At 61.8% G+C, this 57,491-nt stretch carries 51 protein-coding genes (2 of these 51 cut by a window edge); 17 read left to right on the forward strand and 34 right to left on the reverse strand.

Features of this window, described 5'->3' with window-relative positions; genetic code table 11:
- The 14 genes from pip to hutC form a co-directional block, all read right to left on the reverse strand.
- On the reverse strand, positions 1-324 hold the 5' portion of the coding sequence (gene pip, locus Q7F16_RS20145) for a prolyl aminopeptidase (protein WP_046064110.1). It extends 648 nt beyond the left edge of the window; the window shows 324 of its 972 coding nt (coding positions 1-324); the start codon lies at positions 322-324; its stop codon lies beyond the left edge, outside the window.
- Between the two features lie 105 nt (positions 325-429).
- Positions 430-1,341 carry an alpha/beta hydrolase gene (locus Q7F16_RS20150; RefSeq protein ID WP_046064109.1) on the reverse strand — a complete coding sequence of 304 codons (912 nt, stop codon included), beginning with the start codon at positions 1,339-1,341 and terminating at the stop codon, positions 430-432.
- Between the two features lie 164 nt (positions 1,342-1,505).
- Complete coding sequence (locus tag Q7F16_RS20155; protein ID WP_046064108.1) at positions 1,506-2,453, reverse strand: choline ABC transporter substrate-binding protein; 948 nt, start codon at positions 2,451-2,453, stop codon at positions 1,506-1,508.
- A 299-nt stretch (positions 2,454-2,752) separates the two neighbouring features.
- On the reverse strand, positions 2,753-3,556 hold the full coding sequence (gene hutG / locus Q7F16_RS20160) for an N-formylglutamate deformylase (protein WP_046064107.1): 804 nt from the start codon (positions 3,554-3,556) through the stop codon (positions 2,753-2,755).
- Between the two features lie 11 nt (positions 3,557-3,567).
- On the reverse strand, positions 3,568-4,770 hold the full coding sequence (gene hutI, locus Q7F16_RS20165) for an imidazolonepropionase (protein WP_046064106.1): 1,203 nt from the start codon (positions 4,768-4,770) through the stop codon (positions 3,568-3,570).
- A gap of 109 nt (positions 4,771-4,879) precedes the next feature.
- The gene (gene hutH / locus Q7F16_RS20170) at positions 4,880-6,412 is read right to left on the reverse strand and encodes a histidine ammonia-lyase (protein WP_095974083.1); all 1,533 of its coding nucleotides are present in this window, start codon (positions 6,410-6,412) and stop codon (positions 4,880-4,882) included.
- Between the two features lie 129 nt (positions 6,413-6,541).
- Complete coding sequence (locus Q7F16_RS20175; protein ID WP_079301550.1) at positions 6,542-8,065, reverse strand: HAL/PAL/TAL family ammonia-lyase; 1,524 nt, start codon at positions 8,063-8,065, stop codon at positions 6,542-6,544.
- 172 nt (positions 8,066-8,237) lie between these two features.
- Positions 8,238-9,068, reverse strand: a complete 831-nt coding sequence (locus tag Q7F16_RS20180) for a quaternary amine ABC transporter ATP-binding protein (protein WP_050586211.1) — start codon at positions 9,066-9,068, stop codon at positions 8,238-8,240.
- Positions 9,065-9,916 carry an ABC transporter permease gene (locus Q7F16_RS20185; RefSeq protein ID WP_003196893.1) on the reverse strand — a complete coding sequence of 284 codons (852 nt, stop codon included), beginning with the start codon at positions 9,914-9,916 and terminating at the stop codon, positions 9,065-9,067. Before Q7F16_RS20185 ends, Q7F16_RS20180 begins: the two co-directional genes overlap by 4 nt.
- 71 nt (positions 9,917-9,987) lie before the next feature.
- Positions 9,988-10,956, reverse strand: coding sequence for an ABC transporter substrate-binding protein (locus Q7F16_RS20190; protein WP_014336129.1), 969 nt, complete (start codon positions 10,954-10,956; stop codon positions 9,988-9,990).
- A 70-nt stretch (positions 10,957-11,026) separates the two neighbouring features.
- On the reverse strand, positions 11,027-12,493 hold the full coding sequence (locus tag Q7F16_RS20195) for a purine-cytosine permease family protein (RefSeq protein ID WP_079301549.1): 1,467 nt from the start codon (positions 12,491-12,493) through the stop codon (positions 11,027-11,029).
- A gap of 149 nt (positions 12,494-12,642) precedes the next feature.
- Positions 12,643-14,331 carry a urocanate hydratase gene (hutU, locus tag Q7F16_RS20200; protein ID WP_409556887.1) on the reverse strand — a complete coding sequence of 563 codons (1,689 nt, stop codon included), beginning with the start codon at positions 14,329-14,331 and terminating at the stop codon, positions 12,643-12,645.
- Between the two features lie 447 nt (positions 14,332-14,778).
- The gene (locus tag Q7F16_RS20205; RefSeq protein ID WP_046064103.1) at positions 14,779-15,348 is read right to left on the reverse strand and encodes a HutD/Ves family protein; all 570 of its coding nucleotides are present in this window, start codon (positions 15,346-15,348) and stop codon (positions 14,779-14,781) included.
- Positions 15,345-16,055, reverse strand: coding sequence for a histidine utilization repressor (gene hutC / locus Q7F16_RS20210; protein WP_172436109.1), 711 nt, complete (start codon positions 16,053-16,055; stop codon positions 15,345-15,347). The genes Q7F16_RS20205 and hutC overlap by 4 nt, the downstream gene beginning before the upstream one ends.
- A 143-nt stretch (positions 16,056-16,198) precedes the next feature.
- Here hutC and Q7F16_RS20215 point away from each other — a divergent pair, with 143 nt between their 5' ends.
- Positions 16,199-17,563 (forward strand): formimidoylglutamate deiminase, encoded by a 1,365-nt coding sequence (locus Q7F16_RS20215; protein ID WP_409556886.1) that lies wholly within the window; start codon positions 16,199-16,201, stop codon positions 17,561-17,563.
- A gap of 120 nt (positions 17,564-17,683) precedes the next feature.
- Here the strand turns inward: Q7F16_RS20215 and Q7F16_RS20220 are convergent, their stop codons facing one another.
- Entirely contained in the window at positions 17,684-18,253 is a 570-nt protein-coding gene (locus tag Q7F16_RS20220; RefSeq protein ID WP_041475670.1) for a lipocalin family protein, read from the reverse strand.
- A 31-nt stretch (positions 18,254-18,284) separates the two neighbouring features.
- Positions 18,285-18,539, reverse strand: coding sequence for a hypothetical protein (locus tag Q7F16_RS20225; RefSeq protein WP_014336122.1), 255 nt, complete (start codon positions 18,537-18,539; stop codon positions 18,285-18,287).
- 283 nt (positions 18,540-18,822) lie between these two features.
- Here Q7F16_RS20225 and Q7F16_RS20230 point away from each other — a divergent pair, with 283 nt between their 5' ends.
- On the forward strand, positions 18,823-20,715 hold the full coding sequence (locus tag Q7F16_RS20230) for a methyl-accepting chemotaxis protein (RefSeq protein ID WP_200899359.1): 1,893 nt from the start codon (positions 18,823-18,825) through the stop codon (positions 20,713-20,715).
- A 121-nt stretch (positions 20,716-20,836) separates the two neighbouring features.
- Here the strand turns inward: Q7F16_RS20230 and Q7F16_RS20235 are convergent, their stop codons facing one another.
- The 5 genes from Q7F16_RS20235 to Q7F16_RS20255 all read right to left on the reverse strand — a co-directional run bounded on the left by Q7F16_RS20235 (position 20,837) and on the right by Q7F16_RS20255 (position 30,450).
- Entirely contained in the window at positions 20,837-21,433 is a 597-nt protein-coding gene (locus Q7F16_RS20235) for a DUF924 family protein (protein WP_409556885.1), read from the reverse strand.
- A 3-nt stretch (positions 21,434-21,436) separates the two neighbouring features.
- Positions 21,437-22,447, reverse strand: coding sequence for a class 1 fructose-bisphosphatase (locus Q7F16_RS20240; protein ID WP_014336119.1), 1,011 nt, complete (start codon positions 22,445-22,447; stop codon positions 21,437-21,439).
- A 234-nt stretch (positions 22,448-22,681) separates the two neighbouring features.
- Complete coding sequence (locus Q7F16_RS20245) at positions 22,682-24,058, reverse strand: DUF3999 domain-containing protein (RefSeq protein WP_095963331.1); 1,377 nt, start codon at positions 24,056-24,058, stop codon at positions 22,682-22,684.
- A complete protein-coding gene (locus Q7F16_RS20250; protein WP_409556884.1) occupies positions 24,055-27,678 on the reverse strand; it encodes a DUF2339 domain-containing protein in 3,624 nt (1,207 codons plus the stop codon). Before Q7F16_RS20250 ends, Q7F16_RS20245 begins: the two co-directional genes overlap by 4 nt.
- A gap of 321 nt (positions 27,679-27,999) precedes the next feature.
- Entirely contained in the window at positions 28,000-30,450 is a 2,451-nt protein-coding gene (locus tag Q7F16_RS20255; protein WP_014336116.1) for a glycogen/starch/alpha-glucan phosphorylase, read from the reverse strand.
- A gap of 105 nt (positions 30,451-30,555) precedes the next feature.
- Between Q7F16_RS20255 and Q7F16_RS20260 the strand changes: the two genes are divergently transcribed.
- Together Q7F16_RS20260 and Q7F16_RS20265 are read left to right on the forward strand one after the other, a co-directional pair.
- Positions 30,556-30,696: a hypothetical protein gene (locus Q7F16_RS20260; protein ID WP_155767778.1), complete on the forward strand. Its 141-nt coding sequence runs from the start codon at positions 30,556-30,558 to the stop codon at positions 30,694-30,696.
- Between the two features lie 6 nt (positions 30,697-30,702).
- Entirely contained in the window at positions 30,703-31,140 is a 438-nt protein-coding gene (locus tag Q7F16_RS20265; RefSeq protein ID WP_003196865.1) for a YkgJ family cysteine cluster protein, read from the forward strand.
- Positions 31,141-31,365: 225 nt separating this feature from the next.
- Here Q7F16_RS20265 and typA read toward each other — a convergent pair whose 3' ends face one another.
- Together typA and thiI are read right to left on the reverse strand one after the other, a co-directional pair.
- Entirely contained in the window at positions 31,366-33,186 is a 1,821-nt protein-coding gene (gene typA / locus Q7F16_RS20270; protein ID WP_003186725.1) for a translational GTPase TypA, read from the reverse strand.
- A gap of 138 nt (positions 33,187-33,324) precedes the next feature.
- Positions 33,325-34,779 carry a tRNA uracil 4-sulfurtransferase ThiI gene (thiI, locus tag Q7F16_RS20275; protein ID WP_003196863.1) on the reverse strand — a complete coding sequence of 485 codons (1,455 nt, stop codon included), beginning with the start codon at positions 34,777-34,779 and terminating at the stop codon, positions 33,325-33,327.
- Positions 34,780-35,107: 328 nt separating this feature from the next.
- Between thiI and glnA the strand changes: the two genes are divergently transcribed.
- The 6 genes from glnA (at position 35,108) to ntrC (ending at position 41,300) form a co-directional block, all read left to right on the forward strand.
- Complete coding sequence (glnA, locus tag Q7F16_RS20280) at positions 35,108-36,514, forward strand: type I glutamate--ammonia ligase (protein ID WP_014336114.1); 1,407 nt, start codon at positions 35,108-35,110, stop codon at positions 36,512-36,514.
- 125 nt (positions 36,515-36,639) lie between these two features.
- Positions 36,640-37,203 carry a chorismate mutase gene (locus tag Q7F16_RS20285; RefSeq protein WP_079301541.1) on the forward strand — a complete coding sequence of 188 codons (564 nt, stop codon included), beginning with the start codon at positions 36,640-36,642 and terminating at the stop codon, positions 37,201-37,203.
- 189 nt (positions 37,204-37,392) lie between these two features.
- Complete coding sequence (locus Q7F16_RS20290; RefSeq protein ID WP_079301540.1) at positions 37,393-37,911, forward strand: DUF4124 domain-containing protein; 519 nt, start codon at positions 37,393-37,395, stop codon at positions 37,909-37,911.
- The gene (locus tag Q7F16_RS20295) at positions 37,908-38,528 is read left to right on the forward strand and encodes a DUF4124 domain-containing protein (RefSeq protein WP_046064093.1); all 621 of its coding nucleotides are present in this window, start codon (positions 37,908-37,910) and stop codon (positions 38,526-38,528) included. Before Q7F16_RS20290 ends, Q7F16_RS20295 begins: the two co-directional genes overlap by 4 nt.
- Positions 38,529-38,781: 253 nt before the next feature.
- On the forward strand, positions 38,782-39,867 hold the full coding sequence (glnL, locus tag Q7F16_RS20300; RefSeq protein WP_014336111.1) for a nitrogen regulation protein NR(II): 1,086 nt from the start codon (positions 38,782-38,784) through the stop codon (positions 39,865-39,867).
- Positions 39,864-41,300: a nitrogen regulation protein NR(I) gene (gene ntrC / locus Q7F16_RS20305; protein WP_013692071.1), complete on the forward strand. Its 1,437-nt coding sequence runs from the start codon at positions 39,864-39,866 to the stop codon at positions 41,298-41,300. The genes glnL and ntrC overlap by 4 nt, the downstream gene beginning before the upstream one ends.
- 541 nt (positions 41,301-41,841) lie before the next feature.
- Here the strand turns inward: ntrC and Q7F16_RS20310 are convergent.
- Positions 41,842-42,282, reverse strand: coding sequence for a hypothetical protein (locus tag Q7F16_RS20310; RefSeq protein WP_014336109.1), 441 nt, complete (start codon positions 42,280-42,282; stop codon positions 41,842-41,844).
- On the opposite strand from Q7F16_RS20310, the gene trmL reads away from it, so the two are divergent.
- Complete coding sequence (gene trmL, locus Q7F16_RS20315; protein ID WP_046064092.1) at positions 42,281-42,736, forward strand: tRNA (uridine(34)/cytosine(34)/5-carboxymethylaminomethyluridine(34)-2'-O)-methyltransferase TrmL; 456 nt, start codon at positions 42,281-42,283, stop codon at positions 42,734-42,736. The genes Q7F16_RS20310 and trmL overlap by 2 nt on opposite strands.
- A gap of 171 nt (positions 42,737-42,907) precedes the next feature.
- Here the strand turns inward: trmL and secB are convergent, their stop codons facing one another.
- From secB to Q7F16_RS20330, 3 genes are read right to left on the reverse strand one after another with little or no spacing between them, the layout of a single operon-like run.
- Positions 42,908-43,390 (reverse strand): protein-export chaperone SecB, encoded by a 483-nt coding sequence (secB, locus tag Q7F16_RS20320; protein WP_014336107.1) that lies wholly within the window; start codon positions 43,388-43,390, stop codon positions 42,908-42,910.
- A gap of 40 nt (positions 43,391-43,430) precedes the next feature.
- A complete protein-coding gene (grxC, locus tag Q7F16_RS20325) occupies positions 43,431-43,685 on the reverse strand; it encodes a glutaredoxin 3 (RefSeq protein ID WP_014336106.1) in 255 nt (84 codons plus the stop codon).
- 1 nt (position 43,686) lies between these two features.
- A complete protein-coding gene (locus Q7F16_RS20330; RefSeq protein WP_014336105.1) occupies positions 43,687-44,100 on the reverse strand; it encodes a rhodanese-like domain-containing protein in 414 nt (137 codons plus the stop codon).
- A 152-nt stretch (positions 44,101-44,252) separates the two neighbouring features.
- On the opposite strand from Q7F16_RS20330, the gene gpmI reads away from it, so the two are divergent.
- The 4 genes from gpmI (at position 44,253) to Q7F16_RS20350 (ending at position 49,446) form a co-directional block, all read left to right on the forward strand.
- Positions 44,253-45,782, forward strand: coding sequence for a 2,3-bisphosphoglycerate-independent phosphoglycerate mutase (gpmI, locus tag Q7F16_RS20335; RefSeq protein WP_046064091.1), 1,530 nt, complete (start codon positions 44,253-44,255; stop codon positions 45,780-45,782).
- A gap of 241 nt (positions 45,783-46,023) precedes the next feature.
- Positions 46,024-47,316, forward strand: a complete 1,293-nt coding sequence (locus Q7F16_RS20340; RefSeq protein WP_014336103.1) for a murein hydrolase activator EnvC family protein — start codon at positions 46,024-46,026, stop codon at positions 47,314-47,316.
- Between the two features lie 32 nt (positions 47,317-47,348).
- On the forward strand, positions 47,349-48,665 hold the full coding sequence (locus tag Q7F16_RS20345; protein ID WP_014336102.1) for a S41 family peptidase: 1,317 nt from the start codon (positions 47,349-47,351) through the stop codon (positions 48,663-48,665).
- Between the two features lies 1 nt (position 48,666).
- Positions 48,667-49,446: a divergent polysaccharide deacetylase family protein gene (locus tag Q7F16_RS20350; RefSeq protein WP_095963316.1), complete on the forward strand. Its 780-nt coding sequence runs from the start codon at positions 48,667-48,669 to the stop codon at positions 49,444-49,446.
- A gap of 167 nt (positions 49,447-49,613) precedes the next feature.
- On the opposite strand, the gene Q7F16_RS20355 is transcribed toward Q7F16_RS20350, so the two are convergent.
- The 7 genes from Q7F16_RS20355 to Q7F16_RS20385 form a co-directional block, all read right to left on the reverse strand.
- On the reverse strand, positions 49,614-50,360 hold the full coding sequence (locus tag Q7F16_RS20355; protein WP_046064089.1) for a substrate-binding periplasmic protein: 747 nt from the start codon (positions 50,358-50,360) through the stop codon (positions 49,614-49,616).
- Between the two features lie 63 nt (positions 50,361-50,423).
- Positions 50,424-51,194: an imidazole glycerol phosphate synthase subunit HisF gene (hisF, locus tag Q7F16_RS20360; RefSeq protein WP_003196830.1), complete on the reverse strand. Its 771-nt coding sequence runs from the start codon at positions 51,192-51,194 to the stop codon at positions 50,424-50,426.
- 9 nt (positions 51,195-51,203) lie between these two features.
- The gene (gene hisA, locus Q7F16_RS20365; protein WP_046064087.1) at positions 51,204-51,941 is read right to left on the reverse strand and encodes a 1-(5-phosphoribosyl)-5-[(5-phosphoribosylamino)methylideneamino]imidazole-4-carboxamide isomerase; all 738 of its coding nucleotides are present in this window, start codon (positions 51,939-51,941) and stop codon (positions 51,204-51,206) included.
- A gap of 42 nt (positions 51,942-51,983) precedes the next feature.
- On the reverse strand, positions 51,984-52,238 hold the full coding sequence (locus Q7F16_RS20370) for a DUF2164 domain-containing protein (protein ID WP_018606317.1): 255 nt from the start codon (positions 52,236-52,238) through the stop codon (positions 51,984-51,986).
- On the reverse strand, positions 52,238-52,876 hold the full coding sequence (hisH, locus tag Q7F16_RS20375; RefSeq protein WP_046064086.1) for an imidazole glycerol phosphate synthase subunit HisH: 639 nt from the start codon (positions 52,874-52,876) through the stop codon (positions 52,238-52,240). The genes Q7F16_RS20370 and hisH overlap by 1 nt, the downstream gene beginning before the upstream one ends.
- Positions 52,876-53,469, reverse strand: coding sequence for an imidazoleglycerol-phosphate dehydratase HisB (gene hisB, locus Q7F16_RS20380; RefSeq protein WP_003186751.1), 594 nt, complete (start codon positions 53,467-53,469; stop codon positions 52,876-52,878). Before hisB ends, hisH begins: the two co-directional genes overlap by 1 nt.
- 281 nt (positions 53,470-53,750) lie before the next feature.
- Entirely contained in the window at positions 53,751-55,412 is a 1,662-nt protein-coding gene (locus Q7F16_RS20385) for an OFA family MFS transporter (protein ID WP_018606324.1), read from the reverse strand.
- A gap of 261 nt (positions 55,413-55,673) precedes the next feature.
- Between Q7F16_RS20385 and panM the strand changes: the two genes are divergently transcribed.
- Positions 55,674-56,072 carry an aspartate 1-decarboxylase autocleavage activator PanM gene (gene panM / locus Q7F16_RS20390; protein WP_409556883.1) on the forward strand — a complete coding sequence of 133 codons (399 nt, stop codon included), beginning with the start codon at positions 55,674-55,676 and terminating at the stop codon, positions 56,070-56,072.
- Between the two features lie 183 nt (positions 56,073-56,255).
- On the forward strand, positions 56,256-57,491 hold the 5' portion of the coding sequence (locus Q7F16_RS20395) for an AsmA family protein (protein WP_409556882.1). 996 nt of this gene lie beyond the right edge of the window; 1,236 of the gene's 2,232 nt are visible here — the first part of the coding sequence; the start codon lies at positions 56,256-56,258; the stop codon falls past the right edge of the window.

The raw sequence follows: 57,491 nt of genomic DNA on the forward strand, positions 1-57,491 counted from the left end.
GCCAAACAGCACCCATTTCTCGATGCCCAGGTGTTTGCGGATGCGCTCCAGGTCTTCGACCAGGTCCCAGGTGGTGTTGTTCTCAAGGCTGGCATGGGGGGTGGACCGACCGCAGCCGCGCTGGTCGAAGGTGACGATGCGGTACAGGTTCGGATCGAAGTAGCGGCGGCTCTGCGCATCGCAGCCAGCACCCGGGCCGCCGTGAATGAACACCACTGGCAGGCCTTCCGGGGAACCGCTTTCATCGACATAGAGCGTGTGGGTGTCATCGACAGCCAGATCGTGCCGGGCATGGGGTTTGATCTGCGGGTACAAAGTCTGCATTGCGCGCTCCGTAAGGGGTCGAGTCATCCCTGTAGGGACGTCTATTTAATCTGCCGTCCGGCATCATAAACCCGAATTACCTGAATGAGCATGTCCCCTGCGCAGTCAAAGCATGTCAGCCAGGTACGCCAGCAGCGTGCGATACATCTGATCGACCTCCGGTACCTGGCCCCGGCCGCGCAGGCAACCGTGGACCAACCCTTCGCCCATGTACAACACAGAGGCTACACCTGCGGCATTCAACCGCTCGCTATAAAGGACGCCGTCGTCGCGCAGCGGGTCCCATTGCGCCACGACGATCAACGCCGGCGGCAAGCCGTCCAGGTGCTCGGCGAGCAACGGCATGGCGCAGGGAGAGGGTGCAGCGTCGCCCAGGTACAGCGCGTGATAGCTGTCCAGGTCTTGGCTGCTCAACAGCGGCGCATCGGCACACTCACGGCGCGATGGCAGTGCTGCCGAGCCACCTAGCGCCGGATAGATCAGCACCTGGGCCCGGGGCAATACTTGCCCGGCATCGCGCAAGGCCAGGCATAACGCAGCGGCGAGATTGCCGCCGGCACTGTCACCGACCACCAGCCGCCGACGCGGGTCGATGGCAAACGGGGCATCCGTCAGGTGGCGCCACACTGCGAGGCAATCTTCGAAACCAGCCGGAAATGGATGCTCCGGGGCCAACCGATAATCCACCGCCACCACCAACGCGCCCAGCTCAGCCGCCAGTTCCATGCAGATGAAGTCATGGGAGTCCAGGTCCCCCACTACCCAACCACCGCCATGCAGATAGAGGATGCACGGCCAGCCAGCGGGTGGCGCGGCGCCCCGGGGGTGATAGGCGCGCACAGCCACACCGGCCAGTTCGAAATCCTCGATGGCCAGTGTTGGCGGGCATGCCGCGGTGAACGCCCGGCACATTTGGCTGTAGGCCTGGCGCGAACTGGCGAGGCTGTCGTCCGGGCTGGTGAAGCTCAGGGTTTTGTCGATGAAGGCTGACATTGCCTGGGAGAGGGGGTAGGCCATCGTGGTTTGCCGTGGATCGCTAAGGTGTAGCCCGGAAGGCTTTTGTGGCGAGGGAGCTTGCTCCCGCTGGGCTGCGAAGCAGTCCTCGCTTTTGGCGGTCGCTGCGCAACCGAGCGGGAGCAAGCTCCCTCGCCACAGGGGTTATCAGTCTCCAGAAGGTTGTGTCAATTCTTGAGACTGGCCTGCACCGCCGTTACGCCATCCTTGCCATCGAAGCTGGTCACGCCAACGAGCCATCGCTGCAAATCCTCGGGATGATCGCGCAGCCATTGCCGGGCGACGTCCTGAGGTGTCTTGCGCTCCATGATCGGCACCATCAACTGACTCTCCTGGGCGGCGGTGAAGGTGAGGTTTTCCAGCAACCGGTTCACATTCGGACAACGCTGGGCATAGTCCGGTGCGGTGACGGTGGAGACGGTCGCGGCGCCTTCGTTCGGCCCATAGACATCCTCGCTGCCGGTCAGGTAGGTGATGTTCATGTTGATGTTCATCGGGTGTGGGGTCCAGCCGACGAAGACCACGAACTCCTTGCGATTCACCGCGCGCTGCACCGCGGCCAGCATGCCCGCTTCACCGGACTCGATCAGTTTGAAGTCCTTGAGGCCGAAGTGATTGGTTTCGATCATGGTCTTGATGGTGGTGTTGGCACCGCTGCCGGGCTCGATCCCGTAGATCTTGCCACCGAGCTGATCCTTGAACCGGGCGATGTCGGCAAAGGTCTTGAGCCCTGCCGCCGCCACGTAGTCTGGAACGGCCAGGGTGGCCTGGGCGTCGGCCAGGCTCGGTTTGTCCAATACCTTCACCTGGTTGGCCGCCAGGAACGGCGCGATGTTCTTGTCCATCGCCGGCTTCCAATACCCCAGGAAGATGTCGAGGCGCTTGTCGCGGATGCCAGCGAAGATGATCTGCTGCACGGCGCTGGTCTGTTTGCTGTCGTAGCCCAACCCGGTGAGCAACACATCGGCCATGCCGCTGGTGGCGATCACGTCGGTCCAGTTGACCACGCCCATGCGCACGGTCTGGCACGACGCCGGCTCGGCGGCCATCGCCCCGGCGCTCAACAGGGTGGTACCGCAGAGGATCGACAGACAGCGTTTGAACAGTCTTTTCATCGGGAAGGTCTCGTGCGGCAGCGGATTATTGTAGGTCGGTGTCTTGGCGCACCGTGCCCAAAACATTACGCAGCGCCGAGGGGGTCAAGATGAACTGTGGCGACTCGGTTTTGCACGGTGGCGACAGTTGCTCCCGAGACTCAAGGACAAAAACAAACCTGTGGCAAGGGGGTTCTGTGGGAGCAAGGCTTGCCCGCGATGAAAACAACGCGGTCTCTCTGAAACAGCGGCGCCTGTATCGCGAGCAAGTTTTGCTCCCACAGATAACTCCCCTCACCACAGGAGTCATGGCTAGATCTTTATTTCTTGTAAGCCTGCTGCCCCCACGCCAGGAAGCCTTCCAGCAACTCCCTGAGCACCACCTGAGTCGGCGCCGCCAAATCCGCGCGGTAGTTGAACGGTTCGAACTCTTCCATGTAGGTGCTCTGGCACAGTTCCAGTTGCACCGCGTGGATGTCTTCGGCCGGGTTGCCGTAGTGCCGGGTGATGTGTCCGCCCTTGAACCGCCCGTTGAGCACGTGGGTGAATTCGCCATGGCGGGCGCAGATGGCTTCGAGCTGGCTGGCCAGGGCCGGGTCGCAACTGGCACCGTTGAACGTGCCGAGGTTGAAGTCCGGCAGCTTGCCGTCGAACAGGTGCGGGATCACCGAACGGATCGAATGGGCGTCGAACAGCAAGGCATAGCCGAACTCGGCCTTGAGCCGCGCCAGTTCCTGCTGCAGCGCCTGGTGATACGGCATCCAGACCTGTTGCAGATACGTCGCCCGCTCCTCGGCCGACGGCTCCAGCCCTTCGCGAAACAGCGGCACGCCATCGAACAGTGTCGCCGGGTACAAACCGGTGGTGGCGCCGACGTACATCGGCTTGTCATCGGAGGGGCGGTTGAGGTCGACGACGAACCGCGAGTACTCGGCGGCCAGGGTGCTGGCACCCAGCTCGGCGGCGAACTCATAGAGCCTTGGGATGTGCCAGTCAGTGTCCGGCAGGCTCTGGGCCTCGGGGATCAACCCGGCCTGTACCGCCGGGGTCAGGCGCAGGCCGGCGTGGGGCATGCTGATCAACAGCGGCACGCGCCCTTGCTTGAAATTCAGGACCTTCTCCACAACCGTTCTCCTCAATCGATTTCCACGCCGTGACGCACGACGCGTTTTTCCAGATCACCACCGAGCCAGTACGCCAGGTCGGCCGGGCGGTCGATGTGCCATGCGACAAAATCCGCGACCTTGCCCGCTTCCAGCGAACCGTGGGTATCAGCCATGCCCAAGGCCTGGGCCGCATGAATCGTCGCCCCCGCCAGGGCTTCTTCCGGGGTCATGCGGAAACAGGTGCAGGCCATGTTCAACATCAAGCGCAACGACAACGCCGGCGAGGTGCCGGGGTTGAGGTCGCTGGCCACGGCGATTTTCACACCGTGCTTGCGCAACGCATCCATGGGCGGCAGTTGGGTTTCGCGCAGGAAGTAAAACGCCCCTGGCAACAGCACCGCCACGGTGCCGGATTCGGCCATGGCCTTGGCATCGTCCTCGGTCATGAACTCCAGGTGATCGGCCGACAGCGCCTGGTAACGCGCCGCCAGGCTGGAACCGTGCAGCGACGACAATTGCTCGGCGTGCAACTTCACTGGCAGCCCCAGTTGTTGCGCCGTGACAAACACCCGCTCGACCTGCGCCGGGGAAAACGCCAGGTATTCGCAAAAGGCGTCCACCGCATCCACCAGCCCCTCGGCCGCCAGGGCCGGCAGCATCTCGCTGCAGATGTGCTCGATGTAATCGTCGGCGCGATCCTTGTATTCCGGCGGCAAGGCGTGTGCCGCCAGGCAGGTGCTGCGCACGCTGACCGGCAACTCGGCGCCGAGGCGGCGGATGACCCGCAGCATCTTGCGTTCGCTGGCCAGGTCCAGGCCGTAGCCGGATTTGATTTCCACCGTGGTCACGCCGTCGCGCATCAGGCTTCCCAGGCGTTTGGCAGCGCTGGCGAACAGCTCGTCTTCACTGGCGGCGCGGGTGGCGCGCACGGTGCTGGCGATGCCGCCACCGGCGGCGGCGATCTCGGCATAGCTGACGCCTTGCAGACGCTGCTCGAACTCACTGCTGCGGTTGCCGCCAAATACCGTGTGGGTATGGCAGTCGATCAGCCCCGGCGTGACCCAGGCGCCCTTGAGGTCGTTGACCGCCGGGTAGTCCCCCGCCGGCAACTCGGCACGCGGGCCGATCCATTGAATGTGCTCACCCTGGGTGACGATGGCGGCGTCTTCGATGATCGAGTAGACACCCTGGGCCATGGTGGCGGCGTGGCAGTTTTGCCAGAGGGTTTTCATCCCGGTTTCCTCGTCGCATTCAAAATCGAATCGCGAGCAAGCTCGCTCCCACAAGGGGCAGGGTGTACCCCAAATGAGTGTGGGAGCGAGCTTGCTCGCGATGAGGCCCTTACAGGCTCGGCAACAGCTGCGCCGTAACCAATTCGTTCAGGCACCGGCTCGCCAGCAATTCACTGGCCGCATTGATGTCCGGCGCAAAGAAGCGGTCCTTCTCATAAAACGGTACTTGCGCACGCAACAGACCCCGGGCCCGTTCCAGCTTCGTGGAGGTCTTCAAACCGCCGCGCAGGTCCAACCCCTGGCAAGCCGCAAGCCATTCCACCGCCAGAATCCCACGGGTGTTCTCGGCCATTTCCCACAGACGCTTGCCAGCGGCCGGGGCCATGGAAACGTGGTCTTCCTGGTTGGCCGAGGTCGGCAGGCTGTCCACCGAATGGGGATGGGACAACGCCTTGTTTTCACTGGCCAGGGCGGCAGCGGTGACCTGGGCGATCATGAAGCCGGAGTTCACCCCACCATTGGCGACGAGGAACGGCGGCAGTTGCGACATGTGCTTGTCCATCATCAACGAAATGCGCCGCTCGCTCAGGGAGCCGATTTCGGCAATCGCCAAGGCCATGTTGTCCGCCGCCATCGCCACCGGTTCGGCGTGGAAGTTGCCGCCGGAAATCACGTCGCCCTCGGCGGCGAACACCAGCGGGTTATCCGACACCGCGTTGGCCTCGATCACCAGCACCTCGGCGGCCTGGCGGAACTGAGTCAGGCAAGCGCCCATCACTTGCGGTTGGCAGCGCAGGGAGTACGGGTCCTGGACCTTGTCGCAGTTCTGGTGCGAATCGGAGACTTCGCTGCGCTCGCCCAGCAGATCGCGGTAGGCCGCGGCGGCGTCGATCTGGCCTTTCTGGCCACGGGCGGCATGGATGCGTGCATCGAATGGCGAACGCGAGCCGAGCACCGCTTCCACCGTGAGGCCGCCCAGGGCCAGGGCACCGGCAAACAGGTCTTCGCCTTCGAACAGGCCACGCAGGGCAAATGCGGTGGACACCTGGGTGCCGTTGAGCAGCGCCAGGCCTTCCTTGGCGGCCAGGGTCAGCGGCGCGAGGCCAGCCACTTTCAGCGCGTCGACGGCCGGCAGCCATTCGCCCTTGTAGCGGGCCTTGCCTTCGCCCAGCAGCACCAGGGACATGTGGGCCAGTGGCGCCAGGTCACCGGAAGCACCGACCGAACCCTTGAGCGGAATGTGCGGGTAGACCTCGGCATTGATCAGCGCAATCAGCGCATCGATCACCTGCCGGCGGATGCCGGAAAAACCCCGGCTCAGGCTGTTGACCTTGAGCACCATGACCAGCCGCACCAGCGCATCGCTGATCGGCTCGCCCACGCCGGCAGCATGGGACAGCACCAGAGAGCGCTGCAGGTTTTCCAGGTCTTCGCTGGCGATGCGGGTCGAGGCCAGCAGGCCGAAACCGGTGTTGATGCCGTAGGCGGTGCGGTTCTCGGCAAGGATCTGTTCAACGCAGGCAACACTGGCCTCGATCTGCGCCGACGCGCTGGCGTCGAGGCTCAAAGTCACGGGTTGCTGATAGATGTCACGCAATTGAGCCAGGCTCAATTGGCCGGGAATCAGGTTTAAGGCAGTCATGTATTGCTCCTTTTGAGAGTTTTGTTTTCATCCGCCAGTCGCTCCGGAATGTTCCGTTATCCGTCACCTTCGCTTTTTGGGCGATGCCTTGTGGGCAAGAGGTGCCTTGGCACGCTGGCGCTTTTTTGATCAATTCAAATTCGGTAATACGCTGTGCAGCACATTCGGGTCTTTGAGCAGGCCGGCGGCACTGGCGATGTCCGGCGCCAGCCAGCGATCCTGGTCATAGGCCGGGACGCGCTCGCGCAGCAGTTTCCAGGCGATGTCGGTGCCGGCGCCGAAGCGTTGGGCCTTGAGAAATTCAAAGGCCTGGGCCGCCAGCAGGTATTCGATGGCGAGGATCTGCGTGCAGTTTTCCAGCGCCCGGTGCAGCTTCAGGGCCGCGTTGGTGCCCATGCTCAAATGGTCTTCCTGCAACCCGGAGGTGACGAAATTGTCGAGCACCGCCGGTTGCGCCAGTTGCTTGTTCTCCGCGCACAGCGACGCGGCGACGTATTGCACGATCATCATCCCCGAGTTCACGCCGGGGTTGGCCACCAGGAAGGCCGGCAGGCCGCTGACGTGGGGATTGATCAAGCGGTCGAGGCGACGCTCGGCGATGGAGCCGATCTCAGCCACGGCAATCGCCAACAGATCCGCCGCCAAGGCGACCGACTGGCCGTGGGGATTGGCCTGGGACATGACCCGGAAGTTTTCCGGCCTACCCAGCAGCAGCGGATTATCGGTCACCGCGTTGAGTTCGGTTTCGATCTGTTGCCGGGCGTGGGCCAACTGGTCGCGAGCCGCACCGTGCACCTGCGGAATCGAGCGGATACTCAAGGCATCCTGGGTACGAATGCCCAGGCTCGCGGCGATGACTTCGCTGCCATCCAGCAGTGCCCGCAAGTTGACGCCGACCTTCTGCATGCCCGGGTGTGGCTTGAGGGCGATGACTTCGGCATCGAACGCGGCAATCTGGCCGCGCTGGGCTTCGAAGCTCATGGCGCCGATCACATCGGCCCATTGCAGCAGCCGCGTTGCATCGGCCAGGGCCAGGCAGCTCAGACCGGTCATGCACGGCGTGCCGTTGACCAGGCACAAACCGTCCTTGGCCCCCAGTTGCACCGCTTGCAAACCCTCTGCGGCCAGGGCCTCTTGCGCCGGGACTATTTGCCCGCGATAGCTGACCTGGCCGACACCCAGCAGTGCGATGCCAATGTGCGCCATGTGGGTCAGGTAACCCACCGAACCCTGGGACGGCACTTGCGGTGTGATGCCGCGATTGAGCAGCGCCAGCAGCGCTTCGACCACCCGGCGATGGATGCCGGACTTGCCCTGGCTGTAGTTGAGGATCGCGGCGCAGATAATCGCCCGGGTCTGCTCATCGGAAAGCGGCGCACCGACGCCACAGGCATGGCTGAGCAGGGTGTTGCGCGACAGCTGGCTGAGCTGTTCATCCTTGAGCGAAACATTGCACAAAGCCCCCAGGCCGGTGTTGACGCCATAGGCACGCTCGCCGCTTGCGACGATGCGCTGGACGATGGCCTGGGCATTGTCGATCCGCGCCCAGGTCTGGGTCGACAGCTCGAGCACAGCGCCGAAGCGCGCGACGGCGACGACCTCCTGCCAGCGCAGCGGGGCGCCGGTGATTACGATTTTTTCAGCCTGGGACATCTTCAACCTCATGAAAAATTCATTTCAGCATCACATCTGGCTTAAGGCATAGCCTCTGTGGCGAGGGAGCTTGCTCCCGCTGGACTGCGCAGCAGGCCCAAAAGAAGCGGCCGCTGCGCGCCCGAGCGGGAGCAAGCTCCCTCGCCACAAAAGCGCGCCGACCACCACAACCTCAAACCACCGCCGCCCGCCGTTGCACAAACCGATCGACATACTCATCCGCCGGCGAGTGCAGGATCTCCCGGGGCGTGCCGACCTGGATCAGCTTGCCGTCCTTGAGGATCGCAATGCGGTTGCCGATGCGCACGGCCTCGTCGAGGTCGTGGGTGATAAAGACGATGGTCTTGTGCAGGGTCTTTTGCAGTTCCAGCAACTGGTCCTGCATTTCCGCGCGGATCAGTGGGTCGAGGGCGCTGAAGGCTTCGTCCATCAGGATGATGTCGGTGTCCGCCGCCAAGGCCCGGGCCAGGCCGACGCGCTGGCGCATGCCGCCGGAGAGCTGGTGCGGGTATTTGTTCTCGTAGCCTTTCAGGCCCACGGTGTTGATCCAGTGCAGCGCTCGCTCGGCGCACACCTGCTTGCTCTCGCCGCGCACTTTCAAGCCGTAGGCAACGTTGTCCAGCACGCTCTTGTGGGGCAGCAGGCCGAAGCTCTGGAACACCATGCTGATCTTGTGCCGGCGAAATTCGCGCAGGGCGTCCATGTCCAGTTGCAGGATGTCTTCGCCGTCCACCAGGATCGCGCCGCTGGTAGGGTCGATCAGCCGGTTGAAATGGCGCACCAACGTGGACTTGCCGGAGCCGGACAGGCCCATGATCACGAAGATCTCGCCAGTGCCGATGCTCAGCGACAGGTCGTTCACGCCGACCACGCAACCGGTTTCGGCCAGCACCTGGTCCTTGGTCTTGTTCTGGCGGATCAGCTCCAGGGCTTCCTTGGAGCGATTGCCGAAAATCTTGAAGACATTCTTGACTTCGATCTTGCTGATGGCTGCGTTGCTCATTTGCTCACCTCGTGCCGAGGACGACCATAGGCCTGGGTAATGCGGTCGATGACCACGGCGAGAATCACGATCGCCAGCCCGGCTTCCAGGCCGCGTCCGACGTTGAGGGTCTGGATGCCCACCAGCACGTCTTCACCCAGGCCACGGGCGCCGATCATCGAGGCGATGACCACCATCGAAAGCGCCATCATGGTGGTCTGGTTGATCCCGGCCATGATGCTCGGCAGGGCCAGGGGCAGTTGCACGCCGAACAGCTGTTGCCAGCGGTTGGCGCCGAAGGCGTTGATGGCTTCCATCACTTCGCCGTCCACCTGGCGGATGCCAAGGTCAGTCAGGCGAATCAGTGGCGGCGCGGCGTAGATCACCGTGGCGAAAATCGCCGGGACCTTGCCCAGGCCGAACAGCATCAACACCGGAATCAGGTACACGAAGCTCGGCATGGTCTGCATGATGTCCAGCAGCGGCATCAGCACCGAACGCAGGCGATTGCTGCGCGCCGAAAGAATGCCCAGTGGAATACCGATCAACACCGAGATCAGTGTCGCCACCAGCATCAGGGCGAGGGTCTGCATCAGCTTGTCCCACAGGCCCACCGCGCCCACCAGAAACAGCAGGCCGACGATCACCGCCGTGGCGACGACCTTGCGGGTGGCGTGCCAGGCGATGCCGCCGACGATGGCCAGCATCAGCCACCAGGGCGCCATGCGCAGCAGGCCTTCAAGGTTGACGATGGCCCACAGCAGGGTGTCGGAGATGTGCCGGAACACATCGCCATAGTTGGTCACCAGGGAGTCGACCCAACCGTTGACCCAATCGGCGATGGAGAAGGTAAAGCTTTCGGGAAACATAAGAGACTCTCGATCAAGTGGATGCGGTGAACGTCCCGGCCAGCCCCACGGTTGGCCGGGAAGTATTCGACCTACAGAGCCGCGTCGATTTTCTTGGCAGCGTCTTCGCTTACCCAGGCGTGCCAGACTTCAGGATGTTCCTTCAGGAAGATCTTCGCCAGTTTCGGCGACTCGATCCGCTCCTTGGCCATGCGCCCGAGGTTCTGGTTCAGGATATCGATCGGCAGGTTGACCTTTTCCAGCACCGCCACCAGTTCCGGAGCCTCGTCGTGGAAGGTCTTGGACAGGCCGACCTTGATGCTCACGCTTTTATCCACGCCTGGTTTTTCTTCCAGTTTCACCAGGTCCACCTGGCCCATCAGCGGCGTGGGCGACCAGTAGTAGAACAGGATCGGTTCGCCACGCTTGTAGCTCGACAGCACCGCCGCATCCAGCGCCGGGCCGGTGCCTGGACGGAAGTTGGTGTAGGTTTTTTCCAGGCCATAGCTTTTCAGCATTTCGCTGTTGTCCAGCTCGCAGGTCCAGCCGGCCGGACAGTTATAGAAGCGGCCCTTGGACGGTTCTTCCGGGTCCTTGAACACGGCCGCGTACTGGCCCAGGTCAGCGATGTTCTTAAGGCCTGGTGCCTTGGCTTCGAGCTTGCGCTTGGCGTCGCCCTCAACCACGTAGCGCGGCACGTACCAGCCTTCGATGGCACCCACGACCGGGGCACCGACGCCGACTACCTTGCCGGCCTTCTCGGCCTTGTTCCAGACTTCGCTGCGGCCGACCCACTCTTCGGCGAACACCTGGATGTCGTTGCTGCTCAGGGCGTTCTCCATCGTGATGGAGTTGCCTGGCAGGCTGTCGGTCTTGCAGTCGTAGCCTTTCTCCAGCACCACTTGCAGGACGTCGGTCAGCAACATGCCACTTTCCCAATTCAGGCCGGCGAACTTCACCGGTTTACCCGACTCGCACCAACCCGCCGCTTGTGTGGCGCCGGCGCTGGCCAGCAGGCCCATGGAAAGCAATGTGGTCAGCAGGGTCTTGTTCGACTTCATTATGTGACGCTCCTAATCAGTTGGATTGGCTTACGGCAGTCAAGAGGCATCCAGCCCTGTCAACGTCCCATCAGACCGCTTGGATGCGGCCCGCCCTGCTCGGTTGTGCGTCAACCGTGTCCTGCTCGATCGGCAGGATCAATTGATCGGGTACAGCGCTGTGCCACTTCTTGGCGACGACGTAATACAGCGCCGCCGGAACCACCAGGCCGATGATCCAGGAAATGTCCACACCTCCCATGGCTGCCACCAGCGGACCGGTATAGAACTTGGTGGCGATGAACGGCAGTTGGACCAGTACGCCGAAGACATAGACGCTGATGCCGAGGGCGTTCCAACGACCGTAGCGGCCGTTCGGATCGGCCAGTGCCGGCACGTCATAGCGCTCGCGAGTGATGCAGTAGTAGTCCACCAGGTTGATCGCGCTCCAAGGTGTAAAGAACGCCAGCAAGAACAGGATGAAGGACTTGAACGCACCGAGGAACGAGTGCTGGCCGAGCAGCGCGATCAGCGTCGCAGCGCCGACGATGACCAGCACGAAGACCAGGCGCTGCAGGCGCGTTACGTTCAGGTGACCACGAAAACCGCTGATGATGGTCGCGATGCACATGAAGCTGCCGTAGGAGTTCAGCGTCGAGATGGTCACCTTGCCGAACGCGATGCTGAAATACAGCAGCGCAGCGGTGGCACCGGTGCCCCCCAGGCCCACGATGTAGGCCACTTCGTGACCGGCGAACTGCCCATTGGCCGAGGCGGCGGCAAACACGCCGAGGATCATCGCCACCTGTGCGCCGATGACGGAACCGGCGCCTGCGGCAAAAAAGGTTTTCACCGAAGAAGTCTTGCTCGGCAGGTAACGTGAATAGTCCGCCACGTAGGGGCCGAAGGCGATCTGCCAGGATGCCGCGAGCGACACCGCAAGCAGGAAACCGCTCCAGCTGAAATGGCGGATTTGCAGGAGTGCGCCAACGTCCGTCTGGCTGATCAGACGAGCGAACAGGTAAACAAAGGCAATCACACCAATAACGCTGGCGACACGGCCAATGAAGTGAATCACCCGATAGCCGAGCACCGTGACCAGCACGATGACACTGGCGAAAATGAGGATGCCGACACTGTCGCTGACGCCAAACAACTGGCCCAGCGCCTGGCCGGAAAGCACGGTTCCCGTTGCGGTGAAACCCAGGTACATCAGGCACACCAGCACGATCGGGATGGCCGCGCCATAAACGCCAAACTGCACCCGGCTGGAGATCATCTGCGGCAGGCCCAGCTTGGGCCCTTGCGCGGCATGCAACGCCATGACGCCACCGCCGAGCAGTTGGCCGATCAGCAAACCGATCAACGACCAGAACACATCACCGCCCAGCACCACCGCCAATGCGCCGGTGACAATGGCTGTGATTTGCAGGTTGGCACCCATCCAGAGGGTGAACTGGCTCAACAGCCGACCGTGTCTCTCCGCTTCCGGGATGTAGTCGATCGAACGTTTCTCGATCAACGGCTTGCTGCTTGCACGTGTGCTGGTGACAGCCATGGTTCAACCTCTGTGGATTGTTCTGCAATTCAATTGCGCCGCACTCCTGTGGGAGCGAGCTTGCTCGCGATGAGGGCGTGTCAGTAGACGGAACCGGTACTGATCCACCGCTATCGCGAGCAAGCTCGCTCCCACAGGGGGGCCCGGGTTTATTTACCGGTAATCATCGGCAGGTTCAGCCCCTGTTCCTTGGCGCAATCAATGGCGATCTGGTAACCGGCATCGGCATGACGCATCACGCCCGTGGCCGGGTCGTTGTGCAGCACGCGGGCAATGCGCTCAGCCGCTTCATCGGTACCATCGCAGACGATCACCATGCCCGAGTGCTGGGAGAAGCCCATGCCGACGCCACCACCGTGGTGCAGCGATACCCAGGTCGCGCCGCTGGCGGTGTTGAGCAAGGCGTTGAGCAACGGCCAGTCGGAGACCGCATCGGAACCGTCCTGCATGGATTCGGTTTCACGGTTGGGGCTGGCGACGGAACCGGAGTCCAGGTGGTCGCGGCCGATCACGATCGGTGCCGACAACTCGCCGCTACGGACCATCTCGTTGAAGGCCAGGCCCAGCTTGGCGCGTTGGCCCAGGCCAACCCAGCAGATACGTGCCGGCAAGCCCTGGAAGCTGATGCGCTCGCGGGCCATGTCCAGCCAGTTGTGCAGGTGGGTGTCGTCGGGGATCAGTTCCTTGACCTTGGCGTCGGTCTTGTAGATGTCCTGCGGATCACCCGACAGCGCGGCCCAGCGGAACGGGCCGATACCGCGGCAGAACAGCGGACGGATATAGGCCGGGACGAAGCCTGGGAAGTCGAAGGCATTTTCGACGCCCTCTTCCTGGGCCATCTGGCGGATGTTGTTGCCGTAGTCGAAGGTCGGCACGCCCATTTTCTGGAAGGCCAGCATGGCTTTGACGTGGACGGCCATCGATTGCTTGGCAGCCTTCACCACGGCGGCGGGTTCGGTCTTGGCACGGGCACGGTATTCGTCCCAGGTCCAGCCGGCCGGCAAGTAGCCGTTGAGTGGGTCGTGGGCGCTGGTCTGGTCGGTGACCATGTCTGGGCGCACCCCACGACGGACCATTTCCGGCAGGATCTCGGCAGCGTTCCCACACAGCGCGATGGAAATCGCCTTGCCTTCGGCGGTGTATTTCTCAATGCGCGCCAGGGCATCGTCGAGGTCCTTGGCTTGCTCGTCGACGTAGCGGGTTTTCAAGCGGAAATCGATGCTCACCTGCTGGCACTCGATGTTCAGCGAGCACGCACCGGCCAGGGTCGCGGCCAAGGGTTGCGCACCGCCCATGCCGCCCAGGCCGGCGGTCAGGACCCAACGGCCCTTGAGGTTGGAGTCGTAGTGTTGGCGACCGGCCTCGACGAAGGTTTCATAAGTGCCTTGCACGATGCCCTGGCTGCCGATGTAGATCCAGCTGCCGGCGGTCATCTGGCCGTACATGGCCAGGCCCTTGGCGTCGAGTTCGTTGAAGTGCTCCCAACTGGCCCAGTGCGGCACCAGGTTGGAGTTGGCGATCAGTACGCGAGGGGCGTTGCTGTGGGTCTTGAACACGCCCACCGGCTTGCCGGATTGCACCAGCAGGGTTTCGTCGTCATTCAGGTTGGTCAGGCTTTCGACGATCTTGTCGTAGCACTCCCAGTTGCGCGCCGCGCGGCCAATGCCACCGTAGACCACCAGTTCCTTGGGGTTCTCGGCCACTTCCGGGTCGAGGTTGTTCATCAACATGCGCAGCGGCGCTTCAGTCAGCCAGCTCTTGGCGGTCAGCGTGTTACCGCGAGGGGCACGGATTTCAACGTCACGGTATTTTTCGGGTTTGCGGGTAGCGTCGGTCACAGCAAAAACTCCTCAGCGATCAATCCAGACCAGCCCGGGCAGTGGGCAGCGATTCAGCGGACGTTGCGTTGAATATCGGTGACTCATACGCATACGTCTTTACTTGTATGTACAAGCATATGCAATCAAGCGGCCAACTTGCTGGAGGCGGTGCTCAGGAACGGTTGGGGGATTGGCTGCAAGCCTTATGATTTAAGGGCTGCCGAGCCGAATGAAATTTTTCAAGAGGGTTTTCGAGGGGGAAATCGGAGGGGCATAAAAGCGTGGTATTGCGCCACGCTGGGGCATTCGGTAACAAGTTGGTGCGCTAACAGGAAACAATGAGCGCGTTTTTTGTGGCGAGGGAGCTTGCTCCCGCTGGGGCGCGTAGCGGCCCTCTTTTTGGGACTGCTGCGCAGCCCAGCGGGAGCAAGCTCCCTCGCCACAAAAGCTCTGTCACAGGTTTTCTTAACAGGCGGTCAGTTCGATCACACAGCATTGACCGTGGGTCGAGACATCCACCAACCCGGTGTTACCGCTCAGTTGCAAACAGTCGTAGAGGCCCAAGTCCACGGCAGACTCACCGATCTTGATAGCCAGTCCAGGAGCGGCACTGAACACCAGCACCGTTCCCGCCTCACTGAAAAACCGCTGCTGGCCGCCCAACCACTGCAACCGCGCGCGGTAACGCTGCGGCGCGTAGATCAGGTTGAAGTCGCGAATCGGTCCGCCCAGCAACGTGCAATAGACATGGCTCTCGCCGCTGAAGGCAAAGGGGTCCAGCGGATGCAGAGCCCGCGTGGCCTGGCCATCGACGTTCAGCGTCATGCCGTCCCCCTGCAAGACACTGATGACCCGCTCGTAACCGGCGAAGGTGGAAAAACCGCCCGACTCACCGATATCGGCAATCGACAGGCGCCAGCCGAAACCTTCCAGGCCGGCGCCGGCATCGCGAGTGATTTCCTCAGTGCTGCCGCCGCCGTTTTTCCACGGCATGCGTGGGTAGTCTGCCGCGCGCAAAACCTTCAAATGGCTCATTTATGAAAGCGCCCTTCCAGACTGTGACGGGAGCCTGGATGGATCAGGCGTGCGGCGGTCACCGGCTGGCGTCCGGACCAGGTACGGCGGCGGATCAACAGGCACGGCTCGCCCCTTTCGATCTGCAGCAACTTGCATTCGCTCGGCTCGGCCAGGATCGCCTCGACCACATGCTCGCCTTCGGTCAGCGGCGCGACCTGGTTGAGATAGGCGTAGGGCGTTTGCACGGTGAAATCCTGCTTGAGGTAGTCCGGCGCCACCAGTGCGTTGACGAAACGGTCCTCGATTTGCACGGGGATGTCGTTCTCGAAATGCACGATCAGCGAATGGAACACCTTCTGGCCTTCGCGCATGTCCAGGGCCAGGGCCCGCTCGGAACCGGCCGCCTCTTCTTCCAGGGTGATGACCTTGCAGGAGTGGCGATGACCACGGGAGGCGATTTCGTCGGCGATGTTGTGCACTTCGAACAACGCGGACTGACTCTTGGGCTCGGCCACGAAGGTGCCGACACCCTGCATGCGCACCAACAGGCCGTCGGCGGTCATTTCCCGCAGCGCACGGTTGATGGTCATGCGACTGAAGCCCAGTTGGCTGACCAGTTCGCTTTCCGACGGCACGCGGTAATGCGGCGGCCAGTTTCCACTGTCGATCTGCTGGGTGATCATTTGTTTGACGCGGGCGTACAGGGGTGCCGGACTGTCACCCATGTTTGCGGCCAGCGGCGGTTTGGCAGGCGGAGTCGGCACGGCGGTTCCCTGTTCTGCGGATAAGGTTGCTAGCTTGCCGGAGTTTACCGGCCAGGCAAACGTCTGTATATGTATATACAAATTACGCACGATGAGGTTGAACCATGTCCGCCTTCTTTGCCGAACGCGCGCTGCTGCCTAGTGGATGGGCCCATGATGTACGTCTTGAGGTCGATGCCGAAGGCGTCCTGACCCATGTCCAGGCCGGTTCCCACGCAGACGGCGCCGAACGGCTGGGCGGTCCGCTGTTGCCGGGTATGCCGAACCTGCACTCCCACGCCTTCCAACGGGCGATGGCCGGGCTGGCGGAAGTGGTGGGCAATCCCAACGACAGTTTCTGGACATGGCGCGACTTGATGTACCGCCTCGTCGGAAAAATCAGTCCCGACCAACTCGGTATCATCGCCCGCCAGCTGTACATCGAAATGCTCAAGGCCGGCTACACCTCGGTCGCCGAATTCCATTACGTGCACCATGATATCGACGGCGCGGCCTACGCCGACCCGGCTGAGCTGGCCCTGCGCATCAGCCACGCCGCCAGCGCCGCCGGCATTGGCCTGACGCTGCTGCCGGTGCTCTACAGCCACTCCGGTTTTGGCGGCCAGGCGCCCAATGACGGGCAGCGCCGATTCATCAACAGCACCGAAAACTACTTGAAGCTTCAGTCACGCTTGCAGCCGATCCTGGCCGGGCAGCCGTCCCAGGCGCTGGGTCTGTGCTTCCACTCGCTGCGCGCCGTGACACCCGGGCAGATCCACGACGTGCTGGCCGCCAGCGACCGTGAATGCCCGGTGCACATCCACATCGCCGAACAGCAGAAGGAAGTCGACGACTGCCTGAGCTGGAGCGGCGCCCGCCCACTGCAATGGCTGTACGAAAACACCGAAGTCGACCAGCGCTGGTGCCTGGTCCACGCCACCCACGCCAACGCCCAGGAAGTCAGCCTCATGGCCAGGAGCCGGGCGATAGCCGGCCTGTGCCTGACCACCGAAGCCAACCTGGGGGACGGGATTTTCCCGGCCGTGGATTTCCTCGCCCAGGGCGGGCGCCTGGGTATCGGCTCCGACAGCCATGTGTCGTTGAGCGTGGTCGAAGAATTGCGCTGGCTGGAATATGGTCAGCGCCTGCGGGATCAACGGCGCAACCGCTTGTATCGAGCGGATCAGCCGATGGTCGGTCGCACCTTGTTCGATGCCGCGCTGGAAGGCGGCGCCCAGGCTCTGGGGCAACCGGTCGGCGCCCTTGAAATCGGCAAGCGCGCCGACTGGCTGGTGCTCGATGGCAGCGACCCCTATTTGGCCACGGCCCAGGGCGACGGGATCCTCAATCGCTGGCTGTTTGCTGGCGGCGATCGTCAGGTGCGCGATGTGATGGTCGGCGGGCAGTGGGTGGTGCGCGATGGGCGTCATGCCGGCGAAGAGCAAAGCGCCCGGGCGTTTACCCAGGTACTGCGCGAACTGCTGGGCTGAACCGATCAACCCTGTGGGAGCGAGCTTGCTCGCGATGGGGCCTTTACCTTCAACCTACAGGTTGACTGAAAGTCCGCTATCGCGAGCAAGCTCGCTCCCACATTGGCTTTCGGCTGGCAGTTAGTCCGAGGTTTTGGCCATCTGCCGATCCGACGCGCGCCAGATCAAGCGCGTGGTGTCGTAGCCCTGCTGGCGCGCGATGCTCAGCAGTTCCTCGCGCACGACGCTATTGACGGTCGGTGTACGGGACAGCAGCCACATGTAGCGACGGCTCGGGTCGCCAACGATGGCGGTCTTGTAGTCATCGCTGACGTACAGCACCCAGTATTGCCCTTTGGCCACGCCCGGCACGATCCGCGAAAACCAATTATCAAACTCGACCCAGAGCTTGTCGGTCTTGCCCGGCACCTGCGGCGTGGCGGTGCCCCTGGCTTCTTCCCACTGCCAGTCAGAAGTCAGGCAGCGATTGAGCACACCCACGTTGCCGTCTGGCTTGAGGGTGTAGTGAGCTTCCGATTGCGCGCAATTACGCTGGAAGTACATGGGCAGGCGGGCCAATTCATACCAGGTCCCTTGGTAACGCTTGAGATTGACGCTGTTGACCGTCTTGGGTGCCAGCGGATCTTCGCCAGAAGTGGCACAGCCAGCCAAAACCAGGCCAGCTAAAAGCACAAAAACTAACCGCATCATTATTTTTCTCCCGCAGGCCTCTGGCCTCGGTTTACTTCAGGCCTTGGCCGGAAAACATCAACACTTTGTCACCGGCGTACTGCACGCTGATAAAGCTTTTCTGGTCGCCCCAGGTGCAGCTGGACATGCCGAGCGCGCCTGAACAATCGGTCGGTTTCCCCAGTAACGTTTCGACTTCGGACTTGGGCATGCCAGTCGACAGTTTCGAATAGTTTTCCTGGTTGACCTTGCTGCATGCAGTCAACACGACGCACATAAACAGCAGGGCGATAGATCGCAGCGACATGGAGTAACTCCTGGAACGAAGGGAGGTGGCAGGGTGCCAACCTGATCCTTAGAAGAGAAAACCCCTATCTGGTTCCCTGACGCGCCCAGTATTTATTGGCTGTGCAGAGGTGTTTCATCGGTGAATCACCCGGTTTGTGACGCCGTCGTACCTTTCGTCGGGATGGGGCCCTTGGCGCCTGATGGGCCGGGCTTTTGCGCCGATAAAAAGTAACAGCGCAAAATCCTGCGTTATGGCAAATTGACAGCCCTTCCTGACCCGTCCCTCCGCGGTAGTGTTCTTAATGACCAGAAACATGAAATTCAGCCATAAAATCCTGCTGGCTGCCGCCCTCGTGGTAGCCATTGCATTCGCTTGTTTCATCCTGTTCAACGACTATCGTCAACGCCAGAGCCTGCACGCCAGCACCGAGACCTCCATGCAGGAACTCGGCAACCTGACCAGCCGTAACATCCAGACGTGGGTCGACGGCCGTATCCAGTTGCTGCAATCGCTGGCCCAGCAGATCGCCGTGGACGGCAATGGTGCCGACAGCCTCAAGCGCGCCGTGGGCCTGCCGGCCTACACCGGCAACTTCCAGCTCAGCTATTTCGGCGGCACCGATGGTGTGATGTTCTCGGTACCGGCCGGCAATCGCGCCGCCGACTACGACCCGCGCGCCCGTGGCTGGTACAAGGCCGCCAACAGCGCACAGCAAACCATCGTCACCGAACCCTACATCGCCGCCTCGTCGGGCAAGCTGGTGATCACCGTCGCCACGCCGGTACAGCGCCAGAACCAGATGATCGGCGTAGCCGGCGCGGACATCGACCTGTCCAGCGTCAGCGCCATCATCAACTCGCTGAACTTCGGCGGCCACGGCCACGCGTTCATCGTCAGCGCCGACGGCAAGATCCTGATCCACCCCGACAGCAAGCGCGTGCTCAAGACCCTGGCCGAGGCGTACCCTAACGGCGCGCCTCAAATCAGCCCGGGCGTGAAAGAAGTCGACCTCGACGGCAAGACCCAATTCATCTCCTTCACCCACGTCAACGGCGTGCCGGGCGCCGACTGGTACGTGGCGCTGGTGCTCGACAAGGACACCGCACTGGCGATGCTCAGTGAGTTCCGCACTTCGGCGCTGATCGCCATGGTCATCGCCGTGGTGTTCATCATCGCCCTGCTCGGCATGTTGATCCGCGTGCTGATGCAACCGCTGCTGGCCATGGGCCGCGCCATGCACGACATCGCCGAAGGCGAAGGCGACCTGACCCGGCGCCTGGTCATCCACGGCCACGACGAATTCGGCGCCCTGGGCACTTCGTTCAACCGCTTTGTCGAACGCATTCATACCTCGATCCGTGAAGTGGCCTCGGCCACCGGCCAGGTCAACGAAGTTGCCCTGCGCGTGGTCAGCGCCTCCAACTCGTCGATGTACAACTCCGACCAGCAGGCTTCGCGCACCAGCAGCGTGGCCGCGGCCATCAACCAGCTCGGTGCCGCCGCCCAGGAAATCGCCCAGAACGCCGCCCTCGCCTCGCAACATTCAAGCGATGCGCGCAGCTTGGCTGAAGATGGCCAACAAGTGGTGGATAAAACCATCGCGGCCATGCAGCAGTTGTCGGCCAAGATCAGCGATTCGTGCGGCAACATCGAAACCTTGAACAGCAACACGGTGAACATCGGCCAGATTCTTGAGGTGATCACCAGCATTTCCCAGCAGACCAACCTGCTCGCCCTCAACGCCGCCATCGAAGCGGCCCGCGCCGGTGAAGCCGGCCGTGGCTTCGCCGTGGTGGCCGATGAAGTGCGCAACCTGGCTCACCGCACCCAGGACTCGGCGCAGCAAGTGCAGAAGATGATCGAAGAGCTGCAAGTTGGCGCACGGGAAGCGGTACTGACCATGACCGACAGCCAGCGCCAGAGCGAAGGCAGCGTCAGCATCGCCAACCAGGCCGGCGAACGGTTGGGCAGCGTGACCCAGCGTATCGGTGAAATCGACGGCATGAACCAGTCCGTGGCGACCGCCACCGAAGAACAGACCGCCGTGGTGGAGTCGATCAACGTCGACATCACCGAGATCAACACCCTGAACCAGGAAGGCGTGGAAAACCTGCAAGCCACCTTGCGGGCCTGTGCCGACCTTGAGCAGCAGGCGGCGCGGTTGAAGCAGTTGGTGGGAAGCTTCCGGATCTAGTCTGGAAGGGCCCCATCGCGAGCAAGCTCGCTCCCACAGTTGACCGCGTTCTGCCAGGGAAACGCGATCGACTGTGGGAGCGAGCTTGCTCGCGATAGCGGCATCAGCCGCGCGGAAAAACTCAGAACCTGGCCCCAGGCCTGTTCAAGAATTCCGCTTCCTCAACCGTGGACTGGCGCCCCAACACCGCATTGCGATGGGGGAAGCGCCCAAACCGGGCAATGATCTTCTGATGCCGCTCGGCATAATCCAGGTTGTCTTCAAACACCGCCCGCTGCGCCTCCGGCTGTTCTCGCACCAGGTCGATAAACCGTGACACGGCCTCGTTCTGCACCGCGAGGTTTTCGCAGTGTTCGAGTACGAGGTAGATGAATACCCGCTGGATCGGTTTGAGTTGCCGGTCGAAACCCGCCGCCATGCCCTGGGCCACCAGCGCTTGGGCACGCAGGTCACCGGAGAAGGCCTTGGGGGTGTCGCGAAAGATCATTCGCGGGAGTTGGTCGAGTAGCAGCACCAGGGCCAGCCAACCTTCCGGGCGTTGCGCCCAGTCGGTCAATCCGCCGGCCAGTGCCTGCTCGACCCGATCGCCGAAGCGCTCTTGCGCTTGGCGATCATGGCCTTTGCCAAACCACAACTTGCCCTTGTCAGCCGATATTTCGTCCGGTGTCTTGGCTGAACCAAACCACCAATCGAGCAACGGCTGCCAGGGCTCGGCCATGATTTATTCCTTGTGGTAGGCCGTAACGCGCGCCACTTCTTCCTTCGAGCCGAGGAACACCGCTACGCGCTGGTGCAGGCCGTCGGGCTTGATATCGAGGATGCGCTGGTGACCGTCGGTGGAAGCGCCGCCGGCCTGTTCCACCAGGAACGACATCGGGTTGGCTTCGTACATCAGGCGCAGCTTGCCCGGCTTGGACGGCTCACGGCTGTCGCGCGGGTACATGAACAGACCGCCACGGGTCAGGATGCGGTGCACATCGGCAACCATCGCGGCAACCCAGCGCATGTTGTAGTTCTTTTTCAGCGGGCCTTCTTCGCCCGCCAGCAACTCTTCGACGTAGCGTTTTACCGGGGCTTCCCAGTGACGCTGGTTGGACATGTTGATGGCAAATTCCTGGGTGGTTTCAGGAATGGTGATGTCTTCGTGGGTCAGTACGAAGCTGCCCATTTCGCGGTCCAGGGTGAAGCCCTTGACGCCGTCGCCCAGGGTCAGCACCAGCATGGTCTGAGGGCCGTAGATGGCGTAACCGGCAGCGACCTGCTCGGTGCCTGGCTGCAGGAAGGCCTTTTCATTCAAGGCTTCGTTCTGGCTCAGGTATTCGTTCGGGCAACGCAGTACCGAGAAAATGGTGCCAACCGGTGCGTTGATGTCGATGTTCGACGAACCGTCCAGTGGGTCGAACACCAGCAGGTAGGCACCCTTGGGGTATTTGCCCGGGATCTGGTAGGCATTGTCCATTTCCTCGGACGCCATGCCGGCCAGGTGACCGCCCCACTCGTTGGCTTCGAGCAGGATTTCGTTGGACAGCACGTCGAGCTTCTTCTGCACTTCGCCCTGCACGTTTTCGGTGCCCATGCTGCCCAGGACACCACCCAGCGCGCCTTTGGAGACGGCGTGGCTGATTTCCTTGCACGCACGCGCCACCACTTCGATCAAAAAGCGCAGATCGGCAGGGGTGTTGTTGCTGCGGGTCTGCTCAATCAAATAGCGACTCAAGGTAACGCGGGACATGGACGGCTCCGAAGAATAGGGGACGGAAAAACCAGCGCAGTTTAGCGCGAGTCGGGACTTAATTCCTCCTATGAGACGGGGAATGGAGGATTGAGTTCACGGGGTAGCGGTTCGCTTGGGTATTTCTGTTGATTGAGAGGACGCTATCGCGAGCGAGCTCACTCCCACAGTTGACCGAGTTGTTCCGACGAACGCGATCTATTGTGGGAGCGAGCTCGCTCGCGATGAATCACCTCAACTCTTGACCGGCGGCTTGCGCAACAGGCTGAACGCCATCGCCGCGAGGAACAGCACGCTGAGCAGCAGCACCGCCCACAAGCCGATTTTCTTCCAATTGGTATCGACCGTCGCTGGCGCGGTTGCCGTGGCCGCAGCCGGGGTCGACGTGGCCGCGCCGTTCACGGTCGCCGCACCCAGCGTCGCCAGGCGCGACGGTTTGTAATCGGGCACCAGCGTGGTCAAGGGCAAGCTGGCCGCTTTCACTGTCGCGTTGCCCAGGGCCAGGCGGTAGGGCCCTTCGCCGCGCGCCAGGAACACCACCTGGGTCGGACGCACGGCAAAGCGCAGGGTCGGGGCTTCGCTACCCAGGCCGCCGCCACGCTCGTCCACGGTCAATTTCAATTGCTGTACGGTCTGGCCAGACAGTTGCAATTGGTTTTGCAGCACATCCTGGCCGTTCTGGGTCAGGCGATAGAGCAAGCCACTGCCCAGCGGTTGCCACGGATGGCTGCTTTCACGGCGACCGGCCAGGATCACCGGCGCCAGACTGTTGGCCTGGCTCAACTCGACCTGCACCTGCTCGATGTTCAGCCCCATGGGCAACTGCCAGGTGTATTCACCGGCCTTCGCAGTGCTGCCTGCCAACGGCTGCGACCAGACCAGCGGCAACGGCAGGCTTTCGCGGCTGGCGCTTTGCAGCTGGGCCGAGGTCAGCACCGGCGCGGAGGACGGCGAATCCCACAACAACCGCAGGTAACGCGCCGGCTGCCCAGGCAGGCTCACTTCATGCTGCTCGACTCGCTCATCGGCAAAGGTCAAGCGCGCCACCTGGCCTTCGCCCCACGACTGCCAGTGCTGCAAGTCGTCACTGGCTTCGATGGTGAACCGCTGGAAACCGTCCCGCTCACTGGTCCAGTCGAGGATCAACTGCTGCAACGGTGCCTTGATCGCGCTGGCATCCAACAACCAGCCACGCAACTCCTCCTCCCCTGCTTCGAGCCGGCTGGAGGGTTGGACCTCCACCAGGGTGCCGTTGGCGTTCGATTGCACCCGCACACTGGGCGCGCGCTCGTTGTCATCGGCGGCGTTGTACAGCGGGAACCACTTCACGTCGGTGAGGGTGCGGTTTTCCCGGCTCTGGGCCGACTCACGCACCAGGGCGTAGGCCTGGGCCTGGCCGGCCGCGTTAAAGACCCGCAGATCGCTCAGGTCGGTCTGCCGCGCTTGCAACTGAACGTCCAAGGGCAACGGGAGGCGATACCACGGCCCTTCGCCACTCAAGGCCAAGGGCACCTGATGGGCGAAATCCGTCGATTGCTCCTGGGCCACGGCCGACAATGCCGCCCATAACCCCACCACGCCCAGCCCGATCCGACTCAACTTGCGACTCAAGATGACACTCCCTCACTGACAGGCATAGGCGGTTCATCCTGCGCGACCGTCTCTGGGCGCTTGGGTGGCAGCGGGGCAAAATAGCCCACTACCAGCAGCAACACGCCTACACCGATAAACGAAACAATCCGCGCCAGACCGCCACGGTTACTCAATTCGACAAAGAACAGCTTGGCCACGACCACGGCGATCAACGCCGCGCCGATCAGCCACACTTCACGACGGTGGCGCAAATGCCCGCCGATCATCAGGCCCAAGGCGATCAGGGTCCAGACAATGGACAGCCCGGCCTGCACGAACATCGATTCAAGCAGCGCATCCAGCTCGTACGGGACACCCATCCACTGGTGGGCAGTGCGCATCACCAGGGCGGTGAAGAACGCGAACAGCGACACCCCGGCGATCAACTGGGCGATGTGCCCGACGCGATTCCAACGGTTCGTCGATTGCGCCACGGCGTTGCGAGCCCACACATAGATACCGAACAAGGCGAACAGCAGGCCCAGCTCCAAGGGGTTGAGCAACGGCACATAAGGCAGCGGCTCTGAGTTGCCATCGCTGAAGGTGTTGGTCAGCCAGAACCAACCGAGCATCAACAGCGCCATGGGCGCCGCCGCGTAGACACGGTATTCCCGTGGTTGCGCCGAAACCGGCCATGGCAAGGTACGCGGCGTGGCCATCAGCACCAGGTACAGGCCCGGCAGGATCGCCCAGGCCAGCCAGCGCCAGGCGTTGTACTGCTCGGACAGCAACAGCAGGCCATAACGCAACTCCAGCATCAACACCGCCATCAGCAACCAGCAGCCCAGCACGTGGGCCGTACTGCGCGCAGAGGCCGGCAGCATCGGCGCCAGGCGTTTGAGAGAGAGGAAATGCACGGCAAATACCGCCAGCCAGGCCAGCCAGCCGAAATTCGCGGCCGGGTGATAGTGGCTGTGCCACGTTGCTACCAGCACACAGCCCGCCGCCGGGATCAACAAGGTGCACAGCAGCCCCAGCGCCGGCCATTTCAACCGCTGCGCCAAGACCGTCCATACCGCCACGCTGATCGCCGCAACCAGCAGCAGCCAGCTGCCTTGCAGGTTCGCCGGGGCAAAGCGCAATACTTCGCTGACCCACGCCAGCGCCCACCAACCGGCGCCCCAGATCAGCAGCAGCTCGGACAGGCGCTGCAAGCTCAAGGTCTCGAGTTCCTGCGCCGCGTGTGCCCGTTGCAGGCGCCATGCGCCCACCAGCGCTGCCAGCCCCAGCACCAGCGGCGTCCAGAAGCCGCTATGGGCCAGCGGTCGCAGATCCTCGGCATTGAGCGGCCCCAACAGCGCCGGCCCCGCCGTCAGGAACGCCGCACCGCCAAGCAGCTGCAGTAGCAGGCCGAAGACAAAGCTCACACGTTGCTTCAGGTACAGGCTCAGCCAGATGATCAACAGGCCGCTGGCCGCCCACACACCGCTCGCCGTTTGCCACGGCAGGACGAACAGCACCGCAAGGTTGATCAGCACCAACCCCGCCAACAACACCACCGACAAGCCGCGCAGCAACCGGACATCGTTGCGCACCATGTCGTCACGTGCCGCCAGCAACATGCCGCCAATCAACGCCAGGCCGATCAGCGAGGCGCTGAGCAAACCGCTCCAGCCCGCGCTGAACACCGCCGCCGAATCCCCCTCGGCGCCTTGCAAGCGCAACAGGAACAGCGCGCCGCCAAGTAATTGCACCGCGAATGCTGTGAACAGGAAGCTGCGCGACTGCAGGCGCAGGCCGACAAACAGCGTTGCCAATCCAGCCAGGGCCCAGGCAATGGCGGTGCCGTGGGTGAAGAAGAACAGCGGTGCCAGCAGATAGAGGAAGCTCAACCCCAGCACAGCCAGCACCGGCAGGCCTCGGCGCTCCCAATGGGCGCTGTGCTCAGGCTCAGCCTTGTGCAGTTGGTGGAAGGTGAACAGCAAGGCGCCGCCGAGCATCAATGCGCCCAGCGCTGAACCATCGAGCAAGCTGCCGTCGCCGCTGCGCAACTCGCTGACGAACGCCAGTGCCGAACCCAATTGCAGCAACAAGGCAAAAGCCCGGGCGAATGGGCGCTGCTGGCGCAGGCCCAGCCAGAAGATCCCCGCGCCTTCCACGGCCCACGCCGCTGCGGTCCAACGGGCATCGAGACCCAAAGGGATCGCCAGGCTGGCAAAAATCACCCCCAGGGCAAGGCAGGTTTCCGCCAGCAGCAGGGCGCGACCGCCCATCAATACCCGCGCCAGGCCCATGTAGATCATGCCCAGGGCCAGGGCGCTGAACGCAGCGGCGAACTCAAAATGCTGCACCAACGCAAACTGCAAGCCGAAGCCCACCAGCGGCGGGCCGAACAGCATGGTGCCGTCCACGTAATCGCCCTTGCGCGCCGACCAGTGCAACAGCGCATCGCGGCTGGCGTCTTCGGGAGCATCGCTCATTTCCAGCAACTTGCGCCGGGTGAACAGCAAGCCAATCGCCAGGTAGACAAGGAAGAACAGGATCAGGAAAGGCTCGGTGCTCCAGAGCAATTCCGGTGTATAGGAACGCATGCCCCAGGCGAAACCGATGCCGAAGGTGCCGACAAAACCGATCAGGTTGAGCAGGCGCCAGGTCTTGAACCAGGCAATCGCAAGGATGCCGGCATTGAGCAGGATGAAATAGCTGAACAGCGCGACGTGGTTGCCACTGCCGGTGGAGGTCAGGATCGGCGCGGCAAACCCGCCCAGCGCTGCAGCCGCAGCCAGGCCCAGGGCGTTCTGGGTAATCGCCAGGATTGCCGAGAACACCGTCACCGCCACCAGCAAGCCCAGGGCCGCCTTGGAATCGAGCAACGGATGCAGGCGCATGGCCGCGAACACCGTCAGGTACAGCACCGCGATCCCGGTGCCCTGGAGCATAAGCGCATAGTTGCTGTTGCGTTGGCGCAACCACCAGCCCAGGCCCAACAGGCCCAACGCGCTGGCCGCGACGCCGGCGTAACGCAACTCGATCGGCACCACCATGCCTTCGGTGGCGTAGCGCAGCAAAAACGCCAGGCCGAGGAACAACAGCACCACACCGACCCGCAGCACCGTGTTGCCACCGAACAGCCAGTTGCGCGCGCCAATCACGGCGCGGTCGAATAGATTCGGGCCACGGGGGGCCGCAGGTTTCGAAACCCTCGGCTCCAGGGGCAACGGCGCGAAGTCGCGGTCGGCACGCCGACTGGACGTGGTTGGCGCGGTTTTCCAAACGTCATCGGGCAACGGTTGGCTGGCTTGGGTGGCCATCGTGGGAACGGGCTCGAGATCTGGCGGCAACTCCCAGACCAGCTCTGGCTCGGTGCGCGCTTCGGGCTTCGCGGCCTGGGGCACGACTACCTCGGGCGCTGGCGCAGGCTCACTCGATGCGGCAACGGCCCCGCGCTCGAACACTGCCAGCCGTGCCTCCAACGTGAGCAAGCTCTGCTGGGCCTCTTGCAACAAGATCTGTTGCTTGGCCGCCTGGATACCCAGGCGCCCCAATCGAAACGACTGACCGATGCCAAGCCCCGCCAGCGCGCCTATCAGCGCATCGGCGAACGACTCGTCCACCACCCAGCCGAGTGCCAGGCCCAACAGCGTCAAGATCCATTGCATGGTCGATATCCCTAAGCGGCCCGTTGCGGGCGTAACCGGGGTGATGCGGTGCCTGGATCAGTCTAGTGGAAACCCCCAAACCCTGTGGGAGCGAGCTGTGTGGGAGCAAAGCTTGCTCGCGATCCAGGCGCTGCGGTCCTCAAGAGACCGCGGCGTTTTCATCGCGGGCAAGCCTTGCTCCCACACAGCTCGCTCCCACATTGGATTGTTGGCACTTCCAGTGCTGAGCCCGGCCACACCCCAGCCCGGCGAAACTGGCGCCTAGTATATCGACGAAGCCCAACCGCCGTTGGGCTTCGCTCACATTTCTTACAGCAAATGCTACTCCAGGGCTTTCCAGATGTCGGTCGCGTACTCACGGATGGTCCGGTCCGAAGAGAACCAGCCCATGCGCGCGGTGTTGAGCACCGCCGAACGCCACCATTGCTTGGAGTCGTGCCAACGCTCTTCGACCTTGGCCTGGGCGTTCCAGTACGAGTCGAAGTCGGCGCAGACCAGGAAGCGATCGTAATCGACCAACGAGTCCACGAGCCCGGCGTAGCGCATCGGATCATCCGGCGAGAACACCCCGCCGCGAATCGCCTGCAACACATCGTTGAGCCGATGGGACGCGGCGATATCCGGCGCGGCGCTGAACTCACCGTTTTGCTTGCGGGCCTCCACCTGCTCGGCAGTCAGGCCGAAGATGAACATGTGCTCACCGCCGACGCGCTCATGCATCTCCACGTTGGCGCCGTCCATGGTGCCGATGGTCAGTGCGCCGTTGAGGCCGAACTTCATGTTGCTGGTGCCCGACGCTTCGAAACCGGCCGTGGAGATCTGCTCCGACAGGTCCGCCGCCGGAATGATGCTTTCGGCCAGGCTGACGTTGTAGTTGGGCAGGAACACCACTTTGAGCAGGCCTCGCACGGTCGGGTCGTTGTTCACCACCCGGGCGATGTCGTTGGTCAATTTGATGATCAGCTTGGCCTGGTGATAACTGGCGGCGGCCTTGCCGGCGAAGATCTTCACCCGCGGTACCCAGTCCACTTCCGGCTCGGCGCGGATCGCCTGGTACAGCGCCACGGTGTGCATCAGGTTGAGCAACTGGCGCTTGTACTCATGGATCCGCTTGACCTGCACGTCGAACATCGCCGCCGGGTTCACGGCGATGCCCAGGCGTTCGTGGATCAGATAAGCCAGGGCCTTCTTGCTGTGCAAGCGCTGCTCGGCGAACAGCTTGCGAAACGCGGGCTTGTCGGCAAACGGCTCCAGTTCGATCAGGCGCTCCTCGGGGTTGTCGAGCACGCTCGGGCCGAGGGCATCGACCATCATCGAGGTCAATTCGGCGTTGGCCTGGAACAACCAGCGGCGGAAGGTAATGCCGTTGGTCTTGTTGTTGATCCGATCCGGATAGAGTTTGTGCAGCTCGGAAAACACCGTGCTACGCATCAGCTGGGTATGCAACCCGGACACGCCATTGACGCTGTGGGAACCGAGGAATGCCAGGTTGCCCATGCGCACCCGGCGACCGTTGTCCTCTTCGATCAGCGAAACCGAACGCAGCACATCAAAGTCGTGCACGCCCTTGGCTCGCAGCGAATCGATGTGCTGGGCGTTGATCAGGTAGATGATCTGCATGTGCCGGGGCAACATGCGCTCCATCAGCCCCACCGGCCAGGTTTCCAAGGCTTCGGGCAACAACGTGTGGTTGGTGTAGGACAGCGTGTCCTGGGTGATCTGCCAGGCCGCGTCCCAAGCCACGTCGTAGACATCCACCAGTTGCCGCATCAGCTCGGCCACGGCAATGGACGGGTGAGTGTCGTTGAGCTGGATCGCGGCGTGATCGCCCAGGGTCAGCACTGAGGTGTGCATGTTGCGATGACGACGCAGCAGGTCTTGCAGCGAGGCGGCCACGAAGAAATATTCCTGGCGCAGACGCAGTTCCTGGCCGGCCTCAGTGCTGTCGGCCGGATACAGCACGCGGGAAATACTTTCGGCCCGGGCCACTTCGGCTACCGCGCCCAGGTGGTCGCCGGCGTTGAAGCGCTCCAGGTGCAGGTCTTCCACGGCGCGGGCACGCCACAGGCGCAGGGTGTTGACGCTGGCACCGCGCCAGCCCACCACGGGTGTGTCATAGGCGATGGCCCGCACGGTTTCGGCCGGGGACCAGACCTGGCGGGTCTTGCCGGCATCATCAGTGACGGTCTCGACACTGCCGCCAAAGCCGATCGGGTAGACCACTTCCGGCCGCTCGAACTCCCACGGGTTGCCGAAATCCAGCCAGTGTTCGGTCTGCTCCTGCTGCCAGCCATCGACGATCGCCTGGCGGAACAGGCCGTGTTCATAACGGATGCCGTAGCCATGGCCGGCAATGCCCAGTGTGGACATGCTTTCCATGAAACATGCGGCCAAGCGGCCAAGACCGCCGTTACCCAGCGCCGCATCCGGCTCGAGCAGACGGATGCGCTCCAGGTCCACACCCAGCTCGGTCAGGGCTTCGCGGGCGGTATCCAGCAGGCCGAGGTTGCTCAGGCTGTCGTAGAGCAAGCGACCGATGAGGAATTCCAGGGAGAGGTAATAGACGCGCTTCTGGCCCTTGCGGTAGATCTGTCGCGTGTGGTCCATCCAGTGATCGACCATGTGGTCGCGGGCGGCGAGGGCGATGGCTTCGAACCAGTCGTGATCAAACGCATGATCCGGGTCCTTGCCGACGGCATAAGTGAGTTTGGTCAACACGGCGTCGCGAAATGCGGCAACTTCGGCTTCGCGAACAAGTGGTTCTTGAGTCATTGATAAGACCTCGAACGAGCATGGAATTGTCTGAGCCTAGACGGTCTGACAGACGGTACAGGCTCTTGGTTCGGTGGATTTCCCGAGTGTCGGAGAATCGTCGCCATGGAATTGCCGGATGGTCGAATGAATGCAGGGGCCGTGCCGATCCGGGCGGGTTTGGCCGGGATGAAAAAAAACTGGCGGATGGTCGTTCAAAATTTCACCAGTCCCGGTATGATCGCGCGCCCTGATGCATGCTGGTAAACCGTGATGATGAAGCCCAACCTGATCGCCGCCGCGGAGATCGACCGACTCGATACCTGGGCCAAGTACTCCGCCCCGATGTGCGGTTCCTGCGTGTCGAGCTGCTGCACGCTGCCGGTGGAGGTCAAGATCAAGGACCTGATCCGCATTGGCATCGTCGATGAGTTCGAACTGGGCGACCCGCCGAAGAACATCGCCAAGCGCCTGCAAAAGGAAGGGATCGTCGAGCGCTACAACCAGAAGTCGGAAATCTTCACGCTCCAGCGCATGAGCAACAACGATTGCCTTTATCTGGACCGCAAAAGCCGGTTGTGCACCATTTACGAGAAACGTCCAGACACCTGCCGCAACCATCCGCGGGTCGGGCCACGTCCGGGCTATTGCGCCTACAAGCCCAAGGAAGTGGAGCGCGAGCGGAATCCGCGGACGCTGGACAAATTCTGATCGACTGCTAGTTTCTGCGGCGTTTTGCAGATCGCTTTCGCGAGCAAGCCCGCTCCCACAATGGATCTACGGCGGATACAAAATCTGTGTCCACTGAAGATCCACTGTGGGAGCGGGCTTGCTCGCGAAGGGGCCCTATCAGACACCCAATAATTTCCAGGCATAAAAAAACGCCCCCGATCTCACGACCGGGGGCGTTTTTTTAGCTGTTAACTAAGTCGAAACTCAGTTGCCGCTTTTCTTGGCAGCGCGGGTACGCTCGCTTTCGCCCAGGATCTTCTTGCGAAGACGGATGGACTTAGGAGTGACTTCACACAGCTCGTCTTCCTGCACGAACTCCAGAGCCTGCTCCAGGGTGAACTTGACCGGCGGAACCAGAGCGATGGTTTCGTCTTTGCCCGAAGCACGCATGTTGTCGAGCTTCTTGCCTTTGGTTGGGTTCACGCCCAGGTCGTTGTCGCGGCTGTTCAGGCCGACGATTTGACCTTCGTAGATATCCTGGCCGTGCTCGACGAACAGCTTGCCGCGCGCTTGCAGGGTTTCCAGCGAGTAGGTCAGTGCCTTGCCGGTCGCAACCGATACCAGGACGCCGTTCTGACGGCCGGACATGTCGCCGGACTTCATCACGTCGTAACGATCAAAGATCGAAGTCAGGATACCGCCACCGGAGGTCAGGGTCAGGAACTCGTTACGGAAACCGATCAGGCCACGAGCCGGGATGTTGTACTCAAGGCGCACACGGCCCTTGCCATCCGGAACCATGTTGGTCAGGTCGCCTTTACGCAGGCCCATTTGCTCCATGATCGCGCCCTGGGATTCTTCCGGCAGGTCGATGGTCACGTTTTCGTACGGTTCGTGCTTGACGCCATCAACCATGCGGATGATCACTTCAGGACGGCCCACACCCATTTCGAAGCCTTCGCGACGCATGGTTTCGATCAGTACCGAGAGGTGCAGCTCACCACGGCCGGAGACCTTGAACTTGTCGGCCGAGTCGCCTTCTTCAACGCGCAGTGCCACGTTGTAGAGCAGCTCTTTGTCCAGGCGTTCCTTGATGTTACGGCTGGTCACGAACTTGCCTTCTTTACCGCAGAATGGCGAGTCGTTGACCTGGAAGGTCATGGAAACGGTTGGCTCGTCGACGGTCAACGGCTTCATCGCTTCGACGTTCAGTGGGTCGCACAGGGTGTCGGAGATGAACAGTTGCTCGAAGCCGCTGATGCAGACGATGTCGCCGGCCGCTGCTTCTTCAACGTCGATGCGGTGCAGGCCGTGGTGACCCATCAGCTTGAGGATACGACCGTTGCGCTTCTTGCCGTCGGCGTCGATGGCAACCACCGGGGTGTTCGGCTTGATGCGACCACGGGCGATACGGCCAACACCGATAACACCCAGGAAGCTGTTGTAGTCCAGTGCCGAGATCTGCATCTGGAACGGACCGTCACGGTCGACTTTCGGCGCTGGTACGTCGTCGACGATCGACTGGTACAGCGGGGTCATGTCTTCAGCCATGGCGGTGTGGTCCAGACCGGCAATACCGTTCAGGGCCGAGGCGTAGACGACTTTGAAGTCCAGCTGTTCTTCGGTGGCACCCAGGTTGTCGAACAGGTCGAAGATCTGGTCCAGAACCCAGTCCGGACGCGCGCCTGGACGGTCAACCTTGTTGATCACCACGATCGGACGCAGGCCGGCTTCGAAAGCCTTCTTGGTCACGAAACGGGTTTGCGGCATAGGGCCGTCTTGAGCGTCAACCAGCAGCAGCACGGAGTCGACCATCGACATCACGCGCTCTACTTCACCACCGAAGTCGGCGTGGCCCGGGGTGTCCACGATGTTGATGTGGTAGCCATTCCAGTTGATGGCGGTGTTTTTCGCCAGGATGGTAATACCGCGCTCTTTTTCCTGGTCGTTGGAGTCCATCACGCGCTCGTCGTTGAGCTCGTTGCGCTCCAGGGTGCCGGATTGACGCAAGAGTTTGTCTACCAGGGTGGTCTTACCATGGTCAACGTGAGCAATGATGGCGATGTTGCGTAGATTTTCGATCACTTGTGTATCTCGATCAGAGGATTCGGTGTGCTGACAGGTCGTGGCAGCGATTTACGTTGAGTCCGACAAAGCCGTTACAGCCTGTCGGCGGCGTCGGGGGGCCGGTGACGCAGGCCACAGGCAAACAGCCCCGGGCACTTAGCTCGGTCGATAAACGCGCACATTGGCATGCCCCTCACTGAGCAAATGGTGGGCATGCAGGCGACTCATCACGCCTTTGTCGCAATACAGCAGGTACTGGCGAGTAGGGTCCAGTTCCTTGAAACGCGCGTTCACTGCATAGAACGGCATCGTTTTTACCTCGATGCCGGCGATACTCAGCGGGTCGTCTTCAGCGTCGTCCGGGTGACGGATGTCGATGATGATCTGACCGGCCAGCGCTTCGCCGACTTCTTCAATCTGAATGTCCTGGCCCAACTCATCGATGACTCGATCGATTGGCACCAGCCTGGCGTTTTCGAGCGCACGCTCGAGCACCGCCATGTCGAATTCTTTCTCTTCGTGCTCCACCCGCCCGCGCTTGGCCGCCGTCTTCGGGTTGACCGAGATGACGCCGCAGTACTCCGGCATGTGCCGGGCAAACTCGGCGGTGCCGATTTCATTGGCCTGGTCGATGATGTCCTGCTTGTGGCTGGCAATCAGCGGCCGCAAGACCAGCTTCTCGGTCACGCAGTCGATCACCGACAGGTTCGGCAACGTCTGGCTCGACACCTGGGAGATCGCCTCGCCGGTCACCAGCGCATCGATTTGCAGGCGGTCGGCAATTCGTGAAGCGGCGCGCAACATCATACGCTTCAAAATGACGCCCATATGACTGTTATCGACTTTGCCGAGAATCTCGCCCAGGACTTCTTCGAACGGCACACTCACAAATAACACGCGTTGGGAGCTGCCGTACTTCTTCCAGATGAAGTGCGCCACTTCCATCACGCCCAGTTCATGGGCGCGTCCGCCGAGGTTGAAGAAGCAGAAATGGCTCATCAACCCGCGACGCATGATCTGGTAGGCGGCCACCGTGGAGTCGAAACCGCCGGACATCAGCACCAGGGTCTGCTCCAGCGAACCCAGCGGATAACCGCCAATGCTGTTGTGCTGGCTGTGGATCACGAACAGCCGCTGGTCGCGAATTTCGATGCGCACTTCGATCTGCGGGTCTTTCAGCGAAATACCGGCCGCGCCGCACTGTCGGCGCAACTGGCTGCCGACGTACTTTTCCACATCCATCGAACTGAACGGGTGCTTGCCGGCACGCTTGCAGCGCACCGAGAAAATCTTGCCGGCCAGGGCATCACCATAATGGAGCATGCACTTGGCGAGGATGTCGTCGAAATCCCCCAGCGGGTATTCATCGACTTGCAGGAAATGCGCGATGCCCGGCATGCAGCTCAGGCGCTCGGTCATTTCCTTCAGGACCTTGGGTTCGCTGACACGGGTTTCCAGCTCGAGGTTGTCCCACACGCCATTCACCACCACGGCCGGGTCCAGGTCTCGGAGCACGGCACGGATGTTCTTGGCCAACTGGCGGATGAAACGCATCCGTACCGGGCGGCTCTTGATGGTGATCTCGGGGAAGACTTTTACGATTAGTTTCATGAAAACAGCGCGCGAACGGCCAGCCGAAAAAGGGGGGCGCGGATTATAGCGGAAATTGCTCAAGGTTTAACCAGTTTATGTGCAGATGGTTTTGCATGCACCAAAACAGGTCATTATCGATTGGCGGCGCCACATTGCAGTGCGTTATTGTCTGACAATCTTTGATTTACGCCTTTAAAAGCGTGGATTTGGTGCAAAAAACCCATGCTGGGGCACTGGCATGCAATTTGCTCCCTTGTGAGGCAGGTTGCCATGGCAGAGTATTCGCGCCGGCATCACCCATATCTAAGGGCACTCCACTACCCGCCCGAAGCCACCCGGAGGACATATGTCGAAGTCGGTTCAACTCATCAAAGATCATGACGTCAAGTGGATTGATCTGCGCTTCACTGACACCAAAGGTACTCAACATCACGTGACCATGCCGGCCCGTGATGCGCTGGACGACGAATTCTTTGAAATCGGGAAAATGTTCGACGGTTCCTCCATCTCCGGCTGGAAAGGCATCGAAGCCTCTGACATGATCCTGATGCCGGACGACGAAACTGCCGTCCTGGACCCGTTCACCGAAGAGCCGACCCTGATCCTGGTCTGCGACATCATCGAACCTTCGACCATGCAAGGCTATGACCGCGACCCACGCGCCATCGCCCACCGCGCCGAGGAATACCTGAAGTCCACCGGTATCGGCGACACCGCTTTCTTCGGTCCTGAGCCTGAGTTCTTCATCTTCGACTCGGTCAAATTCAAGTCCGACATCTCCGGCTCCATGTTCAAGATCTTCTCCGAACAGGGTTCGTGGATGTCCGACCAGGACGTGGAAGGCGGCAACAAAGGCCACCGTCCAGGCATCAAAGGCGGTTACTTCCCGGTTCCACCGTTCGACTTCGACCACGAAATCCGTACCTCCATGTGCAACGCACTGGAAGAAATGGGCCAGACCGTGGAAGTTCACCACCACGAAGTGGCAACTGCCGGCCAGAACGAAATCGGCGTGAAATTCAACACGCTGGTGAAGAAGGCTGACGAAGTCCAGACCCTGAAGTACTGCGTACACAACGTTGCTGACGCCTACGGTCGCACCGCGACCTTCATGCCGAAGCCTCTGTACGGCGACAACGGTTCGGGCATGCACGTTCACATGTCGATCTCCAAGGACGGCAAGAACACCTTCGCAGGCGAAGGTTATGCCGGCCTGTCGGACACCGCCCTGTACTTCATCGGCGGTATCATCAAGCACGGTAAGGCCCTGAACGGCTTCACCAACCCGTCGACCAACTCCTACAAGCGCCTGGTACCTGGCTTCGAAGCCCCGGTCATGCTGGCCTACTCGGCTCGCAACCGTTCCGCCTCGATCCGTATTCCTTACGTGAACAGCCCTAAAGCCCGCCGTATCGAAGCACGCTTCCCGGATCCGGCTGCCAACCCGTACCTGGCCTTCGCTGCACTGATGATGGCCGGTCTGGACGGTATCCAGAACAAGATCCACCCTGGCGACGCCGCTGACAAAAACCTGTATGACCTGCCGCCTGAAGAGGCCAAGGAAATTCCACAGGTGTGTGGCAGCTTGAAAGAAGCCCTGGAAGAGCTGGACAAGGGCCGCGCCTTCCTGACCAAGGGTGGCGTATTCAGCGATGACTTCATCGACGCTTACATCGCACTGAAAAGCGAAGAAGAAATCAAGGTTCGCACCTTCGTACACCCACTGGAATATGAGCTGTACTACAGCTGCTAATCCAGTAAGCGCCGCCACGCACGGCGTGCAATAAAGAAAGGCCTCCTTCGGGAGGCCTTTTTTATGGGCGCCAGTTACGTGCATGATGCCCCGTCGCCCCCCCCCCATAGAAGACGAGACTGTCCATGACTTTGCGCTTCAAACTCTGCCTTGCCCTGTCAGCCGCGCTGCTGGCCACCACCGCCGAAGCCGCCTCGACTCAAGCCCCCGAGGCCCTGACCCCGCTGCTTAACGCCATTGGCGAACGCCTGGCCCTGGCCGATCAAGTGGCCCTGAGCAAATGGGACAGCCATAAACCGGTAGAAGACCGTCAGCGCGAGCGTGAAGTCATTGCCGCGGCTGTCACCCAGGCGCCGGCCTACAAGCTGAGTGGCGAAACCGTGGAAGCGTTTTTCTCCGCCCAGATAGAAGCCAACAAAATGGTGCAGTACATCAACTTGTCCGACTGGGCCCAGGAAGGCAAGGCCCCGGACCTCCCGCGCCCGGACCTGGTGGGACAGATCCGCCCGCAACTCGACCGGTTGCAAAAACGCCTGCTGCAACAACTGGCCGACTTCGCCCCCTACCGCACCGACCCGCAGTGCCCGCAATGGCTGGCCCGAGCCACCCACCACAACAAGCAACATCCGGTGCACCGCCTCGCCCTGATTCGAGCGACCGGAGAACTGTGTATCTCCACAAAAGCTTAAGACAGCCCCCCTTCCCCTGTGGGAGCGAGCTTGCTCGCGATGAGGCCGGCACAGCCAATATCTCAGTGACTGACATACCGCTATCGCGAGCAAGCTCGCTCCCACAGGGTTTGGGTGCAACAACTTGGGTCAATCACCCTCCCTGACCTATGCTGCAATCCATCACTTTTCGTTTTCGGTCGATTTTCCATGGGTCGCGGTTTTTCAATCATCCTGTTGTTGCTGCTGGCACTGCCCGCCGCCGCGCAGATCTACAAGTACACCGACGCCGACGGCAACACCGCCTACAGCAACCAGCCGCCCCAAGGCGTACCAGCCCAGACGGTGGAGTTGCCGCCGCTCAACAGTATCGAACGCCAATCCCCGGCCAGCCCGGACACACCGCCGGCCCCCGCCAACAGCGACGAGCCGCGCAATGCCTACGAGGTACTGGAACTGACGGACATCCCCACCGAAGAAGCCCTGCGCGCCAACAACGGCACCTTCACCGTTGGCGTGCGGGCGCAACCGCGCCTGCAGAGCCCTCACCTGTTCCGGCTGCTGCTGGACGGCCAACCCTACGGCCAGCCGACCAACGTACCGCGCCTGCAATTGGTGAACATCGATCGTGGCGAGCACAGCCTGGCGGTTCAAGTCATAGACGGGGACACCCTCGTGCAACAAAGCGAAACCGTCACGTTCACCGTGCAACGGGTGCACCAGCCATGATCCGCTGGCTGCTCGCGCTTAGCCTGGCGCTGGCGGCGCTGCCTGGGGTGGCGCAGGTCTACACCTACATCGATGCCCAGGGTAATCGCGTTTTCACCGATCAGCCGCGCCCCGGTAATGCGAAGAAAGTCCAACTGCCACCCGGCAACCGGATGCCAACGCCCCCGGGCACAACAACGGCGCCCACCGCCGAAGCCCGGCCCGAGCCGCTGTTTCGTTACGAAATGCTCCGACTGTTGATACCCGAGCCGGACGCGACGATACGCAGCACCGCAGGCGAACTGATCGTCAGCGTCACCAGCGAACCCGGCCTGAAAACAGGCCACCGCTACCGCCTGCTGCTCGACGGCCAGCCGACGGGCGCGCCGGGGCCGAGCCCGGTATTTGCCTTGAGCAACATCGATCGAGGCACCCATCACCTGGCGGTAGAAATCCTCGATGAGCAGGACCGCATCGTCGAACGCACCGCCAACCAGCCCTTCCATATGCAACGCATGTCCCTGGCGCAGAAGCGCCGCATCAAGCCCTGCACCACGACCGACTACGGTCAACGCCCCGAATGCCCCCTCGCCGAAAAGCCTGAAGAAGAAAAAAGCAGCATCCTGCCGTTCTTCTAACACCACTCAGGGCCGAGCACTATATTGGTGCAATACATTGCACACTACTCAGATCCCAAACCCATTTTGGTTCGAAAGTACCCGTAAAAGCTGGCTGAATGCCACGCAACCGGGCGAAAAACACCTTTTTGAGGCTCTAAACGCTTCTTTTCGGAGCCTTGGTTTGGTTTTTGCATTTTCCTTGTAACAGCGCATTAATCGCGCGCGCAATTTGGGACCGGTCCCAAGTTGCTACGCTCCAAAAGAGGTCCTGATGACCATTAGCGACGCACTACACCGCTTGCTGCTCGACAACCTCACCACCGCAACCATCCTGCTCGACGCCGAACTTCGCCTCGAGTACATGAACCCGGCGGCGGAGATGCTCCTGGCCGTCAGTGGCCAGCGCAGCCACGGGCAGTTCATCAGCGAGCTGTTCACCGAATCCACCGAAGCGCTCAACTCCTTGCGCCAGGCGGTGGAACAGGCCCATCCGTTCACCAAGCGCGAGGCAATGCTCACCGCGCTGACCGGCCAGACCCTGACCGTGGACTACGCGGTTACGCCGATCCTGAACAACGGCGCCACCCTGCTGCTGCTGGAAGTCCACCCGCGTGATCGCCTGCTGCGCATCACCAAGGAAGAAGCGCAATTGTCCAAGCAGGAAACCAGCAAGATGCTGGTGCGCGGCCTGGCCCATGAGATCAAGAACCCCCTCGGCGGGATTCGTGGCGCGGCGCAGTTGCTCGCCCGCGAACTGCCGGAAGAAAGCCTCAAGGACTACACCAACGTCATCATTGAGGAAGCCGACCGCCTGCGCAACCTGGTGGATCGCATGCTCGGCTCGAACAAGCTGCCATCACTGGCGATGTGCAACGTGCATGAGGTGCTCGAACGCGTCAGCAGCCTGGTGGAAGCGGAAAGCCAGGGTTGCATCACGCTGGTGCGCGACTACGACCCGAGCATCCCCGATGTCCTGATCGACCGCGAGCAGATGATCCAGGCCGTGCTGAACATCGTGCGCAACGCAATGCAAGCCATCAGCAGCCAGAACGAGCTGCGCCTGGGTCGCATCAGCCTGCGCACCCGTGCCATGCGCCAGTTCACCATCGGCCACGTGCGCCATCGCCTGGTGACCAAGATCGAAATCATCGACAACGGCCCGGGCATCCCTGCCGAGCTGCAGGAAACCATCTTTTTTCCCATGGTCAGCGGCCGTCCGGACGGTACCGGGCTGGGCCTGGCCATTACCCAGAACATCATCAGTCAGCATCAGGGCTTGATCGAGTGTGAAAGCCACCCCGGCCACACCACCTTCTCGATCTTCCTGCCACTGGAACAAGGAGCCACATCGACATGAGCCGTAGTGAAACCGTGTGGATCGTCGATGACGACCGTTCTATCCGTTGGGTCCTGGAAAAAGCCTTGCAACAGGAAGGCATGACCACCCAGAGCTTCGACAGCGCCGATGGGGTGATGAGTCGCCTGGCGCGTCAGCAACCGGACGTCATCATCTCCGACATCCGCATGCCTGGCGCCAGCGGCCTGGACCTGCTGGCGCGGATTCGCGAACAGCATCCGCGGCTGCCGGTGATCATCATGACCGCCCATTCCGACCTGGACAGCGCCGTGGCGTCCTACCAGGGCGGAGCCTTCGAGTACCTGCCCAAACCGTTCGACGTCGATGAAGCGGTATCGCTGGTCAAGCGCGCCAATCAACACGCCCAGGAACAACAGGGCATGGAAGAGGTGCCGGCCCTGGCCCGTACCCCGGAAATCATCGGCGAAGCGCCGGCTATGCAGGAAGTGTTTCGCGCCATCGGGCGCCTGAGCCACTCCAACATCACCGTGCTGATCAATGGCGAGTCGGGCACCGGTAAAGAACTGGTGGCCCACGCCCTGCACCGCCACAGTCCACGGGCGGCGTCGCCGTTCATCGCGCTGAACATGGCGGCGATTCCCAAGGACCTGATGGAGTCCGAGCTGTTCGGCCACGAAAAAGGTGCATTCACCGGCGCGGCCAACCTGCGGCGCGGGCGCTTCGAGCAAGCCGACGGCGGCACGTTGTTCCTCGATGAAATCGGCGACATGCCAGCGGACACCCAGACCCGCTTGCTGCGCGTACTGGCCGATGGCGAGTTCTATCGGGTCGGCGGGCATACGCCGGTCAAGGTGGACGTGCGCATCATTGCCGCAACCCACCAGAACCTGGAAACCCTGGTTCACGCCGGCAAATTCCGTGAGGACTTGTTCCACCGCCTGAACGTGATCCGCATTCATATCCCGCGCCTGGCGGATCGTCGCGAAGACATCCCGACCCTGGCCCGGCACTTCCTCAGCCGCGCGGCCCAGGAACTGGCGGTCGAGCCCAAGCTGCTCAAGAGCGAAACCGAGGAATACCTCAAGAACCTGCCGTGGCCGGGCAACGTGCGTCAGTTGGAGAACACCTGCCGCTGGATCACGGTGATGGCTTCGGGTCGCGAAGTGCACATCAGCGACCTGCCGCCAGAGCTGTTGAGCCTGCCGCAGGATTCGGCTCCGGTGACCAACTGGGAGCAAGCCCTGCGCCAGTGGGCCGACCAGGCCCTGTCCCGTGGCCAGTCGAGCCTGCTGGACAGTGCCGTGCCCAGCTTCGAGCGGATCATGATCGAAACCGCCCTCAAGCACACCGCCGGCCGCCGCCGCGACGCCGCCGTGCTGCTGGGCTGGGGCCGCAATACCTTGACCCGCAAGATCAAGGAATTGGGGATGAAGGTTGACGGTGGGGATGATGATGACGGGGATGAGGGCTGATCGGCCTTTAACCCTTCGCTGATCTTGAAGGCCAATCGCGAGCAAGCTCGCTCCCACAATGGTTCTGCATCAGGCACAAAATTTGTGTTCACCGCAGATCCCCTGTGGGAGCGAGCTTGCTCCGGGCGGCGATCCGACGATGCTTTTTAAAGGACTGTGTGCACCGCATCAATGCACTGCGAACCGCAATTGCGCATGCACAACGAGCCAAAACCAATCGATCCAGTTCGAAAAAAACCGCACAAACAAAAGCAATAGCCCCGGAATACGGGGCTTTTCGCATCACCAGCAGTGTTTTTGTGACAAACCATTTAAAACTGGCACGCCCCCTGCAATAACCCAATCACTACCCAGTTTCGGGGACCTTGGTACAGGCAGGCCGGGGATTCCCCATTTTATACCGGGCTCATCGAGCCCACTGTTTTGGGGGCCTTGATACAGGCAGGTCAAGGTTTCCCTTCTTTACATCCAGGGCCATGCGCTTAGCGCACGCCCTCCCGTTTTGGGGACCTTGGTACAGGCAGGCCGGGGATTCCCTCTTTTATTGCTCCTGGAGACGGACCTCCAGCCGCCAGCGGTCATCGACCTCGCTGCCGGTCCACTCTCCCCGCAACGCACGCGCCGCCACCAGCGTCAGCAACAACCCCTTGTCACTCAAACGCACCCGCCAGTTCACGTCCTTGCCGTTGAGCTTGAGTTGGCCCTTCTGCGGCCGACCTTCTGCCTGGAACAGCAGCGCTACTGAGCCGTCGACGATTTCCCCATGGAGCTTGGGTTCATTGTTGAACCAGGCCACAAGCACGCCATCAGTCACCTCGACCTGCTGCAGCGCACTCGGCTCAGGCGTGGTCAAGCGACCGATCATCAATCCCACCATCAAGCCAAAGATCGCCAACGAGCCCATCACCCGAGGCATTAGCTTCGAACGTCGGTCGGTTTGCGGCGTAGAATGCCGCTCATCTTTATCTGCGGAGCCGTGCATGTTTCACGTCATCCTTTTTCAACCGGAAATTCCGCCGAATACCGGCAACGTCATCAGGTTGTGCGCCAACAGCGGCTGCCACCTGCATTTGATCGAACCGCTGGGCTTCGAGATGGACGACAAACGCCTGCGCCGTGCCGGTCTCGACTATCACGAGTATGCCACCTTGCAGCGTCATGCCGACCTTGCCAGTTGTCTGGAGAGCCTGGGGCATCCGCGCCTGTTCGCCTTTACCACCAAGGGTTCGCGGCCGTTCCATGACGCCAGCTTCGTCGCCGGTGATGCGTTCCTGTTCGGCCCGGAAAGCCGTGGCCTGCCGGCCGACGTGCTGGACGCCCTGCCCGCCGACCAGCGCCTGCGCCTGCCGATGCGCGAAGGCTGCCGCAGCCTGAACCTGTCCAATACCGTGGCAGTGGCGGTTTATGAGGCGTGGCGGCAGAACGGCTTCGCCTGAGCCCTTCCTATCCGCCAGAAACACCTGTGGGAGCGAGCCTGTGGGAGCCGAGCTTGCTCGCGATGAGGTCAACACGGTTCTACTGCAAAACCGCGTCATCGTTCATCGCGAGCAAGCTCGGCTCCCACAGGGCTCGCTCCCACAGGGTTTGTGCCGGGCTGGCAGCGCCGTTTACTGAACGGTCGCGCCGCCTTCTTGCTGCATGCGCTGCAGTTCTTGCGCATACAGGGCATCGAAGTTCACCGGGGCCAGCATCAGGGCCGGGAACGAACCGCGGGTCACCAGGCTGTCCAGGGTTTCGCGGGCGTAAGGGAACAGAATGTTCGGGCAGAATGCACCCAGGGTGTGGCTCATCGAGGCCGCATCCAGGTTCTTGATCAGGAAGATCCCGGCCTGCTGCACTTCGGCGATGAACGCCACTTCGTCACCGTTTTTTACGGTGACCGACAGGGTCAGCACCACTTCGTGGAAGTCATCTTCCAGGGCTTTCTGGCGGGTGTTCAGGTCCAGGCCTACACTCGGCTCCCACTGCTGGCGAAAGATCGCCGGGCTTTTCGGGGCTTCGAAGGACAGGTCACGTACATAAATGCGCTGCAAGGAGAATTGCGGTGCGGCTTCGTCTTCGCTGGCAGCTGTGTTCTGTTGGTCAGTCATCGCAGATCCTTCTTACTTTCAGGTTCTTTCAGTGGGAAATTCAGGCCTTGAGCAGTGCGTCGAGCTTGCCGGCGCGCTCCAGGGCGAACAGATCATCGCAACCGCCCACGTGGGTGCTGCCGATCCAGATCTGCGGCACGGACGTGCGCCCGGCCTTCTGGGTCATTTCGGCGCGCAGTTGCGGCTTGCCGTCGACCTTGATCTCTTCGAAAGCCACGCCTTTGTTCTGGAGCAGGAACTTGGCTCTGGAACAATAGGGGCAGTAATCGCTGGAATAGACAACAACGTGGGGCATTTCACTTCACCAGGGGCAGATTGTCGGCTTTCCAGCTCGCAACGCCGCCGGACAGCTTGGCAGCGGTGAAACCGGACTTCATCAGCTCGCGAGCGTGGGTGCCGGCGTGCTGGCCTTGGGCATCTACCAGGATCAGCGTCTTGGCCTTGTGTTTTTCCAGCTCGCCGATACGGGCGATCAGTTTGTCCTGGGGAATATTCACCGCCCCGACAATGTGGCCGGCGGCGTAGTCCTTGCTCGGGCGGATGTCCACCACCACGCCGGCATCCTTGTTTACCAGCGCCGTCAGCTCGGCGGTACTGAGGCTGCGGCCGCCGCCCTGCATCGTATGGGCTACCAGCAACGCCAGCAGTACGACGAAGATACCGACGAGAAGGTAGTGGTTAGTGGCAAATTCAATCAGGTGAGCAACCATCGAAGGAGGTTCCAGGGCGTTAAAATGTCGGCCAGTATACACAGCACACAAGGCCGGCCAAACCCCGCCCGGCGGTGACGCCGTCGGAACTTACCTTTAAACTGCCCGTCCCTTTTCCATCGTCTTCTTTTAACCCGCCACGAGTGGATTCCATGACTACCACGCCTAAACCTTTGGTCCTGATGATTCTCGACGGCTTCGGTCACAGTGACAGCCACGAATCCAACGCCGTGTATTCGGCCAACAAGCCTGTGCTGGACCGTTTGTGGGCCACCGTGCCCAACGGACTGATCTCCGGCAGCGGCATGGACGTCGGCCTGCCGGACGGGCAGATGGGCAACTCCGAAGTCGGCCACATGAACCTCGGCGCAGGCCGCGTGGTGTACCAGGACTTCACTCGCGTGACCAAATCGATCCGCGACGGTGAATTCTTCGAAAACCCGACCATCTGCGCCGCCGTGGATAAAGCCGTGGCCGCCGGCAAGGCCGTGCACTTCATGGGCCTGCTGTCCGACGGTGGCGTGCACAGCCACCAGGACCACCTGATCGCCATGGCCGAACTGGCCTTCAAGCGCGGCGCCGAGCAGATCTACCTGCACGCGTTCCTCGATGGCCGCGACACCCCGCCGAAAAGCGCCACGTCGTCGATCGAACTTCTGGACGCAGCGTTCCAGGCACTCGGCAAGGGGCGCATCGCCAGCCTCATTGGCCGCTACTACGCCATGGACCGTGACAACCGTTGGGACCGCGTGTCCCAGGCCTACAACCTGATCGTCGACGGCAGCGCCGAGTTCAACGCCGCCACCGCCCAGGAAGGCCTGCAAGCCGCCTACGAGCGCGGCGAAAGCGACGAATTCGTCAAGGCCACCACCATCGGTGAGCCGGTGAAGGTTGAAGACGGCGACGCCGTGGTGTTCATGAACTTCCGCGCCGACCGCGCTCGCGAACTGACCCGCGTGTTTGTCGAGGACGACTTCAAGGAGTTCGAACGCGCTCGCCAGCCGAAACTGGCCGGTTTCGTGATGCTGACCCAATACGCCGCCAGCATTCCTGCGCCATCGGCCTTCGCCGCCGGAAGCCTGGAAAACGTGCTGGGCGACTACCTGGCGAAGAACGGCAAGACCCAACTGCGCATCGCCGAGACCGAAAAGTACGCCCACGTGACGTTCTTTTTCTCCGGCGGCCGTGAAGAACCCTTCCCGGGCGAAGAACGCATCCTGATCCCCTCGCCAAAAGTCGCCACTTACGACCTGCAACCGGAGATGAGCGCGCCGGAAGTGACCGACCGCATCGTCGAGGCCATTGAAAACCAGCGTTACGACGTGATCGTGGTCAACTACGCCAACGGCGACATGGTGGGCCACAGCGGCGTGTTCGACGCGGCGGTCAAGGCCGTGGAATGCCTGGACACCTGCGTTGGCCGCATCGTCGAAGCCTTGGAAAAGGTCGGCGGCGAAGCACTGATCACAGCCGACCACGGCAACGTCGAGCAGATGTCCGATGAATCCACCGGCCAGGCCCACACCGCCCACACCACCGAGCCGGTGCCGTTCATCTATGTCGGCAAGCGCAACTTCAAGGTCCGCGACGGTGGCGTGCTGGCTGACGTGGCACCGACCATGCTGATGCTGCTGGGCATGGAGAAGCCGGCGGAGATGACCGGGACGTCGATCCTGGTCTGATTGATCCATCAATCACCGCAAACCCTGTGGGAGCAAAGCTTGCTCGCGATAGCAATCTAACCATCTACATTTTCGTTGGATGTGCTGACGTCATCGCGAGCAAGCTTTGCTCCCACGGGGGTTTGGCGGGAAATAAGTGCCCTGCACCGCTCCAGTTATCACACAGCCCCAAATGGGCGTTTTTTTTGCAGCGTGGGGCGGGCATACTAGGCCGTCCCTTTCCCTGGTGTCGCCCGCCTCTATGCTTCGCGTCCTGATAGCCCTCGCTCTGACCTGCCTGCTCCAACCGGCCTTTGCCGACGAGCGCGCGCAAACCCAACAACAGTTGGAAGCCACGCGCCAGGACATTGCCGAGCTGAAAAAGCTGCTGGGCAAGTTGCAGGAAGAGAAATCCAGCGTGCAGAAAGACCTGCGCGGCACCGAGACCGAGATGGGCAATCTGGAGAAGCAGGTCGAGGCCCTGCAAAAAGAGCTGAAGAAAAGCGAATCCGAGCTGCAGCGGCTCGATGGAGAGAAAAAAAAACTCCAGAGCGCGCGCACTGAACAGCAAAAGCTGATCGCCATCCAGGCCCGGGCCGCCTACCAGAACGGTCGCCAGGAATATCTCAAGCTGCTGCTCAACCAGCAGAACCCCGAGAAATTCGCCCGCACCCTGACTTATTACGATTACCTGAGCCAGGCACGCCTGGAACAGCTCAAGAGCTTCAACGAAACCCTGCGCCAACTGGCCAATGTCGAAAAAGACATCGAGCTGCAACAAGCCCAGTTGCTGGTGCAGAAAAGCAGCCTCGACACCCAGCGCGAAGAGCTCGAGAAGGTCCGCAAGGAACGCCAGGTGGCCCTGGCCAAGCTCAATGACGACGTGAAGGCCCGCGACAGCAAACTCAAGGCCCGCGAGCAGGACCAGGCCGAACTGGCCAATGTGTTGAAAACCATCGAAGAGACCCTGGCCCGCCAGGCCCGAGAGGCGGAAGAAGCGCGCCAGAAAGCGCTGATCGCCCAGCAGGAAGCCGAAAAAAAGCGTTTGCGTGAAGCCCAGGCCGACGCAGACGCCGGCGACGCACCGCGTAAACCGGCAAAATCCAGCCCCGGCGCACTGGTTTCCAGTGCCGGAGAAACCTTCGGCGGCGCTTTTGGTTCGGCACGAGGCAAACTTCCATGGCCGGTCAATGGTCGACTGCTTGCGCGCTTCGGTGAAACCCGCGGCGACGACACCCGCACCAAGTGGGACGGCGTGATGATCAGCGCCTCCGCCGGCAGCCAGGTACATGCCGTGCATGGCGGGCGCGTGGTCTTCGCCGACTGGTTGCGCGGTGCCGGCCTGCTGGTGATCCTGGATCACGGCAACGGTTATTTGAGCCTGTACGGCCACAACCAGACGCTGCTCAAGGCGGCGGGGGATGTGGTCAAGGCCGGCGAGTCCATCTCCACGGTCGGTAACAGTGGCGGGCAGGATACGCCAGCACTGTATTTCGCTATTCGTCAGCAGGGTCGCCCCAGTGACCCGGCCCAATGGTGTCGTGCGCAAGGATAAGCGCGCCCATCCTATTAAGGAGTTCGTTCGACATGCTGCATTTGTCCCGCCTTACCTCGCTGGCCCTGACGATCGCCCTCGTGATCGCTGCGCCCCTGGCTTTCGCCGCCGAACCGGCCCCGTCGGTACCCGCCGCCACAGCCGCGACCACCAAGGCCCCGCTGCCGCTGGACGAACTGCGCACCTTTGCCGAGGTCATGGACCGGATCAAGGCCGCCTATGTCGAACCGGTGGACGACAAAGTACTGCTGGAGAACGCCATCAAAGGCATGCTCAGCAACCTTGACCCGCATTCGGCCTACCTGGGGCCGGAGGATTTTGCCGAGCTGCAGGAAAGCACCAGCGGCGAATTCGGCGGCCTGGGCATCGAGGTCGGCAGCGAAGACGGTTTCGTCAAAGTGGTTTCGCCGATCGACGACACACCCGCTTCCAAGGCCGGCATCCAGGCCGGTGACTTCATCGTCAAGATCAACGGCCAGCCGACCCGCGGCCAGAGCATGACCGAAGCCGTGGACAAGATGCGCGGCAAGATCGGCCAGAAGATCACCCTGACCCTGGTGCGCGACGGTGGCACGCCGTTCGACGTGACCCTCACGCGAGCAGTCATCCAGGTCAAGAGCGTGAAGAGCCAGTTGCTGGAATCGGGCTACGGCTACATCCGCATCACTCAGTTCCAGGTCAAGACCGGCGAAGAAGTCGCCAAGGCCCTGGCCAAGATGCGCAAGGACAACGGCAAGAAGCTCAACGGCCTGGTCCTGGACCTGCGCAACAACCCCGGTGGTGTGCTGCAATCGGCAGTGGAAGTGGTGGATCACTTCATCACCAAGGGCCTGATCGTCTACACCAAGGGGCGTATCGCCAATTCCGAACTGCGCTTCTCGGCCACCGGTAACGACCTGAGCGAAGCCGTGCCATTGGTGGTGCTGATCAACGGCGGCAGCGCCTCGGCATCGGAAATCGTCGCCGGCGCCCTGCAGGACCAGAAGCGTGGTGTGGTCATGGGCACCACCAGTTTTGGCAAGGGCTCGGTGCAGACCGTCTTGCCACTGAACAACGACCGCGCCCTGAAGATCACCACCGCGCTGTACTTCACGCCCAACGGCCGTTCCATCCAGGCCCAGGGCATCGTCCCGGACATCGAGGTGCGCAAGGCCAAGATCACCAACGAGCAGGACAGCGAATATTTCAAGGAAGCCGACCTGCAAGGTCACCTCGGCAATGGCAACGGCGGTGCCGACAAGCCGACCGGCTCAGGCGCCAAGGCCAAGCCAATGCCGCAGGATGACGACTATCAGTTGGCCCAGGCCCTGAGCCTGCTCAAAGGGTTGAACATCACGTCCGGCCGCTGAGATGGGCCTGCGTTTCACCTTCGTCCTGCTGTGTCTGCTGGCGGGGGCCGTTAACGCGGCGCCCGCCACACCCTCTTCGCCGCACAAGGCGTACCTGAGCCTGATCATCGACGACCTGGGGCAAAACCTGCCCCGGGATCGCCGGGTGCTGGCCCTCCCCGGTCCGGTCACCGCCGCGATCATGCCGGACACACCCCACGCCGCCGAATTCGCCCGCGAGGCCCATCGCGCCGGCAAACTGGTCATGCTGCACATGCCCATGGACCCGGCCACCGGGCCGTTCGCCTGGCATCCTGAGCTGCCCGTCGAAGAACTGGGCAAGCGCCTCGACGCCGCCTTCGCGGCAGTGCCCTACACCAGCGGGATCAACAACCACATGGGCAGCCGCATGACCGCCCAGCCCCAGGCCATGGCGTGGCTGATGGCGAATTTGCAGCAGCGCCACAAGTTTTTCGTCGACAGCCGCACCAGCGCCCAGACCGTCGCCGCCGCCGAGGCGCAGAAGATCGGCCTCGCCAGCGTGTCGCGGGATGTGTTCCTGGACGACGAGCGCACCGAAGCCGCCATCGCCCAGCAACTCCAGACCGCCATCGACCTGGCCCGCCGGCAGGGCTCGGCCGTGATGATTGGTCATCCCTACCCGCAGACCCTGGCCGTGCTCGAACGCGAGCTACCCAAGCTCAAGGGCCAGGGCATCGAATGGATCGACATCAAGTCGATGATCAGCCTGCGCAGCAATCGGGCGATGGTCGGGCATGGGAAAGATGGGGTTTATCGGTAGCCGCTGAGAACCATTTCAAAACCGCGTCGCCGCCATCGCGAGCAAGCTCGCTCCCACAGGGGATCTGCTGTGAACACAAATTTTGTGTCCGATTCAGAACCACTGTGGGAGCGAGCTTGCTCCGGGCGGCGATCCGACGATGAAGGCGGCACAGTCCTGCACAGCGGTCAGAGATACCGCGCCATGATCGCGTCCACTTGACCTTCCTTGCGCAATTCATCCAGGGCCTTTTGAAGCCGGGCAACCACGTCGTCAGGCACGTCTTTGTTCAAGGCCAGGTACAGCTCGGCACTGTTGAATCGCAGCACGGTCTTGAGATCGTTCACCCCTTCCTGACGCGCCAGGTAACGCCCGGCAGGGTCGCCGGTGGCCCACAGGTCGATCTGGCCGTTGACCAGTTTCCGGGCGTTGTCCTGATCGCGCAACACGACAATCGGGTTCAGCCCCTGCTTGGCCAATGTCTCGGCAATCGCGTCGCCCTTGTAGGCACCGATCTTGTATTGGCGCGCCTGCTCCAGCGAGCCGAGGGCGATCTTGCTGTCGGTCTTGGCGAGCATGATCCAATCATCCGGGCCGATCGGGCCGACCCATTTGAACAGCTTTTCACGCTCCGGCAACCGCGCCATGACAAACACGCCGTAACCAGGATTCTCCAGGGCGAGTTTGTAGATCCGTTCCCAGGGGAAACGCAGTGTCAGGCTGTAGGAGATATCGGCACGCTTGAAGATTTCGCGGACAATGTCCACGGCAATGCCATGGATGTTTTCGTCCTGGGCGAAGTTCTTGCCGTTCTTGGCCATGTTGTACGGCGGGAAGTTTTCCGTCAGTAACACCAGCGATATATCAGCGGCGCGGACGGTACCGGCGAGCAGCAGCGTGGCACCGGCAAAGGCAAGAACGAGGCGTTTGAGCATGTCGGGCTACCGCAATCCATGGTGTGCCCAAGAGTGCCTTGGGCCCGCCATGGTGTCCAGCAGTCAGCGAATGCAGATACCGCGATGCGCCATGTAGGCCTTGGCTTCCGGCACGGTGTATTCGCCAAAGTGGAAAATGCTCGCCGCCAACACCGCGCTGGCGTGGCCTTCGAGGATGCCGTCGGCCAGGTGTTGCAGGTTGCCGACGCCGCCGGAAGCGATCACCGGAATGCCCAGGGCATCGCTGATGGCGCGAGTGACGCCGAGGTCGAAGCCGTTTTTCATGCCGTCCTGGTCCATGCTGGTCAGCAGGATCTCACCGGCGCCCAGGCCTTCCATCTTCTTCGCCCACTCGACGGCGTCCAGGCCAGTGGGTTTGCGCCCGCCGTGGGTGAAGATTTCCCAGCGCGGGGTTTCGCCCGGGCCGGAGACCTTTTTCGCATCGATGGCCACGACGATGCACTGCGAGCCAAAGTGCTGGGCCGCTTCGCCGACGAATTCCGGGTTGAACACCGCCGCGGTGTTGATCGACACCTTGTCGGCCCCGGCATTGAGCAGGTTGCGGATGTCTTGCACGGTACGTACGCCACCGCCGACGGTCAGCGGGATGAACACCTGGCTGGCCATGCGCTCGACGGTATGCAATGTGGTATCGCGGCCATCGACGCTGGCCGTGATGTCGAGGAAGGTGATCTCGTCCGCACCCTGTTCGTCGTAGCGACGGGCGATTTCCACCGGGTCGCCGGCATCACGGATGTTCTCGAACTTGACACCCTTGACCACCCGGCCGTTGTCCACGTCCAGGCAAGGGATGATGCGTTTGGCCAGCGCCATGGTGAGTCCTCAGCCTTTATAGGTATCGCAGAAGGCCTGGGCCTCGGCGACGTCCAGGGTGCCTTCGTAGATCGCGCGACCGGTGATCGCACCGATGATGCCCGGCGCCTTGGCGTCGAGCAGCGCCTTGATGTCACCCAGGTTGTGGATGCCACCGGAAGCGATGACCGGGATCCTCGTCGCGGCAGCCAGGGCGGCGGTGAACGGGACATTGCAGCCCTGCATCATGCCGTCTTTGGCGATGTCGGTGTAGACGATGGCAGACACGCCGTCGGCTTCGAAACGCTTGGCCAGGTCGATCACCTGCACGGTGCTGACTTCAGCCCAGCCGTCGGTGGCGACAAAACCGTCTTTTGCGTCCAGGCCAACGATGACCTTGCCCGGGAAGGCGCGGCACGCTTCGGCAACGAACTCAGGCTCCTTCACAGCCTTGGTGCCGATGATCACGTAGCTCACGCCAGCCTTGACGTAATGTTCGATGGTTTCCAGCGAGCGAATGCCACCGCCGATCTGGATCGGCAGGTTCGGGTAGCGCTTGGCAATGGCCGTGACCACTTCGCCATTGACCGGCTGCCCTTCGAAGGCGCCGTTCAGGTCGACCAGATGCAGGCGACGGCAGCCACCCTCCACCCACTTGGCGGCCATGCTCACCGGGTCATCGGAAAACACCGTGGAGTCTTCCATGCGGCCCTGACGCAGACGTACGCAAGCGCCGTCCTTGAGATCGATAGCGGGGATAATCAGCATCTGGCAAACCTTCAAATACGAATATTCAGCTTGGCTCGAAAATCAGTTTTTCTCGAGCGCCCACAAGTCGCTTTCAATGCTTTCGAACCTTTCTTTAAGGTGCGTCTGCACATCGAAAATCGCCCTGTTGTAATAGTGCGGAGCAATTTCGCGGGTAAACAGGTCAAGAATTTCCGCCGCTTCGAACGAGCCCAGGTCCAGCTCGAAACGGTCCTCCATGAACCGCTGGATCTTGCGGTTCGCTTCACTCTCCTGCTCGGGCGTGAGGGTGAGGATCGGCGGTTTCTTGCGGGCCATTACCAGCGCCCGTCCCACGCGGCGAAGTTCTGCAACAGCTGCAGGCCATGGGTATGGCTCTTCTCGGGGTGGAACTGCACGGCGAAGCGCGAACCATCGGCCAGGGCCGCGGCGAAATCAACGCCATAGTGACCGCTGCCCACCACCTGCCGCGCATTGCCGGCGGCGATGTAGTAGCTGTGCACGAAGTAGAAGCGCGCCAGGTCCGGAATGTTGTGCCACAGCGGGTGATCCACCGTCTGCTTCACTTCGTTCCAACCCATGTGCGGGACTTTCAGGTGCTCGCCGTCTTCATGCAGGCCCTTGCCAAAAAACTTCACCTGGCCTGGGAACATGGCAATGCAATCGACACCGTCGTTCTCTTCGCTGCGTTCGAGCAAAGCTTGCATACCCACGCAGATGCCGAGGAACGGACGGTCCTGGCTGACTTCGTGCACCAGCTTGTCGAAGCCCAGGCGACGAATCTCGGCCATGCAATCACGAATCGCACCGACGCCGGGGAACACCACCCGGTCGGCTTCGCGAATCACGTCGGCATCGCTGGTGATCAGCACCTTGCCGGCGCCCACGTGCTCGAGGGCCTTGGCCACCGAGTGCAGGTTGCCCATGCCGTAGTCGATTACCGCGACCGTCTGCATTACAGGACGCCCTTGGTGGAAGGCATCTGGCCGGCCATGCGATCATCGAGCTCGACGGCCATGCGCAGGGCGCGGCCGAAAGCCTTGAACACGGTTTCGATCTGGTGGTGGGTGTTGTGCCCGCGCAGGTTGTCGATGTGCAGGGTAACGTTGGCGTGGTTGACGAAGCCCTGGAAGAATTCCTGGAACAGGTCAACGTCGAAGCCGCCGACGGTGGCACGGGTGTACGGCACGTGCATCTGCAGGCCCGGACGACCAGAGAAGTCGATGACCACGCGCGACAGCGCTTCATCGAGCGGCACATAGGCATGGCCGTAGCGACGGATGCCCTTCTTGTCGCCGATGGCTTTGGTAAAGGCCTGGCCCAAGGTGATACCGACGTCTTCCACCGTGTGGTGGTCGTCGATATGCAAGTCGCCCTTGCTGACGATGTCCAGGTCGATCAGCCCGTGACGGGCGATCTGGTCCAGCATGTGCTCAAGAAAAGGTACACCGATATCAAACCGGGCCTTTCCGGTGCCATCCAGGTTGATCGAGGCTTTGATCTGGGTTTCCAGAGTGTCGCGCTCGACAGACGCCTTACGTTCGGCCATCACCAGCTCCGCAAAATCATTGGGCGAAAAAGGCAGCCATTATAGGGGCGCGAGCGGCAAACAGAAACACGGGAGGTGATATCCCTGACGGGTTGTCTCCCGCGCTGTCGGCGATAGACATGTCCATACAAGCTTTCAAGGTCACCCAAAAACAAATGTGGGAGCGAGCTTGCTCGCGATAGCGGTGGGTCAGCCGACCATGATGTCGACTGACACACCCTCATCGCGAGCAAGCTGGCTCCCACAAGGGTTGCCCTTACCGGAGGGTCAGGGCAACGGTCTTAGCGGAACAACACCGCCGTCTTCTGCAGGGTCACCCACACACCCCACGCCAACGGAATGCCCACCACCAGCCAGGCGGCGATCGCCAGGGACTTGGTGCCCGGTGCGGCTTTCCACTCCAGCGAAGTACTGCTGTCGGCGCCTTTGTCATGGCCCAGCGCCTGTTCGGCGGCCAGTTCGGCATCGGTCATGAAGTACTTGTCGGCGACCGGACGGACCATCAGGTTGCAGAGGAAGCCCAGCACCAGCAGGCCGGCGAGGATGTACAAGGTGATGTCATAGGCCGCGGCACGTTCAACGCCGATGCTCAGTTGATATTCACGCAGGTAGTTCACCAGTACCGGACCCAGCACGCCCGCCGCCGCCCAGGCAGTCAGCAGACGACCGTGGATCGCGCCGACCATTTGCGTACCGAACAGGTCCGCCAGGTAGGCCGGCACGGTGGCGAAACCGCCGCCGTACATCGACAGGATGATGCAGAACGCCGCCACGAACAGCGCGACGCTGCCCAGGTGACCCAGGTTCGGGATCAGCGCGTACAGGGCAAAGCCCAGGGCGAAGAACACGAAATAGGTGTTTTTACGACCCAGGTAATCCGAGAAGGAGGCCCAGAAGAACCGGCCGCCGATGTTGAACAGGCTCAGCAGACCGGTGAAACCAGCGGCGATGGCCGCGATCTGGCCCAGTTGCACGGCGTCCAGCTGACCGAAAGGCAGGTCATTGCCGAGCAACTTGCCGCCGAACACTTCCTGCAACAGTGGCGAAGCCATGCCGAGGATGCCGATACCGGCGGATACGTTCAGGCACAGCACCAGCCATACCAGACGGAACTGCGGGGTTTTCCAGGCAACGTTCACGTGAACGTGGCGATGGGTGATCATCGCGTTCGCGGCTTTCTTCGGTGCCGGGGTCCAGCCTTCAGGCTTCCAGCCGGTCGGCGGAACGCGGTACGACAAGGCGCCACCGATCATGAACACGAAGTAGATCGCGGCCATGACCAGGAAGCTCTGCCATACGCCCACGCCGGTTGGCGAAGCGAAATGGTTCATCAGCGCCGCGGCCAGCGGAGCACCGACCATCGCACCACCGCCGAAGCCCATGATCGCCATGCCGGTCGCCATGCCGCGCTTGTCCGGGAACCACTTGATCAGGGTCGACACCGGCGAGATGTAGCCCAGGCCCAGGCCGATACCACCGATCACCCCGGAACCGACCCACATCAGCCAGATCTGGTGGGTATAGATACCCAGCGCGGAAATCAGCAGGCCACCGCACCAGCACAATGCCGATACAACGCCGGCCTTGCGTGGCCCGGCGTGTTCCAGCCAGCCGCCCCAGATGGCTGCCGAGCAACCCAGGAAGATGAAGAACAGGGTGTAGATCCAGCCGAGCATCGAGATCGGCCAGTCGCATTGGGACGAAAAGACTTGCGAGATGAAACTCATATCCGGTGCACAGGCCACAGGCTTGGTGACACCCAAGGCTTTGGACAGTGGCAACCAGAACACCGAGAAGCCATAGGCCATGCCGATGCAGAGGTGAATGGCCAGTGCGGCCGGTGGAACCAGCCACCGGTTGAAACCGGGCTTGGCGATGATACGTTCCTTGGAGAGGAACGCTGGCTGGTCGGCGATGCCGTCCGCCGTGATGCTCGTGCTCATTGTGTATCCCCCAGTTATTGGAATGGTCCGTCAGCCACGCCTCACCCTCAGCCTTCATTGCACGCAGGCATGGCTGTATTTTCTGGTGAAGCTCCATAGTGTGCGACATCAAGTCGCAGAAGGACGGACGAACGGGCAAAGGTTACCATTTGCTCGCGGCAGAAAAACCAAAGTGATATCACCTTTTTCGTGCCATCTGTCTTATCGCACGCTTGCTCGCTTTCTGTAGGGGGCTAACGATTTATTTTTTCAGGAATTTTCATGCCCATCGTTGTCGAGCCCATTACTGACGCCAATTGTCAGGACCAACAGGACCTGCAGAAAATCTACCGGGATGCCCCGGCCTGGCTGTTTGAACCCTTTGGCGATGCCACGCAACTGATCGCGCAATGCCTTGAGGAAGGCTCGTTGGTAGCAGCACGGTTCAATGACCGCCTGCTCGGTGCCGTACGACTGCAACGGCACCAGAACGCCTGGCGCTTGTCCCACCTGTGCGTACGAAGCATCACCCGCCGCCGTGGCGTGGCTGAACGGCTGGTGAGCGAAGCCCGGCGAATGGCCGCGTCAAACGGTGCCGAGCTGCATTTGTTGGCGCCGGCCGGGCATCTGCAAGCCCAGGCGCTGGCGACCAAGCTGGGGCTGATGTTGGTCCAGGATTAGAAACCACTGTGGGAGCGGGCTTGCTCGCGATGGCGGTCGCACACGCACACCTTCGTTGGCTGTCACACCGTTATCGCGAGCAAGCTCGCTCCCACAGTGGATTTGCGGTCCCAACGCACCACCACCAATCCACAGCGTTATACTCCCGGCTAAATTTTGAACTCAACCTACAAGGATTCGCCCATGAAAGCGTTCGGCAAAATCCTGGGTCTGGTACTTCTCGGGCTGTTGCTGATCATTGTGGCCCTGGGCTTTGCCCTGAGCCACCTGTTCGATCCCAACGACTACAAAGAAGAGATCCGCCAGATAGCCCGCGACAAGGCCCATATCGAGCTGACCCTCAATGGCGACATCGGCTGGAGCCTGTTTCCATGGCTGGGCCTTGAGTTGCACGACGCCAGCGTCGCGACCCTGGCCAGCCCAACGCAGCCTTTCGCCGACCTGCAGATGCTCGGCCTTTCGGTACGGGTGATACCGCTGCTGCGCCGGGAAGTACAAATGAGCGATGTGCGGGTCGAAGGCCTGAACCTGCGGCTCAACCGTGACAAGAACGGTCACGGCAACTGGGAAGACATCGGCAAGGCGCCAGCCTCTGCGACGACGGCGAACGCGCCGGCACCGGTGCCGGCAGAACAAGCGACCCCGCCCGCCAGCACCCCGGCCGAAAAACCTGCCCAGCCGACCCGCCTGGACATCGACAGCCTGACCGTGAACAACGCCCGGGTCGAATACACCGACGAGCAGACTGGCAAGCTGTTCACGGCCGAGAGCATCCAACTGAGCACCGGCCCGGTCCACGACTCCACCAATATCCCGGTCACCCTGACCGCATTCCTGTCCAGCAACCAGCCGGCCGTACGCGTACGCACCGAAGTGACGGGTGAACTGCGCTTCGAGCGCGCCCTGCAGCGCTACAAGTTCGAAGACCTGAAACTGTCCGGCGAAGCCACCGGCGACCCCTTGCAGGGCAAGACCCTGAATTTCGCCGCCCAAGGCCAACTGTTCCTGGACAAGGCGGCCAATGTCGCCGAGTGGACCGGCATCAAGCTGTCGCTCAATCAACTGCGCGCCCTGGGTGAACTGAAGGTCAACGACCTCGACAAGACCCCGCAATTGAATGGCGGGGTGTCGATCGCCCAGTTCGATCTGGCGAAGTTCGTCGACAGCGTCGGCCAGAAACTCCCGGACATGGCCGAAGGCAGCCTGAGCAAGGTCGAGCTGTCCAGCCGCATTGCCGGCACGCCAACCAGTGTCGAGCTCAACGACATCAACCTGAAAGTGGACGACAGCAACTTCAGCGGTCGCATCGCCGTGGAGGACTTCGCCAAGCAGTCCCTGCGCGCACAACTCAAGGCCGACACGTTCAACGTCGACCGCTACCTGCCGCCAAAGTCCGCCGAAGCCGACAGTTCCAAGGCC

It is taken from the genome of Pseudomonas sp. Lb2C2 (assembly GCF_052112205.1).
GTDB lineage: Bacteria > Pseudomonadota > Gammaproteobacteria > Pseudomonadales > Pseudomonadaceae > Aquipseudomonas > Aquipseudomonas kilonensis.

What these genes read in the sequence shown, in the direction of transcription:
- Q7F16_RS20295 (WP_046064093.1), top strand. Translation starts at nt 37,908, where the DNA reads ATGATCCGCTGGCTGCTCGCGCTTAGCCTGGCGCTGGCGGCGCTGCCT.
- Q7F16_RS20230 (WP_200899359.1), top strand. Translation starts at nt 18,823, where the DNA reads ATGACCAGAAACATGAAATTCAGCCATAAAATCCTGCTGGCTGCCGCC.
- Q7F16_RS20355 (WP_046064089.1), bottom strand. Translation starts at nt 50,360, where the DNA reads ATGCTCAAACGCCTCGTTCTTGCCTTTGCCGGTGCCACGCTGCTGCTC.
- Q7F16_RS20255 (WP_014336116.1), bottom strand. Translation starts at nt 30,450, where the DNA reads ATGACTCAAGAACCACTTGTTCGCGAAGCCGAAGTTGCCGCATTTCGC.
- hutH (WP_095974083.1), bottom strand. Translation starts at nt 6,412, where the DNA reads ATGACTGCCTTAAACCTGATTCCCGGCCAATTGAGCCTGGCTCAATTG.
- thiI (WP_003196863.1), bottom strand. Translation starts at nt 34,779, where the DNA reads ATGAAACTAATCGTAAAAGTCTTCCCCGAGATCACCATCAAGAGCCGC.
- hutC (WP_172436109.1), bottom strand. Translation starts at nt 16,055, where the DNA reads ATGGGTGACAGTCCGGCACCCCTGTACGCCCGCGTCAAACAAATGATC.
- secB (WP_014336107.1), bottom strand. Translation starts at nt 43,390, where the DNA reads ATGACTGACCAACAGAACACAGCTGCCAGCGAAGACGAAGCCGCACCG.
- Q7F16_RS20330 (WP_014336105.1), bottom strand. Translation starts at nt 44,100, where the DNA reads ATGGTTGCTCACCTGATTGAATTTGCCACTAACCACTACCTTCTCGTC.
- glnL (WP_014336111.1), top strand. Translation starts at nt 38,782, where the DNA reads ATGACCATTAGCGACGCACTACACCGCTTGCTGCTCGACAACCTCACC.
- Q7F16_RS20180 (WP_050586211.1), bottom strand. Translation starts at nt 9,068, where the DNA reads ATGAGCAACGCAGCCATCAGCAAGATCGAAGTCAAGAATGTCTTCAAG.
- Q7F16_RS20155 (WP_046064108.1), bottom strand. Translation starts at nt 2,453, where the DNA reads ATGAAAAGACTGTTCAAACGCTGTCTGTCGATCCTCTGCGGTACCACC.
- Q7F16_RS20190 (WP_014336129.1), bottom strand. Translation starts at nt 10,956, where the DNA reads ATGAAGTCGAACAAGACCCTGCTGACCACATTGCTTTCCATGGGCCTG.
- Q7F16_RS20185 (WP_003196893.1), bottom strand. Translation starts at nt 9,916, where the DNA reads ATGTTTCCCGAAAGCTTTACCTTCTCCATCGCCGATTGGGTCAACGGT.
- hisB (WP_003186751.1), bottom strand. Translation starts at nt 53,469, where the DNA reads ATGGCCGAACGTAAGGCGTCTGTCGAGCGCGACACTCTGGAAACCCAG.
- hisA (WP_046064087.1), bottom strand. Translation starts at nt 51,941, where the DNA reads ATGCTGATTATCCCCGCTATCGATCTCAAGGACGGCGCTTGCGTACGT.
- hutI (WP_046064106.1), bottom strand. Translation starts at nt 4,770, where the DNA reads ATGAAAACCCTCTGGCAAAACTGCCACGCCGCCACCATGGCCCAGGGT.
- Q7F16_RS20385 (WP_018606324.1), bottom strand. Translation starts at nt 55,412, where the DNA reads ATGAGCACGAGCATCACGGCGGACGGCATCGCCGACCAGCCAGCGTTC.
- grxC (WP_014336106.1), bottom strand. Translation starts at nt 43,685, where the DNA reads ATGCCCCACGTTGTTGTCTATTCCAGCGATTACTGCCCCTATTGTTCC.
- trmL (WP_046064092.1), top strand. Translation starts at nt 42,281, where the DNA reads ATGTTTCACGTCATCCTTTTTCAACCGGAAATTCCGCCGAATACCGGC.
- Q7F16_RS20250 (WP_409556884.1), bottom strand. Translation starts at nt 27,678, where the DNA reads ATGCAATGGATCTTGACGCTGTTGGGCCTGGCACTCGGCTGGGTGGTG.
- Q7F16_RS20370 (WP_018606317.1), bottom strand. Translation starts at nt 52,238, where the DNA reads ATGGCCCGCAAGAAACCGCCGATCCTCACCCTCACGCCCGAGCAGGAG.
- Q7F16_RS20345 (WP_014336102.1), top strand. Translation starts at nt 47,349, where the DNA reads ATGCTGCATTTGTCCCGCCTTACCTCGCTGGCCCTGACGATCGCCCTC.
- panM (WP_409556883.1), top strand. Translation starts at nt 55,674, where the DNA reads ATGCCCATCGTTGTCGAGCCCATTACTGACGCCAATTGTCAGGACCAA.
- glnA (WP_014336114.1), top strand. Translation starts at nt 35,108, where the DNA reads ATGTCGAAGTCGGTTCAACTCATCAAAGATCATGACGTCAAGTGGATT.
- hisF (WP_003196830.1), bottom strand. Translation starts at nt 51,194, where the DNA reads ATGGCGCTGGCCAAACGCATCATCCCTTGCCTGGACGTGGACAACGGC.
- Q7F16_RS20150 (WP_046064109.1), bottom strand. Translation starts at nt 1,341, where the DNA reads ATGGCCTACCCCCTCTCCCAGGCAATGTCAGCCTTCATCGACAAAACC.
- Q7F16_RS20265 (WP_003196865.1), top strand. Translation starts at nt 30,703, where the DNA reads ATGATGAAGCCCAACCTGATCGCCGCCGCGGAGATCGACCGACTCGAT.
- Q7F16_RS20215 (WP_409556886.1), top strand. Translation starts at nt 16,199, where the DNA reads ATGTCCGCCTTCTTTGCCGAACGCGCGCTGCTGCCTAGTGGATGGGCC.
- Q7F16_RS20205 (WP_046064103.1), bottom strand. Translation starts at nt 15,348, where the DNA reads ATGAGCCATTTGAAGGTTTTGCGCGCGGCAGACTACCCACGCATGCCG.
- Q7F16_RS20175 (WP_079301550.1), bottom strand. Translation starts at nt 8,065, where the DNA reads ATGTCCCAGGCTGAAAAAATCGTAATCACCGGCGCCCCGCTGCGCTGG.
- ntrC (WP_013692071.1), top strand. Translation starts at nt 39,864, where the DNA reads ATGAGCCGTAGTGAAACCGTGTGGATCGTCGATGACGACCGTTCTATC.
- Q7F16_RS20235 (WP_409556885.1), bottom strand. Translation starts at nt 21,433, where the DNA reads ATGGCCGAGCCCTGGCAGCCGTTGCTCGATTGGTGGTTTGGTTCAGCC.
- hisH (WP_046064086.1), bottom strand. Translation starts at nt 52,876, where the DNA reads ATGCAGACGGTCGCGGTAATCGACTACGGCATGGGCAACCTGCACTCG.
- Q7F16_RS20290 (WP_079301540.1), top strand. Translation starts at nt 37,393, where the DNA reads ATGGGTCGCGGTTTTTCAATCATCCTGTTGTTGCTGCTGGCACTGCCC.
- Q7F16_RS20225 (WP_014336122.1), bottom strand. Translation starts at nt 18,539, where the DNA reads ATGTCGCTGCGATCTATCGCCCTGCTGTTTATGTGCGTCGTGTTGACT.
- Q7F16_RS20340 (WP_014336103.1), top strand. Translation starts at nt 46,024, where the DNA reads ATGCTTCGCGTCCTGATAGCCCTCGCTCTGACCTGCCTGCTCCAACCG.
- Q7F16_RS20240 (WP_014336119.1), bottom strand. Translation starts at nt 22,447, where the DNA reads ATGTCCCGCGTTACCTTGAGTCGCTATTTGATTGAGCAGACCCGCAGC.
- Q7F16_RS20195 (WP_079301549.1), bottom strand. Translation starts at nt 12,493, where the DNA reads ATGGCTGTCACCAGCACACGTGCAAGCAGCAAGCCGTTGATCGAGAAA.
- Q7F16_RS20310 (WP_014336109.1), bottom strand. Translation starts at nt 42,282, where the DNA reads ATGCACGGCTCCGCAGATAAAGATGAGCGGCATTCTACGCCGCAAACC.
- Q7F16_RS20260 (WP_155767778.1), top strand. Translation starts at nt 30,556, where the DNA reads ATGGAATTGCCGGATGGTCGAATGAATGCAGGGGCCGTGCCGATCCGG.
- Q7F16_RS20350 (WP_095963316.1), top strand. Translation starts at nt 48,667, where the DNA reads ATGGGCCTGCGTTTCACCTTCGTCCTGCTGTGTCTGCTGGCGGGGGCC.
- gpmI (WP_046064091.1), top strand. Translation starts at nt 44,253, where the DNA reads ATGACTACCACGCCTAAACCTTTGGTCCTGATGATTCTCGACGGCTTC.
- Q7F16_RS20285 (WP_079301541.1), top strand. Translation starts at nt 36,640, where the DNA reads ATGACTTTGCGCTTCAAACTCTGCCTTGCCCTGTCAGCCGCGCTGCTG.
- Q7F16_RS20220 (WP_041475670.1), bottom strand. Translation starts at nt 18,253, where the DNA reads ATGATGCGGTTAGTTTTTGTGCTTTTAGCTGGCCTGGTTTTGGCTGGC.